This is a genomic window from Bacillus sp. H1a (genome assembly GCF_000633475.1).
In the GTDB taxonomy this organism is placed as follows: Bacteria; Bacillota; Bacilli; order Bacillales; family Bacillaceae_G; genus Bacillus_A; species Bacillus_A paramycoides.
Map to the genome: position 1 here is coordinate 1 of NZ_AYMH01000039.1, position 56,888 is coordinate 56,888.

General features: G+C 36.1%; 64 protein-coding genes and 4 pseudogenes (1 of these 68 running past the window's edge). 29 read left to right on the forward strand and 39 right to left on the reverse strand.

The window, feature by feature from the left end; translation table 11 throughout:
- Positions 1-346 precede the first annotated feature (346 nt).
- Positions 347-1,027, forward strand: coding sequence for an MgtC/SapB family protein (locus tag U860_RS0117265; RefSeq protein WP_002173983.1), 681 nt, complete (start codon positions 347-349; stop codon positions 1,025-1,027).
- Between the two features lie 94 nt (positions 1,028-1,121).
- Positions 1,122-2,117 carry a potassium channel family protein gene (locus U860_RS0117270; RefSeq protein WP_002173984.1) on the forward strand — a complete coding sequence of 332 codons (996 nt, stop codon included), beginning with the start codon at positions 1,122-1,124 and terminating at the stop codon, positions 2,115-2,117.
- Here the strand turns inward: U860_RS0117270 and U860_RS0117275 are convergent.
- Both U860_RS0117275 and U860_RS0117280 read right to left on the reverse strand, forming a co-directional pair.
- Entirely contained in the window at positions 2,104-2,514 is a 411-nt protein-coding gene (locus U860_RS0117275) for a YugN-like family protein (RefSeq protein ID WP_025149546.1), read from the reverse strand. The genes U860_RS0117270 and U860_RS0117275 overlap by 14 nt on opposite strands.
- A gap of 134 nt (positions 2,515-2,648) precedes the next feature.
- Positions 2,649-4,001: a glucose-6-phosphate isomerase gene (locus tag U860_RS0117280; protein WP_002173986.1), complete on the reverse strand. Its 1,353-nt coding sequence runs from the start codon at positions 3,999-4,001 to the stop codon at positions 2,649-2,651.
- Between the two features lie 284 nt (positions 4,002-4,285).
- Between U860_RS0117280 and U860_RS0117285 the strand changes: the two genes are divergently transcribed.
- Positions 4,286-4,519, forward strand: a complete 234-nt coding sequence (locus U860_RS0117285) for a DUF378 domain-containing protein (RefSeq protein WP_002173987.1) — start codon at positions 4,286-4,288, stop codon at positions 4,517-4,519.
- Positions 4,520-4,629: 110 nt separating this feature from the next.
- On the opposite strand, the gene yugI is transcribed toward U860_RS0117285, so the two are convergent.
- The 3 genes from yugI to U860_RS0117300 all read right to left on the reverse strand — a co-directional run bounded on the left by yugI (position 4,630) and on the right by U860_RS0117300 (position 6,913).
- Entirely contained in the window at positions 4,630-4,974 is a 345-nt protein-coding gene (yugI, locus tag U860_RS0117290) for a S1 domain-containing post-transcriptional regulator GSP13 (protein WP_002173990.1), read from the reverse strand.
- Between the two features lie 254 nt (positions 4,975-5,228).
- Positions 5,229-6,419, reverse strand: coding sequence for an aminotransferase (locus tag U860_RS0117295; protein ID WP_025149547.1), 1,191 nt, complete (start codon positions 6,417-6,419; stop codon positions 5,229-5,231).
- Positions 6,416-6,913: an Lrp/AsnC family transcriptional regulator gene (locus U860_RS0117300; RefSeq protein WP_025149548.1), complete on the reverse strand. Its 498-nt coding sequence runs from the start codon at positions 6,911-6,913 to the stop codon at positions 6,416-6,418. The genes U860_RS0117295 and U860_RS0117300 overlap by 4 nt, the downstream gene beginning before the upstream one ends.
- 149 nt (positions 6,914-7,062) lie before the next feature.
- Here U860_RS0117300 and U860_RS0117305 point away from each other — a divergent pair, with 149 nt between their 5' ends.
- A complete protein-coding gene (locus tag U860_RS0117305) occupies positions 7,063-8,055 on the forward strand; it encodes a D-glycerate dehydrogenase (RefSeq protein ID WP_115610328.1) in 993 nt (330 codons plus the stop codon).
- Positions 8,056-8,299: 244 nt separating this feature from the next.
- Here the strand turns inward: U860_RS0117305 and U860_RS32460 are convergent, their stop codons facing one another.
- Positions 8,300-8,746 (reverse strand): DUF4362 domain-containing protein, encoded by a 447-nt coding sequence (locus tag U860_RS32460; RefSeq protein WP_162791007.1) that lies wholly within the window; start codon positions 8,744-8,746, stop codon positions 8,300-8,302.
- A gap of 577 nt (positions 8,747-9,323) precedes the next feature.
- Here U860_RS32460 and U860_RS0117315 point away from each other — a divergent pair.
- Entirely contained in the window at positions 9,324-10,169 is an 846-nt protein-coding gene (locus tag U860_RS0117315) for an alpha/beta hydrolase (protein WP_002173994.1), read from the forward strand.
- Between the two features lie 75 nt (positions 10,170-10,244).
- Here the strand turns inward: U860_RS0117315 and U860_RS0117320 are convergent, their stop codons facing one another.
- Positions 10,245-10,496 (reverse strand): YugE family protein, encoded by a 252-nt coding sequence (locus U860_RS0117320; RefSeq protein WP_025149551.1) that lies wholly within the window; start codon positions 10,494-10,496, stop codon positions 10,245-10,247.
- 117 nt (positions 10,497-10,613) lie between these two features.
- On the opposite strand from U860_RS0117320, the gene U860_RS0117325 reads away from it, so the two are divergent.
- Positions 10,614-11,768 (forward strand): MalY/PatB family protein, encoded by a 1,155-nt coding sequence (locus U860_RS0117325; RefSeq protein ID WP_025149552.1) that lies wholly within the window; start codon positions 10,614-10,616, stop codon positions 11,766-11,768.
- A 30-nt stretch (positions 11,769-11,798) separates the two neighbouring features.
- Here U860_RS0117325 and U860_RS0117330 read toward each other — a convergent pair whose 3' ends face one another.
- Together U860_RS0117330 and U860_RS35955 are read right to left on the reverse strand one after the other, a co-directional pair.
- The gene (locus U860_RS0117330; RefSeq protein ID WP_025149553.1) at positions 11,799-12,338 is read right to left on the reverse strand and encodes a superoxide dismutase family protein; all 540 of its coding nucleotides are present in this window, start codon (positions 12,336-12,338) and stop codon (positions 11,799-11,801) included.
- Positions 12,339-12,406: 68 nt separating this feature from the next.
- A complete protein-coding gene (locus U860_RS35955) occupies positions 12,407-12,583 on the reverse strand; it encodes a hypothetical protein (protein ID WP_002173998.1) in 177 nt (58 codons plus the stop codon).
- Between the two features lie 168 nt (positions 12,584-12,751).
- On the opposite strand from U860_RS35955, the gene U860_RS0117340 reads away from it, so the two are divergent.
- Entirely contained in the window at positions 12,752-13,135 is a 384-nt protein-coding gene (locus U860_RS0117340) for a kinase-associated lipoprotein B (protein ID WP_002173999.1), read from the forward strand.
- Positions 13,136-13,176: 41 nt separating this feature from the next.
- On the opposite strand, the gene kapD is transcribed toward U860_RS0117340, so the two are convergent.
- Positions 13,177-13,800 (reverse strand): 3'-5' exonuclease KapD, encoded by a 624-nt coding sequence (kapD, locus tag U860_RS0117345; protein WP_025149554.1) that lies wholly within the window; start codon positions 13,798-13,800, stop codon positions 13,177-13,179.
- A 289-nt stretch (positions 13,801-14,089) separates the two neighbouring features.
- Here kapD and U860_RS0117350 point away from each other — a divergent pair, with 289 nt between their 5' ends.
- A complete protein-coding gene (locus U860_RS0117350) occupies positions 14,090-15,415 on the forward strand; it encodes an ArsB/NhaD family transporter (protein WP_025149555.1) in 1,326 nt (441 codons plus the stop codon).
- 142 nt (positions 15,416-15,557) lie between these two features.
- On the opposite strand, the gene U860_RS0117355 is transcribed toward U860_RS0117350, so the two are convergent.
- On the reverse strand, positions 15,558-16,025 hold the full coding sequence (locus U860_RS0117355) for a hypothetical protein (RefSeq protein ID WP_025149556.1): 468 nt from the start codon (positions 16,023-16,025) through the stop codon (positions 15,558-15,560).
- 118 nt (positions 16,026-16,143) lie between these two features.
- On the opposite strand from U860_RS0117355, the gene U860_RS0117360 reads away from it, so the two are divergent.
- Together U860_RS0117360 and U860_RS0117365 are read left to right on the forward strand one after the other, a co-directional pair.
- On the forward strand, positions 16,144-16,857 hold the full coding sequence (locus tag U860_RS0117360) for a DNA alkylation repair protein (RefSeq protein WP_002174003.1): 714 nt from the start codon (positions 16,144-16,146) through the stop codon (positions 16,855-16,857).
- 498 nt (positions 16,858-17,355) lie between these two features.
- Positions 17,356-18,732 (forward strand): glycine--tRNA ligase, encoded by a 1,377-nt coding sequence (locus tag U860_RS0117365; RefSeq protein WP_000287156.1) that lies wholly within the window; start codon positions 17,356-17,358, stop codon positions 18,730-18,732.
- A 38-nt stretch (positions 18,733-18,770) separates the two neighbouring features.
- Here U860_RS0117365 and U860_RS0117370 read toward each other — a convergent pair whose 3' ends face one another.
- Positions 18,771-19,154, reverse strand: coding sequence for a hotdog fold thioesterase (locus U860_RS0117370; RefSeq protein ID WP_002174004.1), 384 nt, complete (start codon positions 19,152-19,154; stop codon positions 18,771-18,773).
- A gap of 97 nt (positions 19,155-19,251) precedes the next feature.
- On the opposite strand from U860_RS0117370, the gene U860_RS0117375 reads away from it, so the two are divergent.
- Together U860_RS0117375 and U860_RS0117380 are read left to right on the forward strand one after the other, a co-directional pair.
- A complete protein-coding gene (locus tag U860_RS0117375) occupies positions 19,252-19,995 on the forward strand; it encodes a DUF3298 and DUF4163 domain-containing protein (protein ID WP_025149557.1) in 744 nt (247 codons plus the stop codon).
- A gap of 50 nt (positions 19,996-20,045) precedes the next feature.
- Positions 20,046-20,639, forward strand: coding sequence for a biotin transporter BioY (locus U860_RS0117380; protein ID WP_002174006.1), 594 nt, complete (start codon positions 20,046-20,048; stop codon positions 20,637-20,639).
- Positions 20,640-20,682: 43 nt separating this feature from the next.
- Here the strand turns inward: U860_RS0117380 and galU are convergent, their stop codons facing one another.
- The gene (gene galU / locus U860_RS0117385) at positions 20,683-21,570 is read right to left on the reverse strand and encodes a UTP--glucose-1-phosphate uridylyltransferase GalU (RefSeq protein ID WP_025149558.1); all 888 of its coding nucleotides are present in this window, start codon (positions 21,568-21,570) and stop codon (positions 20,683-20,685) included.
- A 152-nt stretch (positions 21,571-21,722) separates the two neighbouring features.
- Positions 21,723-23,447, reverse strand: coding sequence for a phospho-sugar mutase (locus U860_RS0117390; RefSeq protein ID WP_025149559.1), 1,725 nt, complete (start codon positions 23,445-23,447; stop codon positions 21,723-21,725).
- Positions 23,448-23,590: 143 nt separating this feature from the next.
- Between U860_RS0117390 and cdaS the strand changes: the two genes are divergently transcribed.
- Positions 23,591-24,196, forward strand: coding sequence for a sporulation-specific diadenylate cyclase CdaS (gene cdaS, locus U860_RS0117395; RefSeq protein ID WP_025149560.1), 606 nt, complete (start codon positions 23,591-23,593; stop codon positions 24,194-24,196).
- Between the two features lie 168 nt (positions 24,197-24,364).
- Here cdaS and pepA read toward each other — a convergent pair whose 3' ends face one another.
- The 5 genes from pepA to U860_RS0117420 form a co-directional block, all read right to left on the reverse strand.
- A complete protein-coding gene (gene pepA, locus U860_RS0117400; RefSeq protein WP_025149561.1) occupies positions 24,365-25,849 on the reverse strand; it encodes a cytosol aminopeptidase in 1,485 nt (494 codons plus the stop codon).
- Positions 25,850-26,068: 219 nt separating this feature from the next.
- Entirely contained in the window at positions 26,069-26,695 is a 627-nt protein-coding gene (locus U860_RS0117405) for a 3D domain-containing protein (RefSeq protein ID WP_002174011.1), read from the reverse strand.
- Between the two features lie 85 nt (positions 26,696-26,780).
- Positions 26,781-27,098 carry a YuiB family protein gene (locus U860_RS0117410; protein WP_002174012.1) on the reverse strand — a complete coding sequence of 106 codons (318 nt, stop codon included), beginning with the start codon at positions 27,096-27,098 and terminating at the stop codon, positions 26,781-26,783.
- A complete protein-coding gene (locus tag U860_RS0117415) occupies positions 27,095-27,601 on the reverse strand; it encodes an NUDIX hydrolase (protein WP_025149562.1) in 507 nt (168 codons plus the stop codon). The genes U860_RS0117410 and U860_RS0117415 overlap by 4 nt, the downstream gene beginning before the upstream one ends.
- A gap of 265 nt (positions 27,602-27,866) precedes the next feature.
- Positions 27,867-29,075, reverse strand: a complete 1,209-nt coding sequence (locus U860_RS0117420) for an NAD(P)/FAD-dependent oxidoreductase (RefSeq protein ID WP_002174015.1) — start codon at positions 29,073-29,075, stop codon at positions 27,867-27,869.
- Between the two features lie 462 nt (positions 29,076-29,537).
- Between U860_RS0117420 and U860_RS0117425 the strand changes: the two genes are divergently transcribed.
- The 3 genes from U860_RS0117425 to U860_RS0117435 all read left to right on the forward strand — a co-directional run bounded on the left by U860_RS0117425 (position 29,538) and on the right by U860_RS0117435 (position 32,626).
- Entirely contained in the window at positions 29,538-30,527 is a 990-nt protein-coding gene (locus U860_RS0117425; protein ID WP_025149563.1) for an NAD(P)/FAD-dependent oxidoreductase, read from the forward strand.
- A gap of 212 nt (positions 30,528-30,739) precedes the next feature.
- Positions 30,740-31,216: a GyrI-like domain-containing protein gene (locus tag U860_RS0117430; RefSeq protein ID WP_025149564.1), complete on the forward strand. Its 477-nt coding sequence runs from the start codon at positions 30,740-30,742 to the stop codon at positions 31,214-31,216.
- A gap of 162 nt (positions 31,217-31,378) precedes the next feature.
- Positions 31,379-32,626 (forward strand): MFS transporter, encoded by a 1,248-nt coding sequence (locus U860_RS0117435; RefSeq protein WP_025149565.1) that lies wholly within the window; start codon positions 31,379-31,381, stop codon positions 32,624-32,626.
- Between the two features lie 17 nt (positions 32,627-32,643).
- On the opposite strand, the gene U860_RS0117440 is transcribed toward U860_RS0117435, so the two are convergent.
- A complete protein-coding gene (locus U860_RS0117440) occupies positions 32,644-33,525 on the reverse strand; it encodes a helix-turn-helix domain-containing protein (protein WP_025149566.1) in 882 nt (293 codons plus the stop codon).
- Between the two features lie 80 nt (positions 33,526-33,605).
- Between U860_RS0117440 and U860_RS0117445 the strand changes: the two genes are divergently transcribed.
- The gene (locus tag U860_RS0117445; protein WP_025149567.1) at positions 33,606-34,067 is read left to right on the forward strand and encodes a DUF523 domain-containing protein; all 462 of its coding nucleotides are present in this window, start codon (positions 33,606-33,608) and stop codon (positions 34,065-34,067) included.
- Positions 34,068-34,097: 30 nt separating this feature from the next.
- On the opposite strand, the gene U860_RS0117450 is transcribed toward U860_RS0117445, so the two are convergent.
- The 5 genes and pseudogenes from U860_RS0117450 to U860_RS35225 form a co-directional block, all read right to left on the reverse strand.
- Positions 34,098-34,451, reverse strand: a complete 354-nt coding sequence (locus tag U860_RS0117450; protein ID WP_025149568.1) for a YxeA family protein — start codon at positions 34,449-34,451, stop codon at positions 34,098-34,100.
- 134 nt (positions 34,452-34,585) lie between these two features.
- Positions 34,586-34,819: pseudogene (locus U860_RS0117455) on the reverse strand (O-methyltransferase); the annotation flags it as partial.
- A gap of 132 nt (positions 34,820-34,951) precedes the next feature.
- Positions 34,952-35,710 (reverse strand): hypothetical protein, encoded by a 759-nt coding sequence (locus U860_RS0117460; protein ID WP_025149570.1) that lies wholly within the window; start codon positions 35,708-35,710, stop codon positions 34,952-34,954.
- Between the two features lie 96 nt (positions 35,711-35,806).
- Positions 35,807-35,944, reverse strand: coding sequence for a hypothetical protein (locus tag U860_RS35655; RefSeq protein ID WP_162791008.1), 138 nt, complete (start codon positions 35,942-35,944; stop codon positions 35,807-35,809).
- A 250-nt stretch (positions 35,945-36,194) separates the two neighbouring features.
- Positions 36,195-36,281: pseudogene (locus U860_RS35225) on the reverse strand (iron-sulfur cluster assembly accessory protein); the annotation flags it as partial.
- 624 nt (positions 36,282-36,905) lie between these two features.
- On the opposite strand from U860_RS35225, the gene U860_RS0117470 reads away from it, so the two are divergent.
- Together U860_RS0117470 and U860_RS36495 are read left to right on the forward strand one after the other, a co-directional pair.
- The gene (locus U860_RS0117470; protein WP_025149571.1) at positions 36,906-37,469 is read left to right on the forward strand and encodes a GNAT family N-acetyltransferase; all 564 of its coding nucleotides are present in this window, start codon (positions 36,906-36,908) and stop codon (positions 37,467-37,469) included.
- Between the two features lie 130 nt (positions 37,470-37,599).
- A pseudogene (locus U860_RS36495) lies at positions 37,600-37,698 on the forward strand (recombinase family protein); the annotation flags it as partial.
- A gap of 219 nt (positions 37,699-37,917) precedes the next feature.
- Here the strand turns inward: U860_RS36495 and U860_RS0117475 are convergent.
- The 3 genes from U860_RS0117475 to U860_RS0117485 all read right to left on the reverse strand — a co-directional run bounded on the left by U860_RS0117475 (position 37,918) and on the right by U860_RS0117485 (position 39,654).
- Positions 37,918-38,271 carry an iron-sulfur cluster assembly accessory protein gene (locus U860_RS0117475; RefSeq protein WP_000573821.1) on the reverse strand — a complete coding sequence of 118 codons (354 nt, stop codon included), beginning with the start codon at positions 38,269-38,271 and terminating at the stop codon, positions 37,918-37,920.
- A 41-nt stretch (positions 38,272-38,312) separates the two neighbouring features.
- The gene (gene dapF / locus U860_RS0117480; RefSeq protein WP_025149572.1) at positions 38,313-39,179 is read right to left on the reverse strand and encodes a diaminopimelate epimerase; all 867 of its coding nucleotides are present in this window, start codon (positions 39,177-39,179) and stop codon (positions 38,313-38,315) included.
- 235 nt (positions 39,180-39,414) lie between these two features.
- Positions 39,415-39,654: a YuzB family protein gene (locus tag U860_RS0117485; RefSeq protein WP_025149573.1), complete on the reverse strand. Its 240-nt coding sequence runs from the start codon at positions 39,652-39,654 to the stop codon at positions 39,415-39,417.
- A gap of 443 nt (positions 39,655-40,097) precedes the next feature.
- Here U860_RS0117485 and U860_RS0117490 point away from each other — a divergent pair, with 443 nt between their 5' ends.
- The 5 genes from U860_RS0117490 to U860_RS0117505 all read left to right on the forward strand — a co-directional run bounded on the left by U860_RS0117490 (position 40,098) and on the right by U860_RS0117505 (position 43,370).
- A complete protein-coding gene (locus U860_RS0117490) occupies positions 40,098-41,168 on the forward strand; it encodes an NAD(P)/FAD-dependent oxidoreductase (protein WP_025149574.1) in 1,071 nt (356 codons plus the stop codon).
- 254 nt (positions 41,169-41,422) lie between these two features.
- Positions 41,423-41,626 (forward strand): aspartyl-phosphate phosphatase Spo0E family protein, encoded by a 204-nt coding sequence (locus U860_RS33610; RefSeq protein ID WP_081806780.1) that lies wholly within the window; start codon positions 41,423-41,425, stop codon positions 41,624-41,626.
- Between the two features lie 68 nt (positions 41,627-41,694).
- Positions 41,695-42,354, forward strand: coding sequence for an ATP-binding cassette domain-containing protein (locus U860_RS0117495; protein ID WP_025149575.1), 660 nt, complete (start codon positions 41,695-41,697; stop codon positions 42,352-42,354).
- Positions 42,338-43,132 (forward strand): iron export ABC transporter permease subunit FetB, encoded by a 795-nt coding sequence (fetB, locus tag U860_RS0117500; RefSeq protein WP_025149576.1) that lies wholly within the window; start codon positions 42,338-42,340, stop codon positions 43,130-43,132. The genes U860_RS0117495 and fetB overlap by 17 nt, the downstream gene beginning before the upstream one ends.
- A 43-nt stretch (positions 43,133-43,175) precedes the next feature.
- Positions 43,176-43,370, forward strand: a complete 195-nt coding sequence (locus U860_RS0117505) for a hypothetical protein (RefSeq protein WP_002174030.1) — start codon at positions 43,176-43,178, stop codon at positions 43,368-43,370.
- Positions 43,371-43,549: 179 nt separating this feature from the next.
- Here U860_RS0117505 and phnA read toward each other — a convergent pair whose 3' ends face one another.
- Both phnA and U860_RS0117515 read right to left on the reverse strand, forming a co-directional pair.
- Complete coding sequence (gene phnA / locus U860_RS0117510) at positions 43,550-43,891, reverse strand: alkylphosphonate utilization operon protein PhnA (RefSeq protein ID WP_002174031.1); 342 nt, start codon at positions 43,889-43,891, stop codon at positions 43,550-43,552.
- Positions 43,892-44,135: 244 nt separating this feature from the next.
- Positions 44,136-44,912, reverse strand: a complete 777-nt coding sequence (locus tag U860_RS0117515) for a DUF2628 domain-containing protein (protein WP_025149577.1) — start codon at positions 44,910-44,912, stop codon at positions 44,136-44,138.
- 276 nt (positions 44,913-45,188) lie between these two features.
- Here U860_RS0117515 and U860_RS36500 point away from each other — a divergent pair.
- A pseudogene (locus U860_RS36500) lies at positions 45,189-45,548 on the forward strand (hypothetical protein); the annotation flags it as partial.
- 150 nt (positions 45,549-45,698) lie between these two features.
- On the opposite strand, the gene U860_RS0117525 reads toward U860_RS36500, so the two are convergent.
- Both U860_RS0117525 and U860_RS0117530 read right to left on the reverse strand, forming a co-directional pair.
- The gene (locus U860_RS0117525) at positions 45,699-46,493 is read right to left on the reverse strand and encodes an aminoglycoside adenylyltransferase domain-containing protein (RefSeq protein ID WP_025149578.1); all 795 of its coding nucleotides are present in this window, start codon (positions 46,491-46,493) and stop codon (positions 45,699-45,701) included.
- Positions 46,494-46,545: 52 nt separating this feature from the next.
- Positions 46,546-46,854 (reverse strand): YuzD family protein, encoded by a 309-nt coding sequence (locus tag U860_RS0117530; protein ID WP_025149579.1) that lies wholly within the window; start codon positions 46,852-46,854, stop codon positions 46,546-46,548.
- A gap of 207 nt (positions 46,855-47,061) precedes the next feature.
- Here U860_RS0117530 and U860_RS0117535 point away from each other — a divergent pair, with 207 nt between their 5' ends.
- Both U860_RS0117535 and U860_RS0117540 read left to right on the forward strand, forming a co-directional pair.
- Positions 47,062-47,298, forward strand: coding sequence for a NifU family protein (locus U860_RS0117535; protein ID WP_000431179.1), 237 nt, complete (start codon positions 47,062-47,064; stop codon positions 47,296-47,298).
- A gap of 336 nt (positions 47,299-47,634) precedes the next feature.
- Complete coding sequence (locus U860_RS0117540) at positions 47,635-47,850, forward strand: hypothetical protein (RefSeq protein WP_025149580.1); 216 nt, start codon at positions 47,635-47,637, stop codon at positions 47,848-47,850.
- 59 nt (positions 47,851-47,909) lie between these two features.
- Here U860_RS0117540 and yutH read toward each other — a convergent pair whose 3' ends face one another.
- Positions 47,910-48,911 (reverse strand): spore coat putative kinase YutH, encoded by a 1,002-nt coding sequence (gene yutH / locus U860_RS0117545; RefSeq protein ID WP_025149581.1) that lies wholly within the window; start codon positions 48,909-48,911, stop codon positions 47,910-47,912.
- Positions 48,912-49,031: 120 nt separating this feature from the next.
- Here yutH and U860_RS0117550 point away from each other — a divergent pair, with 120 nt between their 5' ends.
- Entirely contained in the window at positions 49,032-49,523 is a 492-nt protein-coding gene (locus U860_RS0117550; RefSeq protein WP_025149582.1) for a phosphatidylglycerophosphatase A, read from the forward strand.
- 98 nt (positions 49,524-49,621) lie between these two features.
- Here U860_RS0117550 and U860_RS0117555 read toward each other — a convergent pair whose 3' ends face one another.
- The 3 genes from U860_RS0117555 to U860_RS0117570 form a co-directional block, all read right to left on the reverse strand.
- Positions 49,622-50,101: a GNAT family N-acetyltransferase gene (locus tag U860_RS0117555; RefSeq protein WP_025149583.1), complete on the reverse strand. Its 480-nt coding sequence runs from the start codon at positions 50,099-50,101 to the stop codon at positions 49,622-49,624.
- A 536-nt stretch (positions 50,102-50,637) separates the two neighbouring features.
- On the reverse strand, positions 50,638-53,211 hold the full coding sequence (locus U860_RS0117565; RefSeq protein ID WP_025149584.1) for an FtsX-like permease family protein: 2,574 nt from the start codon (positions 53,209-53,211) through the stop codon (positions 50,638-50,640).
- Entirely contained in the window at positions 53,195-53,983 is a 789-nt protein-coding gene (locus tag U860_RS0117570) for an ABC transporter ATP-binding protein (RefSeq protein ID WP_025149585.1), read from the reverse strand. The genes U860_RS0117565 and U860_RS0117570 overlap by 17 nt, the downstream gene beginning before the upstream one ends.
- 204 nt (positions 53,984-54,187) lie before the next feature.
- On the opposite strand from U860_RS0117570, the gene U860_RS0117575 reads away from it, so the two are divergent.
- Entirely contained in the window at positions 54,188-54,769 is a 582-nt protein-coding gene (locus U860_RS0117575; protein ID WP_025149586.1) for an NAD(P)H-dependent oxidoreductase, read from the forward strand.
- A 32-nt stretch (positions 54,770-54,801) separates the two neighbouring features.
- Here the strand turns inward: U860_RS0117575 and U860_RS0117580 are convergent, their stop codons facing one another.
- The 3 genes from U860_RS0117580 to U860_RS0117590 form a co-directional block, all read right to left on the reverse strand.
- Positions 54,802-55,332 carry a hypothetical protein gene (locus tag U860_RS0117580; RefSeq protein WP_025149587.1) on the reverse strand — a complete coding sequence of 177 codons (531 nt, stop codon included), beginning with the start codon at positions 55,330-55,332 and terminating at the stop codon, positions 54,802-54,804.
- A gap of 114 nt (positions 55,333-55,446) precedes the next feature.
- On the reverse strand, positions 55,447-56,211 hold the full coding sequence (locus tag U860_RS0117585) for a TIGR01457 family HAD-type hydrolase (RefSeq protein WP_002174045.1): 765 nt from the start codon (positions 56,209-56,211) through the stop codon (positions 55,447-55,449).
- 109 nt (positions 56,212-56,320) lie between these two features.
- On the reverse strand, positions 56,321-56,888 hold the 3' portion of the coding sequence (locus U860_RS0117590) for an ArsR family transcriptional regulator (protein WP_025149588.1). 65 nt of this gene lie beyond the right edge of the window; the window shows 568 of its 633 coding nt (coding positions 66-633); its start codon lies beyond the right edge, outside the window; it ends in the stop codon at positions 56,321-56,323.

Below are 56,888 nucleotides of genomic sequence, written 5' to 3' on the forward strand. Positions count from 1 at the left end.
TCAGTTTTCAAAGAACTACTTAGTCGCTCGTTTGCGACTTCCTTATGTTAACATCTTCGTTTTTCGATGTCAACTAAGTTTTTTAATTTCTTTTTTGTCGTTTTCTGCGTTTCTGCATCAGCGACGTTTATTAATATAGCATGCAGAAAAACGAAATGCAACACCTTTTGAAAACTTTTTTTAAAACAACTACATTTCTTTTTTAATATCATATACTTAAACGAAATATCTCTTTCATTTCTAAGTAATTCCTACATATATTCTATAGAAAGTCACTCTGTCCAAAAACGTTTCTTTCTATATAAACGTTTTATTCATATACCATATCATACAAGGAGGAATATACATGGACTACACCGATTTATTAATAAAACTAGGTCTCTCAGCTATTTTAGGATTCGCTATCGGTTTAGAACGCGAATTAAAACGTAAACCACTCGGTTTAAAAACTTGTTTAGTTATTTCTATTATTAGCTGCCTCCTAACCATTGTTTCTATTAAAGCAGCTTACAATTTACCACACACTGACCATATGAATATGGATCCACTTCGACTAGCGGCTCAAATTGTGTCAGGAATCGGTTTTTTAGGTGCTGGTGTTATTTTACGAAGAGGAAATGATAGTATTGCAGGACTAACTACCGCAGCTATGATTTGGGGTGCTTCTGGTATCGGTATTGCCGTCGGAGCTGGCTTTTATCTCGAAGCCATTTTCGGGATGTGTTTCCTTATGATTAGTGTAGAACTTATCCCATTAGCCATGAATTTTTTAGGCCCCAGGTCATTACGCCAACGCGATATTGCCGTCAAACTTGTTGTACGAGATATGGACAATATCCCTATTGTCATTGAGGAAATAAAAGCAATGGATATAAAGGTTAAAAATATGAAGCTCAAAACATTAGAAAGTGGTTCTCACTATTTACATCTTAAATTGTCTATCGATCAAAAAAGACATACCGCTGATGTTTACTACGCCCTGCAACACCTCGAAAGTGTTCAACAAACTGAAGTCGAAAGTATGTAACATGAAACAAGCTCTCTTTTTAATTAGGGAGTTTTTCTTTTTTCTATAATGGTAACAATGAATGTAGTCCTGCAAAGTAAGGAGGAATACAAAATTGAAATCGCGCCCGAACTTAGTAGATACATTTCGTGATTCCATTATTTTTCGTTTAATTTGTTTTATTATTGTACTTACTACTTTCTCTGGTTTTCTTATACATACACTAGAACCCACTCACTTTATTACATGGTTCGATGGGATTTGGTGGTCAATCGTTACAATCTTCACCGTTGGCTATGGTGACTTTGCCCCGCATACAACGATAGGGAAACTTATTGGAATAGGCATTATTTTATTAGGAACTGGATTTTGTTCTTATTATATGGTTCTATTTGCTACCGAAATGATTAGTAAGCAATATATGAAGATTAAAGGAGAAGAAGCGGCTACTTCTAGCGGACATATGATTATCGTTGGTTGGAATGAACGTGCCAAACACGTTGTGAAACAAATGCATGTATTACAACCAAATCTTGATATCGTTTTAATTGATGAAACACTCTCTTTACTTCCAAAACCATTTCATCATTTAGAATTTATAAAAGGCTGTCCACACCACGATCAAACTTTACAAAAAGCAAACATTACAACAGCACACACAATATTAATAACGGCTGATAAAGAAAAAAATGAAAGCTTAGCAGATACACAGTCCATTTTAAATATCTTAACTGCAAAAGGACTTAATCCAAACATTCACTGTATTGCCGAACTACTTACTTCAGAGCAAATACAAAATGCAACGAGAGCAGGGGCATCAGAAATTATAGAAGGAAATAAATTGACAAGCTATGTATTTACCGCTTCCCTTTTATTCCCTTCTATTTCCGGTGTATTATTTTCGCTCTACGATGAAATCTCTGATAACAAATTACAACTGATGGAACTAGCTCCATCATGTATAGGACAAACTTTCGCTAATTGCAGCTACACTCTTTTAAAACAAAATATCCTCTTGTTGGGTATAAAGCGTGATGAACAATATATGATTAATCCAGTTCATTCTTTTATTATCATTGAAAGTGACGTACTCATTGTTATTCGCCATTAAAGAAATGCTTTTCTAGTTCTTGCACTAGCACTTTACCAATATCGATATACTTTCTTTTCACATCTCCATCTGGATCTTTCGGTTCAGCAAACTGATCTAAGCTCGTCCCAGTAGCTAACGTATTTACGTCATTATCTAGTTCGTCTTGATATACGTGCGAAATAATATACGGTGTTTCAAGACGAACTACTACACCAGGCATATCTAGCTCTCCATCCACAGCCGTAAATGGCACTCGTAGAAATTGGTAACCATCTTCTTCGTCAATTTTGTAATCAAAGCATCCTTTATCATAATCCCAATTGCCACCAATACTATATCCAAGTGGCTTCATAACCTCTTCTAACTTATATAACGCATATGTACGCCCTACTAAATTTGATTGAATCGGAATCAAATCAATCCCTCCTAGACCTTTCCTTTAGCATACCCATTCCATTCTGAATATATATGAGATTCAATCCGGAATGTCGGCTACTCGTCAAAAAATTCCATAAAAAAACTGTTGGGGCTCGTCCCCAACAGTTTTTTTTATTTTAAACGCTCTTCTAATTCTGCTTTTAGTTCTTCGAATCCTGGTTTTCCAAGTAGAGCGAACATGTTTTTCTTGTATGCTTCTACTCCTGGTTGGTCAAATGGATTTACGCCTAATAGGTAGCCGCTCATCGCACATGCTTTTTCGAAGAAGTATACAAGGTAACCGAATGTATACTCGTTTAGTTCTGGAATGTTTACGATTAAGTTTGGTACTCCGCCGTCGCTATGTGCAAGTAATGTACCTTCGTATGCTTTTGTGTTTACGAAGTCTACAGTTTCACCAGCAAGGTAGTTTAATCCATCTAAATCGTTGTCATCTAATTCGATTTTTAGTTCATGTGTAGATTTACCTACTTTAAGAACTGTTTCGAATAGATCACGGCGACCTTCTTGAATGTATTGACCTAATGAGTGTAAGTCAGTTGAGAAGTTTGCTGAAGATGGGAAAATACCTTTTTGATCTTTTCCTTCACTTTCACCAAATAACTGTTTCCACCACTCAGAGAAGTATTGAAGTGCTGGCTCGTAGTTAACAAGCATTTCAATTGTTTTCCCTTTATTGTATAGAGCATTACGAACTACTGCGTATTGGTAAGCTGGGTTTTCTTCAAGTTCTGATGTCGCGAAGTCATCATGACCAGCAGCTGCACCTTTCATCATTTCTTCAATGTTTAGGCCACTTACTGCGATTGGTAATAAACCTACTGGTGTTAATACAGAGAAACGACCGCCAACATCATCTGGAATAACGAATGTTTCGTAACCCTCGTTATCAGCTAATGTTTTTAAAGCACCACGCGCTTTATCTGTAGTTGCATAAATACGTTTGCGAGCTTCCTCTTTGCCGTATTTCTCTTCTAATAATTTACGGAAAATACGGAATGCGATTGCAGGCTCTGTTGTTGTACCTGATTTGGAAATAACGTTAATAGAGAAGTCTTTACCTTCTAGTACGTCCATTAAATCTTTCATGTAAGTGGAGCTAATGTTTTGTCCAACAAATAGCACTTGTGGAGTTTTACGTTGTTCTTTAGAAAGCGTGTTGTAGAAAGAATGGTTTAACATTTCGATTGCTGCACGTGCTCCCAAGTAAGAACCACCGATACCTACAACAAGTAAAATGTCAGAGTCATTTTTAATTTTTTCTGCGCATTTTTGAATGCGAGCAAATTCTTCTTTGTCATATTGAAGCGGAAGCTCTACCCACCCAAGGAAATCGTTCCCAGCTCCAGTTTTTTCGTGGATTGCATGGTGTGATACTTTTACTGCATCACGTAAATAAGTTAGTTCATGTTCACTGATGAAGGATAACGCTTTAGAATAGTCGAACGTTACATGTGTACTCATCTTTTTCCCTCCAATTATGTATATGTATTTCTGTATTCACTTTAGCGAAACTAAAGTTGTAAATCAAGCGATTCAACAATTGTAAACGTAACCATTATTTATTTTTTAGAAAAAGTTCATTTTTTGCATAAAAATTCGTATTTTTCGGTATAGATGTATATACATCCTTTTTTCGTACATTTTTTATGTATAAAAACACCAAAACTACACCATTCTATAAAGGAGTTACATTTTCTTATTAACTCTTTGCTTGCTCATGCTTCACATTAAGGGGGGGCTTTTTCATGAGTACTCTGCAACGTATCGCATTAGTCTTCACTGTAATCGGTGCTGTTAACTGGGGACTGATCGGGTTCTTCCAGTTTGACTTAGTGGCTGCCATTTTCGGTGGACAAAGTTCAGCTCTCGCACGTATTATTTATGGCATCGTTGGTATTTCTGGGCTTATCAATCTTGGTTTACTATTTAAACCATCCGAAAATCTTGGTACTCACCCAGAAACACATGAAATTCGATAGTCAGTATGTCTTTTTCATCTCCGACATACGAATATGATTGCATGCAATCATATTTGCAAATATATATCATAAGACAAAGTAAAAGAGGAACGCTCATATGCGCTCCTCTTTTACTTTGTTAACTCTGATTCTTCAATCCATTCCGTTAGCTTTTCACGCAGCGTATTAAACCCTTTATCGGTTGGCTTCGGTATAAGAACCCTTCCTTGTTTTCTTTTCGCCGCTTTTAACGATAAACTCATTTTTCTGTGCTCTTCATCAATTGAAAGTACTTTTACTTCTACTGTATCGCCGACCTTTAAAAAGTCATGAATATCCTTTACATATCCATTTGTAATTTCAGATATATGCACAAGTCCTTGTGTTTCTGCATCTAACGCTACAAATGCACCGTAATCTTGAATTCCAGTCACTTTCCCTGTTACAACCACTCCTGTTGTATATTGTTCTGACATATGAAACACTCCCATACGTTTACCATTTTCTCTACAATTGTAGATAGCAAAGCAGATGTATTTATTGTTAAATATCCGATTGGTTAATACTTATCCTCAGTAAAGCAATCTAGAATAAGTACACCTTATATTAGTAAATTATACCACTATGATAGAACTCATTCAAAATTCACGAAGAAATTTCCTATAATACGTATAATTCTCCAATATTGGGATAGAATACTAACACATGGCTTTCTAGTATTCCCCCCCTTTTATGGACAAAACGTATTGTGTTTTGTCCTTTTTTTATTCTCTATGAACCGTTCCATCCTTTTCATTGCTTCCATAAGTTGCTCAAGCGATGTCGCATATGAACAACGAATGAATCCTTCACCACTGTCGCCAAATACACTTCCAGGAACAACAGCCACTTTTTCTTCTAATAATAACTTTTCTGCGAATTCTGCTGAAGATAGTCCAGTTGAAGCAATGGAAGGAAAGACATAAAATGCTCCGCCCGGTACATGACATGTTAAGCCCATTTCATTGAAAGATATCGTCATAAAGTTGCGACGCTTTTTATAACTATCTCTCATTCGAATTACTTCATCATTTCCTGCACGCAATGCTTCCAGTGCTGCGAATTGAGACATCGTCGGTGCACACATCATTGAATATTGGTGAATTTTGAGCATTAATTCTGAAAATTGAACAGGGGCTGCGATCATACCAAGACGCCATCCTGTCATCGCAAATCCTTTTGAAAATCCTGAAATTAAAATCGTATGCTCACGCATATTTTTAATACTCGCGAAACTTGTATACGCTTCGTCATATACGAGCTCTGCATAAATTTCATCAGATAATACGATTAAATTATATTTCTCCACAATGACTGCTAGCTTTTCTAATTCGGATTTATTTAACATTGCACCTGTTGGGTTATTTGGAGAACAAAGTAAAATCGCCTTTGTTTTTGCTGTAATAGCTGCTTCAATTTGATCTGGTTGTACTTTAAATTCATCTTCTAATGAAGTCGCTACTGGAACCGGGACTCCGCCAGCCAACGTAACAAGCGGTGCATACGAAACGAAGCTTGGTTCAATAATAAGTACTTCATCATCAGGATTTACAATAGCGCGCATTGCTACATCTAGCGCTTGGCTCGCTCCAACTGTAACAATGATTTCATCATTTGGATCATAAGATACTGCAAATTGTTTTTTTAGATACTTTGCTATTTCTTGACGGAGCTCTAATAATCCTGCATTTGCTGTATATGCTGTATATCCTTGCTCTAAAGAACGAATACATGCTTGCCTTACATTCCAAGGTGTAACAAAGTCAGGCTCTCCCACTCCGAGTGAAATAACACCTTTCATACTCGCCGCTATATCGAAAAACTTTCGAATGCCGGATGGTTGTAAAGATTCTGCTACTCTAGATAGTTCAAATTGCTTCATGGTGTCACCACAATTCTCTTATCATCATCAGTTTTTTCATAAATAATGCCCTCATGTTTATACTTCTTCAAAATAAAATGAGTTGTCGTAGAAACAACGGATTCAATTGTTGCTAATTTCTCAGAAACAAACATCGCTACTTCGCCCATCGTTTTTCCTTCTAACGTAATAGAAAGATCATATGTACCAGACATTAAATAAACTGATTTCACTTCTGAATAGCGATAAATTTGTTCAGCAACCGCATCAAAACCAACGCCACGCTTCGGTGTAACTTTCACATCAATCATTGCTGTTAAACCAGTATTTTCTTTCACTTTTGTCCAATCGATATGTGTTACATAGTCCACGATAATTTTTTCACTTTCTAATTTCGCAACCATCTTTTTCGCTTCTTCTACATCTATACTTAACAGCTTCGCTAATACTTCTACAGATAAACGACTATTTTTTTCAAGGCAAGCTAACAATTCTAATTCCTTTTCAGTCATCATATAACTCATCCTCTCTTTTGTTTGTGCCTAAATTATACAAATACCCTTTCCTGTTTGAAAAGAAGATTTTTTTAGAGAATTATGTAAAAATAAAGTGAAACTTTAATCAGTGGGGGTTGTCCATCCCCACTGATTATTATCCCGCACCAATCGGGATAAAGATGAAAGGGGATGGAAGCGTGAAACCAAAAGTATATATTGCTGAGCCAGTTCCAACATTTGTAGAAACTTATTTATCGGAACACTGCGATTACGAAAAATGGGATCAAAATGAGAAAGTACCTCGTGATGTTTTATTAGAAAAAATAAAAGATAAAGATGGATTACTTAATTTCGGCTCAGCCATAAATGAAGAGTTGTTACAAGCCGCTCCTAACTTGAAAGTAGTGAGCAACATTTCTGTTGGTTACGATAATTTTGATTTAAAAGCAATGCAAAGTCGAAATGTCATCGGAACGAATACACCATACGTATTAGATGATACGGTAGCTGACCTCGTTTTCGCTCTTATGTTATCTGCTGGTCGCCGCGTGTGTGAACTCGATTCATATGTAAAAAACGGTGAATGGAATGCTGAAATCGGAAAAGAACACTTCGGACTAGATGTGCACCATAGTACAATCGGTATTATTGGAATGGGGCGAATCGGAGAAGCGGTCGCAAAACGTGCGAAATTTGGATTTGATATGAACGTTCTTTACTATAATCGTCGTCGTAAGGAAGACGCTGAGCAAAAATTTGACGCTACATATTGTGATTTACAAACGCTAATCAAACAATCTGATTTTATTATTCTTCTTACTCCATTAACAGATGAAACGTATCATCTTATCGGAGAAAAAGAATTTTCATTAATGAAAGAAACAGCAATCTTCATTAATGCCTCTCGAGGGAAAACAGTAGATGAAACTGCATTAATTCATGCATTAGCAGAAAAGAAAATATTTGCAGCTGGTATCGATACATTTACACAAGAGCCTATCCAAAAAGATAATCCGCTTTTATCATTGCAAAATGTTGTGACTTTACCGCACATAGGATCTGCAACATTAAAAACAAGACAGCAAATGGCAATGACAGCTGCTGAAAATTTAGTGGCAGGATTACAAGGAAAAACACCACCTAATATTGTACGTGGATAATAAAGTGAAACTTTAATCATTGGTGGAGTTGTCCATCCACACTGATTATTAGCACGACTCCCACAAATAGCGGGATAAATAAATGTAAGGCAAGATGGCATAGTCTAAGTAGTTCAGATAATGTGGAGAAAAACTGAAACAACAGTTCAGTTCATTTCATTAACTAAATAACATTAGAATTATTAAACGAATTAGCAATGAAATCGACACAAAAAACGCTTGGTTTTGAACCAAGCGTTTTTAATTAATTATGCTTTAATTTTTCCTTTTCTACACGAATTAGAAATCTGTCATCACCCTTTGAACAGCCACTTACAAAGAAATCATCTTGACCTTGTTCATTTTCCTTCTTAATTATTTCTGTACAAACATCTTTTTCTATACCTTTATCGTTTCCAGCATACGCATCGTTTGAATTATCATAAGTATATTGAATACTCTTTCCATCGAATTGCAAGTCTTCGAAAATAGGGTCTCCTTCTTTTGTGTAGCTTGTAACTCGTATAGTGTCTTCTTTCTTGTTAGATAGATTATCTAAGAACTTTTCAAACCTCTCTAAATTATCAACTTTAACCTGATATACAATATCGCCTCTTTTAATCGCTTCTTCATAGCTATACGCTCCGCTTGAACAACCAATAGTGCTAATTACAATCAAAAGTAAAATCATTATCAATAGAAATCTCTTCACATCTTCCCCTCCAAACGAATTATCTATTTAAGTTCATTACCTTACACCTTATTAATTTAATTTCAGCATAAATTTTCCATTTACTTTTCAATAAATAAGTTCGCTTAATGTAAGGCGAACTATTTTAAAATATATTATATCTTTCAAATCAAATACCTTATCTGTAATGCCTAAACGTTGTGCGGGAGTAAGTTCTTTTCCATCGGATGACTTATAAGTTTCGCAAAAGTTATAGAAGGTTCTTAAAATTGTCAATTAAATGATAGTAGATTTAGCATTGTAATTAGCAACCATTTTAGCAACCCATTTTTCACCTTGACAATAGTTATTGTCACAGTGTTATTTGATGTGCGATTTTAACTGCCAATTTATGTGTATTTTAACATAAAACACCGATATATAAGCAAAAATAAAGGGTTAAATCATAATGCGATTTAGCCCTTTATTTACTACACTATTTAGAATGTTTCTCCACAAAAACCGAACTACTTAGGCATAGTCATCTTGCCTTTTTTTGTTAACATATTTTTTTCTCGCTTGGAGATGATATGAACAAAAATCAATGGAGTGACAAAAAATGAACCATGAATGCAAATGCCCTTACTTCACTTTTTCCACTCGCGGCACTACTATCCATTACGAATTGTATGAACATAATAATAATATTAATAAAGGGCGACCTACTTTCGTACTCGTTCACGGCTTCCTATCTTCCTCATTTAGCTATCGACGCCTCATTCCTTTATTAATGAAAGAAGGTACAGTAATTGCCCTGGATTTACCTCCATTCGGAAAAAGTGATAAATCTCATCTCTTTAAGTATTCTTATCACAATTTAGCGGCTATTATTATCGATTTGATAGAACATCTAGCTCTCTCGGATATTGTATTAGTTGGTCACTCTATGGGTGGACAAATTTCACTCTATGTAAACCGCCTACGCCCTGAATTAATTTCAAAGACGATTTTACTATGCAGTTCTAGTTATTTAGCACGCGCAAATTTGCCTTTACTGTACTCTTCTTATTTACCGTTCTTCCATTTATACGTGAAGAACTGGATTATTCGAAGAGGCATCGTTCATAACTTAATGAATGTCGTCCATGACCATTCATTAATTGATAATGAAATGATGGAAGGCTACGCTGCTCCTTTTTATGATAATCGTATATTCCCTGCCTTAACTCGAATGATAAGAGACCGTGAAGGTGACTTATCTTCAACTGAATTACAAAAAATCGAAACGCCAATATTACTCATTTGGGGTGAAAAAGATCGCGTCGTCCCTTTACAGGTAGGACGTCGCTTACACAAAGATTTACCTAATTCAACATTTATCTCTTACGAAAATACAGGTCACTTACTACCTGAAGAAAAACCCGAACATGTTTATGAAGAAATCATGGCATTTTCCGCACGATAAAGCGGGATAAAGTGAAACTTTAATTAATCCGAACGAACTAAAATAAACAAAAAGGCTGTCGGAAATTCCGACAGCCTATAATGAACAACTTCCGCCTTCTTTTACTACAAGTAATTCCACAGCTAACTTCTCACATTTTTCAAGCGCAGGCACTTCCTCAAAAGACATAAAGTATATATGTTGGATCTTCTTTGCGATATATTTTGGATCGTCAAACACACTTACAACGTTCACAACATCGCTCGCTTCTGTTTCGTAGAACTCCGGTCCCATTTGAAACGGGTCCCAATTTTTCACAACCTCTATCATCTTTTCATATGCACCCATCTGCTTCCCGCCTTTTCACTTTTTAATGCTTTTCTTTATCGTATCACATCAGCTATTCTATAAGAAGAGAGAGAACTTTCATAACTTAACGGTTTTACAGAAGAAAGGAGAAAACATATGCAGCTATTTCATAAAACGGTAAATCGTCGCGGAACACATAGTACAAAATGGGATACATATAAAAACGAAGAACTCATTCACGCTTGGATTGCCGATATGGATTTTGAAGTACCAAAACCAATTCAAACTGCATTACAAAAACGGATAGAACATCCTATTTTCGGCTATACACTTCCTCCCGAAAATATTGGAGATATTATTTGTAATTGGGCGCAAAGCCAATACAATTGGGATATACAAAAAGAGTGGATTGTATTTAGCGCAGGCATCGTTCCAGCCCTTAGTACGAGCATACAAGCTTTAACGAAAGAAGGAGAATCCGTACTCGTACAACCTCCTATTTATCCACCATTTTTTGAAATGGTCACAACGAATAACAGGAAATTATGTGAAAGTCCATTACAGAAACAAAATGGCACATATGCGATAGACTTCGAGCATTTAGAAACGCAATTTCAACAAGGTGTAAAACTGATGCTTCTTTGTAGCCCTCACAATCCTATCGGACGCGTTTGGACGAAAGAGGAACTAACAAAGCTCGGTACGTTATGTACAAAATATAATGTAATCGTTGTCGCGGATGAAATTCACGCTGATATTATTTACGCAGGTCATACCCATACACCGTTTGCCTCTTTATCTGAAGAATTAGCAGCGCGCACAATTACTTGTATGGCTCCAAGCAAAACATTTAATATCGCCGGGTTACAAGCATCTATCATTATTATTCCGGATGAAAAACTCCGTAATGCTTTTACGTCTATTCAATATAGACAAGGATTCCACGGATTAAATATATTTGCTTATACAGCAATGCAAAGTGCATATACAGAATGTAATGATTGGCTAAGTGAAATTCGATTATACGTTGAAGAGAACGCTCGATTTGCTTGTGAGTATATTCAAAACCACATACCAACTCTTTCTGTAATGAAACCAGAAGGTAGTTTTTTACTGTGGATTGATTGTTCACGCTTGAACCTTTCTCAAAATGAGCGAACAACATTACTCGAAGAGAAAGGAAAAATCATCGTTGAACCTGGTGAGAAATATGGATTGGGTGGAACTGAGCATATTCGAATCAACATCGGCTGTCCAAGGTCCGTCTTAGAAGAGATTTTAAACAGACTTCGCAATACATTTTCATCGTAATATAACAGAAGCTACCTTCAATGGTAGCTTCTATTTTTTCTTTATATCTGACGCTTTTTTAACAATAACACCGCAAGCAATTCGATTACCAGATTTTCCTGTTGGTTGTGTCATACCATCATCAGGGTTTTCTGTAATTATAATAGACGCTCCATCTTTTCTATGAATCGTCGTTTTCCCTTCTTCAAGTGTTATATGCGGCGCGTCGATTTCCGCTTTAATCTTTCCAGAACCGTCTGCAACTACGTTCGGTAAATCACCGTTTTCTGCACCTTTCGGATTGAGGAGTCCGTGCTTTTTCTTATCTGGATTAAAATGATTCCCAGATGATTCAAAACGAGGTGCTTTACACTCTCCAATTTCGTGTACATGTATTCCATGCGGGCCTGGTGTAAAACCTTCCGCTTTAATCTTAATCTTCACTCCACTTGTTTGTTGAACGACTTTTGCAGTCCCAACTTCATCACCTGAAGCATTATGTAATTTCACATCAATTTCTTTCGGCTTTCCTTGGTCACAACCCGCCATCAGAAATAACAAACAACAACTAAAAAAAAGCCGTCTTTTCATTCTATTCCCTCCAAAATACATTCTGCCCTTAGATTGTCCGAGCATAGAGGGAAACATACAAAAATGAATTAGTGTTTCTTCTCAGCTAAAAGCTTCTCTTCTACTTTCTGTAATCGCTCTGCTTCTCGTTTTGATACACGAATGAACATACGCCACGTAGCAACCGCACCGATGATAAATAGAACGCAAACAATACCTGGAATAATATATTCTGTTTTATCTTCCGGAAAATATAAAGGCATCATATGGAACACTCCTTATCAGGGGATTCATAAAAATCAACATCAGAATTTTCTGTTATATTATTTTAAATTATAGTTGAACCCATTCATATTCTCAAGGACATTCCGTGAACGAATGATTTCTTTGACTCCTTCACGCACTTTCCTTACTATTAATTTGAGGTGAAAAATATGAGAGAAACATTTGAAATTGGTGAAATCGTTACTGGTATTTATAAAACTGGAAAATATATCGGTGAAATTACAAATAGCCGCCCTGGCAGTTACGTCGTAAAAGTATTAGCTGTTTTAAAACATCCAGTGCAGGGTGATTTACATAATGTAAAACAAGCTGATGTACCATTTTTCCATGAAAGACGCGCTTTAGCTTTCCGTGAACAGACGAACATTCCAGAGCAAATGGTGAAAAAATATGAAGGAGAAATCCCGGATTATAGAGAGTCACTAAAATTAGCATTAGAAACTCAAATGAATTCATTTTCTGAAGATGATTCACCTTTTGCAGGGCGTAGTCTAGAAACACTTCAGCAATTGAAGCAAGATTACAAACTCTAAAAAAACAAAACGACCAAATTACATATTGTGCAATTTGGTCGTTACTGTGTACTCACTTTCTTTAACACTTTCGAAAAATCAACAAGCTCGCCTAATGTTGGAGGTGCTGGTTTGACTAAATACTCTTTATCTTTTTCTACTAACTTAAAAATATTATATGTCGTCATCGCATCATCAAGCGCACAATGATGCTTTCCTGTTCCTACTTTTCCATACGCCTCAATCGCTTTCCACAATCCTGTTTGATTTCGCTCTCCAAAAAACTTCTTATACTCAAGCGATAAATCACGGAACTGTCCGAAGAATGGAAATACTACTCCCGCCATTTCGCAGTTATGCTTCAATACTTTCATATCCATATTTCCCCACGTTACAATTGTCGGTTTGCATCTCTTTTCATATTCGGCAAGTTTCTCAACAAGTTCATGAAAAGAAATTCCTTTGTCCACTACTTCTTGTTTAATTCCTAAAAATTTTTTACATCGATCCGTTAAGGACGGAAATGTTTTTGGCCTGACATGTGACGAATACGTATCTTCCACCTTACAACCAACAACTGAAACGAGTCCTACCTCAATAATTTCCGGAAAAAAACCTTTTGGTTTTTTTCTATGCTGGGGCATCGTAAACTCAAAGTCTAAAAATAAAAATCGTTGTTCATCCATACGATCCCTTCCTTATCATTTTTGTCATTCCTTTCTATTTGGCACTCCTACACGAACAAGCTCGAACGCTGATTCCATTTTAAATATTCGGATTGGATGTATCTTATATATATGTCAAATGCCCGCAAATATTTTAAAAAATAAGAAAAAATGACCTATGCAGAAAATATGACAAAATAGCCCCTTTCATTTACATCCGTCATTTTCCTACTTTATAATGACGTTATGTGTGTTTCTTCTAGAATATTTTTGACACACTAAGAAAAGTGAACGAAAGGAGATGAGAGTTTTGCACGAAACAACGCAAGAGCTCGCAAACTGGCAGTATTATTTTGCTATCGCAGTCTTTTTAATTACATATGCCATTATTATTTCTGAAAAAATTAACCGCGCTGTCATCGCACTTCTTGGTGCAGCACTCATGGTAATTGTGGGTGTCGTTGACTTACACAACGCCTTTACGAAACATATTGAATGGGGAACTATTACGTTACTCATCGGTATGATGATACTAGTAAACATTACAAGTAAGTCAGGGGTCTTCCAATACGTTGCCATTAAAGCTGCAAAAGGAGCTCAAGGAAATCCAATTAAAATTTTAATTTCACTTTCCTTACTTACCGCACTTGGCTCCGCATTTTTAGATAACGTTACAACAGTACTTCTTGTCGTTCCAGTTACTTTATCTATTACGCGCATACTGCAAGTAAATCCTGTTCCATATTTACTTTCTGAAATTATTTTTTCAAACATCGGAGGAACAGCAACATTAATTGGTGATCCACCAAATATTATGATTGGCTCTGCAAATAAGCATTTAGATTTCAATGCTTTCTTATTAAACTTAGCACCTATCGTAATTATTATCATTGCTGTTACAGCGACAATGCTTTACTTCATGTACCGTAAGCAATTAATTGCTGATCCTGTACAAGTTAAAAAATTAATGAGCTTAGATGAAAAACAATACATTAAAGATCCAGTATTAATGAAGAAATCTTTAACAGTACTTGGACTTACTATTGTAGGTTTCATGACTCATTCCATTTTCCATATTGATGCAGCTATCATTGCCTTAACTGGCGCTACTGTACTTATGCTAATCGGTGTGAAAGAACATGAAATCGAAGAGGTATTCGCTAGTGTAGAGTGGGTAACAATCTTCTTCTTCGCGGGACTATTCGTACTCGTTGGAGGACTTATCGACATCGGTCTTATCAAAATGTTAGCTCAAAAAGTAATTGGAATAACAGGCGGAGATATTTCTTACGCATCTATTCTTATTCTATGGGTATCTGGTATCGCCTCTGCAACAATCGATAACATTCCATTTGTTGCAACAATGATCCCACTTATTAACGATATGGCAGTCGGACTAGGTTTATCACCTTCTGACGCACAAATCGACGTACTATGGTGGGCATTAGCATTAGGTGCTTGCCTAGGTGGAAATGGAACATTAATCGGGGCTTCCGCTAACGTAATCGTAGCCGGTATCGCTAGCCGTGAAGGACATAAATTTAGCTACATGGACTTCCTAAAAGTCGGTTTCCCAATTATGATCGTTTCATTAATCATTTCTCACATTTACATTTACTTACGCTACCTTATGTAGTAATTAAGCGCCCTGCTAAGCAGGGCGCCTTTTTTCTGGAACAAAGCTCAATATATCAGCTATTTTCTCATTATATCGACCGCAACTCCAATTATATCGGCGGTTTTCTCATTATATCGACTTATCAACAAAAACGGAAAATCTACTCGTTATACCTCACCGGTTCATTCCGAATAATAAACAAATGAATCGGCAAGAAAACCGAAAATGTGATTGTATGAATGATAGTAAATAGTATGGCATTCATTCCGTATCTATCTAAAATAGCGTAGATGAGATAAATAGACAGCACAATCGACACAGCAATTGCTAATAAATGTATAATTGGCACAAAATTAAAGATGAAACACGCGACATATATACCGAATATTTTCCATCCTGCTTCTTCTTTCAAGAAATCTGGCAATTTATCTTTCGCTAAGTCACCCCATGTCTTACTATTTAAAAAAGGAATAAACGCAAGAACACCATCAGTTGCACCATCATTTTTCGCCATCGTATAAAGTGCAAAAGCCGTTAACAAATACGAAATAATGGCCCAAATTAAAACGACAAGAACGAACGCAAAACTAAGAGCAAAGAAACCTGCTAGTACGCCTTGATCTTCCATCTTATCCTCTCCTCTCTCTTCTCAACATATTTCATTAACCTACAAGTTATGTTTTAAAATTCATCCAAACCCTCTGTATAATAATATGAGAAAGACAATAAGAGAGGAGAACCTACTTATGCATCCATTTGTAAAAGCATTACAAGAGCATTTTACAGCTCATAAAAACCCTGAAAAAGCAGAACCGATGGCACGTTATATGAAAAATCACTTCCCTTTTCTCGGTATTCAAACTCCCGAGCGAAGACAATTATTGAAAGACGTCATTCAAATACATACTCTCCCAGATAAAAAGGACTTTCAAATTATCATACGTGAGCTTTGGGACTTACCAGAACGTGAATTTCAAGCTGCCGCACTCGACATACTACAAAAATATAGAAAACACATAAATGAAACTCATATCCCATTTTTAGAAGAACTTATTGTTACAAAATCTTGGTGGGATACTGTCGACGGCATCATCCCTACATTTTTAGGTGATATCTTTTTAAAACATCCAGAATTAATTTCCGCATATATTCCAAAATGGATTGCATCAGAAAACATATGGCTACAACGTGCTGCTATTTTATTCCAGCTGAAATATAAACAAAAGATGGATGAAGAACTCCTTTTCTGGATTATCGGACAACTGAACTCATCAAAAGAATTTTTCATTCAAAAAGCTATCGGCTGGGTCCTTCGTGAATACGCAAAAACAAGGCCTGATGTAGTTTGGGAATACGTTCAAACTAACAAACTCGCTCCGTTAAGTAAACGTGAAGCAATTAAGCACATTAAACAAACTTACGGAATAAATAACGAAAAAATAGGCGAGACTCTATCATAGATAGGCACGTTCCTCTATTGTGATTTAAAAAAGAACGTGATAGAATATGTTCATTATTATTAATATAAGTAGCGATGACGGACTTATAAGTACTTGCACAAAAGCGATTCAGGGATAGTGAAAGCCTGAAGCCGCAAGGAAACGGCAGTCTCGAGCAATACGTGATGAAAGTGGATGTGCGAAATGCGCATCAACTAGGGTGGAACCGCGGGTATATACAAGCTCGTCCCTAGGCAGAATTGCCTAGAGACGAGCTTTTTTGTATTTAATTTAAAAGCGGAGGTGACTCACTCAGAACAGGAGGGCATTGGAGCTCCTGACGAAGAGGCGCTTTTCGCCTCACAGGAAGGCGCGAAATGACCGACTGTTCTAGTCACCGGAGCTGGATAATTTAAAAGCGGAAGCGGCTCGTTCAAAATGTGAGGCGGAAATAGCTCGTTTCACAAGTATCCATCACGTCATCGCCAATACGTTAACTTTCAAAAGGAGGATTTTATTATGTATTCAATGGAACAAGTTGTAAACTTAGCGAAACATCGCGGTTTTGTTTTCCCTGGTTCTGAAATTTACGGTGGTCTTGCAAACACTTGGGATTACGGTCCACTTGGAATCGAATTAAAAAATAACGTTAAAAAAGCTTGGTGGAAAAAATTCATTCAAGAATCTCCATACAACGTTGGGTTAGATGCTGCTATCTTAATGAACCCAAAAACTTGGATCGCTTCTGGTCACGTTGGTAACTTTAATGACCCAATGATCGACTGTAAAAAATGTAAAGCTCGTCACCGTGCTGACAAATTAATTGAAGATGCATTAGATGCAAAAGGCATCGAAATGGTCGTTGACGGTCTTACTTTCGACCAAATGGCTGACTTAATGAAAGAACATGAAGTAAAATGCCCAGATTGCGGTAGTCAAGAATTCACGGAAATCCGTCAATTCAACTTAATGTTCAAAACATTCCAAGGTGTTACAGAGTCTAGCACAAACGAAATCTTCCTTCGTCCTGAAACAGCACAAGGTATTTTCGTAAACTTTAAAAACGTACAACGCTCTATGCGTAAAAAACTTCCATTTGGTATTGGCCAAATCGGTAAAAGTTTCCGTAACGAAATTACACCTGGTAACTTCACATTCCGTACACGTGAATTCGAACAAATGGAACTTGAATTCTTCTGTAAACCTGGTGAAGATTTAGAGTGGTTCGCATTCTGGCGTGAAACTTGTAAAAACTGGTTACTTTCACTTGGTATGACTGAAGAAAGCATGCGTCTTCGTGACCACGGTGAAGAAGAGTTATCTCACTACAGTAATGCAACAACTGATATTGAATTCAGATTCCCATTCGGTTGGGGCGAACTTTGGGGCGTTGCATCTCGTACAGATTTCGATTTAAAACGTCACATGGAACACTCTAACGAAGACTTTAACTATATTGATCCACAAACGAATGAGCGTTACGTACCATATTGCATCGAGCCATCTCTAGGTGCAGACCGTGTAACATTAGCATTCTTATGTGATGCATATGAAGAAGAGCAATTAGAAAATGATTCTCGTACAGTTCTTCGTTTCCACCCTGCTTTAGCACCATACAAAGCAGCAATCTTACCATTATCTAAAAAGCTATCTGAAGGTGCTACTGAAGTATTCGCAGAACTAGCTAAAGACTTCATGGTAGACTTTGACGAAACTGGTTCTATCGGTAAACGTTACCGTCGTCAAGACGAAATCGGTACACCATTCTGTATCACATATGACTTCGACTCAGTTGAAGACAAAGCTGTTACAGTACGTGACCGTGACACAATGGAACAAGTTCGTATGCCAATTAGCGAACTAAAAGGTTTCTTAGAGAAGAAAATCCAGTTCTAATTATAAAAAAGAGGCAGCTCATAAGAGCCGCCTCTTTTCTATTTTTCACGTTTTTCTTTAATTGCTACCGTACATCTTGAAATACATAATAAATCGTCATTTTCATCAATGATACGAATATCCCAAACCATCGTTGTTTGTCCTCTATGTATCGGTGTTCCGATCGCTGTTACAATTCCATCTTGCTTTGAACGAATATGGTTTGCGTTAATTTCTAATCCGAAACAAATACATTTTTCTTGATCAATTAAATTGTATGAACCAACACTTGCCACAGTTTCTGCTAAAGCAACAGATGCACCGCCATGTAAAAAGCCAAACGGCTGATGCGTGCGTCCATCCACCGGCATCGTAGCAACTACCTTATCTTCTGTCATTTCTAACAACTCAATTCCAAGCGAATCCATTAAAGTTTTTGACATATCGTTTCCCCCCTTCTCTCACTTTTAATTAAATGTATATTTTTACCTATTTACTTTCAAACTACCTATAACACTTATATAAGGAGGTTTCACCTAAATGAAACAAAAATTTTGTATACTACTGCTTATATTCTCCTTGCTGACTATTGTACCAAATTGTACGCATGCAGCCAAAGCATCTAACCTGACAATTGATGTTAAGACTGTAACGCAAAAAGGTAAGAAACCTTATATAGAATATCAAATTAATAGGCCTTCTTTTCACAATTTTTCTGATTCACAATTTCAAAATAAGCTGAATTCCTATTACCAAAATTCTACTGATAAATTTAAAAGTAAGTTAGAGAAAGAAGCGAAGAAATATTATAAAGAAACAGAAGGATCTAGCACACCTTTTCATCCATACATTGCAAATGTTGACTATAAAGTAGCTTTAAACAAACCACCTTTTCTCAGCCTATATGTGAATTACTATCAATATACAGGCGGAGCGCACGGACTTTATACGTGGAAGGCAAATACATTTGATTTAAACGAAAAAAAATTATTACACTTAGACGATCTATTTCAACAAGAGGATAAATATAAAGAAATAATTCGTACAGAGATTGTAAGACAAATTAAACAAAATGAAAGCATTTATTTTCCTGACGCAACCGAAAAGGTAATGAGCGCTAAAAAGTTCCACTACTTTTTAGAACCAGATAATCTCGTGATTTATTTCCCTTTATATGAAATTGCTCCTTATTCAAGCGGAATCCCACAATTTCGTATTCCATATACATTGCTGAGAGACTATTTAAAGTCTTCTTATCAAAATATTTTGATTGACAACAAGTAAATATTTTCGCTACGATATTGTTAACCTAAACACAACAGGGAGTTAACAATATGAGGAGATTTCATGTTTTAGATCTAGCATTGGCTGCCATGTTCGTCGCTCTTATGGCTATTGGTGCAAATATTGTATCTTGGGCACCATTCCTACAAATAGCGGGCGTTCCATTATCTATGCAACCATTTTTCGCAATTTTAGCAGGGCTTCTTCTTGGAAGTAGACTTGGGGCATTATCAATGACTGTTTATATGCTTGTTGGAGTAGCAGGTGCGCCAATCTTCGCTAACTTCAAAGCTGGATTTGGAGCACTTTTAGATCCTACTGGTGGTTTTATTATCGCATTTATTATCGTTGCTTACGTATCAGGAAAACTAGTGGAACGAAAAGAAAGACCAACATTCAGCACCTTTGCAATTGCTTCTTTCGCCGGAATCATTTTAACGTATATTATCGGTACTACTTATATGTACGGGGCAGTCAATATTTTCATGGGCGGTAATATGAGTTATAAAGCCGCTTGGATGATTATGATGTGGTTTGCAGTAAAAGATATTGCATTTACAATTATCGGCGCTATTATCGCACCTCGCATATACTATGCTGTACGCCGTTCAGCCTATCAACACTCTCATTCGACTATTTCATAATAAAAAGGAGTTGTTCCTATGGGAACAACTCCTTTTTATTATATTAAGACTCTTGCTTCGTTTGCTCATCTAAAATTTTCTTCATCATGACAAGCATATCATCACGTAATTCTGCGTGTTGCAATGCCATTTCAATTGTTGTTTGAACAAATCCTAATTTTTCACCAACGTCATAACGCTTTCCTTCGAAATCATACGCAAATACACGTTGAATTTCATTTAAGCTTTGAATTGCATCCGTTAACTGAATTTCGCCACCCGCTCCAACTTGTTGCTGTTCCAAGAACATAAAGATTTCAGGAGTTAAAACGTAACGTCCCATAATCGCTAAGTTTGAAGGTGCAGTACCTTGCGCTGGTTTTTCAACGAAATTACGAACTTGATAACGACGTCCCTCTTGCTCTAACGGATCGATAATTCCGTAGCGATGTGTTTCTGCCTCAGGAACAGTTTGTACACCAATAACAGAAGAAAGTGTTTTGTCATACTCGTCCATTAATTGACGTAAACATGGTGTTTCAGCTTGAACGATATCATCACCTAATAATACTGCAAATGGCTCATCACCGATGAATTTACGTGCACACCAAACAGCATGTCCTAGCCCTTTCGGTTCTTTTTGACGGATATAATGAATATCTACCATTTTTGAAGAAGCCTGTACTTTTTCAAGTAACTCATACTTTTTCTTTTCTAATAAGTTTTGCTCTAGCTCAAATGCATTATCAAAGTGATCTTCGATAGAGCGCTTTGTTTTACCAGTAACGATAATAATATCTTCGATTCCTGATTTCACTGCTTCTTCTACAATGTATTGGATAGTTGGTTTATCTACTATCGGTAACATTTCTTTTGGCATTGCTTTTGTTGCTGGTAAAAAGCGTGTTCCTAATCCCGCTGCCGGGATAATTGCTTTTCTCACTTTTTTCATGACAAATACCCTCGCTTTTCATTCTAATTCTCTCAGTAAGGTGCAAATTTATAACATTATCTCTTAATAATCCTCTACATCATACAAAACTATAAGAAAAGAGGAGGCCGTTCTCCGTTCTCCTCTTTTCCAATCAGTAGTACTCTATTCTATTATAAACGATTCATAATGTCTTCTTTAATAGTCAGTAACTTTTGTTCACTATTTTGTAAGGAATCATCTTGTACACCAAAGTAGAATTTAATTTTTGGCTCTGTGCCAGATGGACGTAAGCAGAACCAAGAACCATCTTCTAATTGATATTTTAACACATTTGATTTCGGTAAGTGAATCTCTTCCTTATTTCCATCTTGTAAAGTTGTAATGATGCTTTCCTTATAATCCTCAACCGCAACGACTGTGAAGCCAGCTACTTCTTTTGGAGGATTTGCACGGAATGTTGCCATCATCTTTTGAATCTGTTCAGCACCGTCTTTTCCTTTTAACGTTAACGATACAAGATCTTCACGGAAGAAACCATACTTCTCGAATACTTCTAATAGACCATCATATAACGTTTTGCCTTGCGCTTTGTAGTATGCGGCTACTTCACATGCAAATAAGACAGATTGTACCGCATCTTTATCACGGCAGAATGGACGGATTAAATAACCATAGCTTTCCTCATAACCGAATTGGAATTCATATTGTCCACTTTCTTCATACTGTTTAATTTTCTCACCGATAAATTTAAACCCAGTTAACGTATCAACTGTATCCAAACCGTATGCTTTTGCGATTGTGCGGCCAATTTCAGACGTTACGATTGTTTTTAGAACAACACCGTTTTCCGGAAGAGTCCCGTTTTCTTTCTTTTGTGACAATAAGTAATCGAGCATTAATGCACCTGTTTGGTTACCAGTTAATACTTGAAACTCACCATCGTGATTACGAACTGCTACGCCTAGACGGTCTGCGTCAGGATCAGTTGCAATTAACACGTCTGCGCCAATTTTTTCACCGTCACGAATTGCATACTCAAACGCTGCATGCTCTTCTGGATTCGGCGATTTTACTGTAGAGAAGTTTGGATCTGGTAACTCTTGCTCTTTCACAACCGTTACATCTGTAAATCCAACTTCTTCTAGGCCACGGCGTACAGAAATATTTGACGTTCCGTGTAATGGAGTAAAGACGATTTTTAAATCTTTACCAACTTTTTGTACCATTTCTTTATTAATAATGACATTGTTCAATTCTGCTGCATATGCATCATCTACTTCTTGTCCAATTATATGTAATAAACCGTCAGCTTTTAATTGCTCCACATCAGCAACTTCAACTGTTAATTCATCTTTCACTGCATTTACGTAGCTAATTAACTCATCAGCTTCTTTTGGAGGCAACTGCCCACCATCTTCACCATATACTTTATAACCGTTATATTCAGGTGGATTATGACTCGCCGTAAGAACGATTCCACTTACTGTATGTAAATGACGAACTGCGAAAGAAAGCACTGGCGTTGGACGTAAGCTTTCAAATACATATGTTGTAATACCGTGTGCACCAAGTGTAGCAGCTACTTCCATTGCAAATTCAGGTGATTTATGACGAGAATCATACGCTACAACAACACCACGTTTTTTCGCTTCTTCACCTAATTTTTCAATAAAACCTGCTAATCCTTTTGTTGCTTTACGAACTGTATATACATTTAAACGATTCGTACCAGCACCAAGTTCACCGCGCATACCACCTGTACCAAACTCTAAGTTTTTATAGAAGCTATCTTCAATCTTCTTCTCATCTTGTCTCATGTTTTCTAGCTGTTCTTTTAATTCTACATCTAATTCTGCATATGAAAGCCATCGACTAAATTCTTGTTTCCAATTCATCCTTCTATCTCCCCTCACGTGTCATAACTTCATTATATGAAAAAAACAACCTGTATCTCAATATTTTTTAAAATCCAGCAGGATTTTACTATAAATATTTGTATACACTATGGTTAAATACTCCACCAAAGGGAATGAGGATTATGCATGAATGGGGCTTGTCAGAAGAGCTCAAAATAAAAACAAAGCAGATGATCGAAATTGCCGAAAAAGAATTATCAAATATGAGACAAGCAATCGATAAAGAAGATGAATGTATTTTATGTAAAATGGAAGATATTCATCATATGTTAACGAACGTACAGACGTTAGCGGCTACATATTATATTCAAGCATACTTATCACCTTATACGGAAAGTTCGCATTTTATCACAACAGCTGTTCAACATTTAAGCACCCGAAAACACGGTGCTCTTATTGTTGTGGAACGAAACGATATTCTTGATTCTTTCATTCAAACTGGAACGACACTAAACGCACACTTAACCGCTCCACTACTCGAATCAATTTTTTATCCAGGTAATCCTCTTCATGACGGAGCCGTTCTTATTAAAAATAATCATATTGTCTCAGCTGCTAATATTCTTCCGTTAACAAAAAGTACAGAGATTGATTCTGAGCTAGGAACACGCCACCGAGCCGCAATTGGTTTATCAGAGAGAAGCGATTCCCTTATATTAGTTGTCTCTGAGGAAACAGGGCGTACTTCATTCGCTTTAAATGGAAATTTATATACGATTTCTTTATAAGGCGAATCTTTCACTATGTAACACTTTTTGGGACAGTACAATAGTAAATGAAATTATATCGACGTTTCGACAAAGAACATTGACTTACTGACAAAAATTCACAATAGTCGTACCGTATCAATAAGAAAAGACTGTCCCAAAAATTTGAGACAGCCTTTTCTTCAAAAATTATTCTTCTCCGAAACGTTCAACAAGTGTTGCAAGTGTACGAACCATCGCACCTGTTGCTCCAGCCGGGCCTAAATCATGTGCACCTGTTGTTTCAGATGTTCCAGCGATGTCTAAGTGCACCCATGGTGTCTCTTCTGCAAATTCACCTAGGAATGTACCTGCCATAACCGCATGTCCTTCACGACCTGGTGAGTTATTTAGATCAGCAAATTTACTGTTTCGAACACGTTCTTTATCACGCTCAAAAATCGGTAATTGCCAAATCGGCTCATCCGTTTCCATTGATGCTTCTAACACTTGTTCAAACAACTCTTCATCGTTCGTCATTGCACCTGTTGTATGATTTCCAAGTGCAACAATCACACCACCTGTTAACGTTGCAACATCAACAAGGTAATTTGCACCAAGTTTCTTCGCATACGTAATGCCATCAGCTAATGCTAGACGACCTTCTGCATCCGTATTTAATACTTCAATTGTTTTTCCGCTCATAGATGTAATAACATCATCTGGCTTAAATGCTGTACCACTTACAACATTATCAGTTGATGGAATCACAGCAATTACATTTTGCTCAGGGCGAAGTTCACCGATGATTTCCATCGCACCAAGAACTGCTGCTGCACCACCCATATCTCCCTTCATACCAACCATGCCTTCACGAGGTTTTAAAGAGTAGCCGCCTGTATCATATGTAATCCCTTTTCCAACAAATCCAATTACATCCGTCCACTCTTCTTTTCCTTTATAAATAAGAGCGATCATTTTTGGTGGCTCTGTAGAACCTTGGTTTACTGCAAGTAATGCACCCATACCAAGCTCTTCCATCTCTTCTTTCTCAAGAACTTTATAGTCCATATCGTATTTTTCAGCTAACTCAACTGCATACTCAGCAAGCTTTGTCGCTGTTAATACGTTTGGCGGCATGTTCACAAGTGTACGAGCTGAATTTGTTGCACGTCCATGCACATATCCAACTGTTAATGCCGCTTCAATTTCTTGCGCATCTTCTGCCGTAATAGCGATAAGCTTTTCTAGCTCCACACTTTCTTTTTTATCCGTTTTATATGTTTGTAATCCGTATGTGCCAAGGCAATATACTTCAGATGCAATATGAGCTACATCAATCGCGTCTAATTTCTCCGTTACGAAAGAATCAAGTAAGATTGCTGCATCTTGTACTTTTGCCACTTGTAACGATTTAAATGCTTTACTAAGAGCTGCACGTAACGTTTCTGTTGTATATGACTCTTTCTTACCTAAACCAACAAAATAATAACGTTTAACATTTGTTTTTCCTAAGCTATGTACTTTTGAAATGGCTTTCTTCTTAGCAGAAAGTTCTTTTTCTTCTAATAAAACTTGTAATTGTCCCTCAAACGCTTTGTCCAGCTCTTGTACAAAACTGCTCGTTTTATCTTCTTCAAATAAGGCAACAATTACTGCTTCATGACTTGCTAATTCTTTTTGTACTTGAAACATGTTCAGACCCCCTAAATTTCTCTACGCCTATTATAACTATATTTTCGATAAAATGCGACAATTCTAACTTTTATCATCTCATATAAAGTGAAACTTTAATCAGTGGGGGCCATCCCCCACTGATTATTAGCCCACACCAATCGGGATAAAGATGCTACCTCCAATATATTCTATGGTGAAATAAGACAAGAAAAAAAGTCTAGTGTTATTGCCACTAGACTATCTTTGTTTTAAATATTGACCACGAAACACCTGCATCGTTTCATCTTGGTTTAACATCGTTAACTGTTCTTCCGTAAACTTGCCATCTCCGACTTTCACTACATATACGTTTACTTTTTTCTTGCCCCATTGACTATACACATCTTGAACCGTATCGTAATACAAATCAAGCCTATTTCCTTTAATAGCGCCGCCTTTATCCGCTACAACTCCATATCCGTAACCTGGTACAAATAAAATTGTTCCAATTGGGAATACACGTAGATCAGCAGCTATCGTAGAATATAAATCTCTTTTCGCTTTGACACCTGAATATGTAATACCATACTCTGGATGCCCCGGCCTCTTACCAGTCGACTCAACACCTGATGTATAGCCGGTTGCAGTCATTTCTATAACACGATATTTAGACCAGTCATTTGCCTGTTCTAAAGCATTTATCACTTCTTTACTCGGAGCAACTTTTTTCTCAATTTCTGCTGCATGTACTTCTTTTGCACTCGTTTCTTCATATGATTTTATAATTTCTAATAAAGAAACTCCTGTGAAAGCCTTCCATGTTACGCATAATGCGAATGCAAGTAAACAAGTCATCATAATGCGAATACAATATCGTTTTAACATTTTTATATTCCACACTCCTTCATCGTTAATCATTCCCTATACGATAAAGAAATATGCAAAAGAAAATCCCCAATGAAATTGGAGATTAAAACATTTGATACCCACTTTTCCGAAGTTTCTTTATTACAACTCCCGCTAAAGCTGCTCCTACTAATCCAGTAGATAAAATAAACATATCTGCTTGTCCTAAATGCGATACACTCGTTCCAAATGAAGAAAATGTTTCTTTTGGTTTTGAAAAATAATCCCATACACTTGCTTTATTAATAATAAGCATACAAATAATTGGATAAACAATAACCATTACCCATGTAGCCCGCAAAATCATGTTGAGTAAAAATCCAATGCCAAAAAACAAAATAAAGAACAACATCATTGAAATAAGTAGTACCGGTATACTCACTTCTTCTCCCTCTCCTTCGCATACGCCGTAAACACATGATAAGCCGTGTAACCAAATTGCTCTCCTGGATTTAATGTTTTATCCATCTCAAGATGCGACTCTGCTCTTCCTTCTAATAAATATTTAATGAGTACAGAAGTATTTTGATCATCTGCAATATTTTCTGGGCGTAAAAAAGCTACTTCCGACAATTCTTTCTCCTGTACAATAACGTCTTCTCCCTCTGGCTCTAAAAGAAAAATAATCATATTATCGCTAATTTCATTACGAATAACACCCGAACGAATACCGATAATCCCCTTTACATGAGCAACAATGCCTGTCTCTTCTAAAATTTCACGTTTCACAGCTTCATCAACAGTCTCACCTTCATTAACAAAACCAGCTGGTAAAGACCATTGCCCTTTCAATCCACCGTATTTCTTCTTAACGAATAGCCATCTCCCATCTTTTGTAGCTACTAAGCCACTGACAGCTAACCACACTTTTCCTCGCTTCCCCATGATGTAACCTCCTCCACCAAAACGGACAGAATATTCTTTCTTTTTTTATATATTATACTATATTTTTAAATACACTGTGACTTTTCCTTTCTTAGAGTAATATCAACTTCCATATTTTTGATATAATGTTAATAAAGAACTATACGGAAGGAGAAGAAAACGAAACAGTGGCTTCGCGAATCTGCATTTTCTTTCACCGGAAACGCGTATTATACAAAAAAAAGCAGAAACGGCTCATAGCCGTTTCTGCTTTTTCTACTATATATTAAAAGAACTTTAATTTACCTTTTTTAAGAACTAATAAAGGTCCACCAAGTAAGAATAGGTAACGGTTATCGATTACTTTCTTCATAAAGGAAGCTTTCCAACCTGTTAACTTTTTACCCATAACAACGCCCATTGCATCGTCATGACCTAATGAACATACAGATCCTTTATTATCAAATGCGAATTTTTTCATTTCACCTTTGCCACGAACTAATACAGTTAAGTTGTGTGCGATGTTATAACCTTGTTGAATTGCAATTTGTGCTGTTGGTGGGTATGGACGGTTAATCTCTTCATTGATAATTAACGCTGCGTCACCAACCATGAATACATCTTCATGACCTGGAGCATGCATAAACTCATCCACTTTAATACGTCCGCGCATTGCTTCAAATCCAGACTCTTCTACAATACCGTTACCACGAACACCTGCAGCCCAAACTACAGTTTCAGATTTAAGAAGTTCAGAATCATCACCGTTTGCAACAATAATACCTTCTTCAGTTGCTTCTTTAATTGCTGTACCGATGCGGAATTCTACACCTTTTTTCTCAAGTTGTTTTACGGCGTATTCTACTAGTTCTGGATCAAAACCAGGAAGTGCCGTTGGAGCAGCCTCTACACAGATGATGCGTGCTTTTTCACGTGGAATATCGTACTTTTTGCAAAGTTCAGGAATACGATTTGCAAGCTCACCTACGTACTCGATACCAGTAAATCCAGCACCACCAACAACGATTGTTATTAACTCATCGCGTTTTTCAGTCGCATATTGAGCGAATTTTTCTTCCATATGCTCACGAATTTGACGAGTTGCATTAATGTTAGTGATTGAGAATGCATGCTCTTTTAATCCTTTAATTCCGAACGTTTCTGATTCGAAACCAAGTCCGATTACTAAGTAATCATACTCTAATTCACCATTTTGTAAGATAATACGTTTTTCAGCAGCTTTAATTTCTACTACTGTATCTTGTACAAAGTTTACTTTATTTGTATCGATAACGTCTTGAATATCTAGACAGATTTTATCATCCTGTAATGTACCAGCTGCACTTTCATGTAACCAAGTTGCTTGGTAGTGATAGCTGTTGTTGTTTACTAACGTAATTTCAGCTTCACTTACAGATAATGTTTTTTGCAGACGAACAGTCGTAATCATCCCACCATAACCTGCACCTAAAACTACGATTTTTGGAGTCTTCACCAAATCACAACCCTTTTCTTTATATAATAGTAATGAAAAATAATACCAAGTACTAAAATCTCTATTTGTCAAGAATGTGGAATTCATCACATTCTATATCGTAACAAAACGCAGTCAAAAAATCGTACGAAATTTGTCATAGAAAATTAACATAATACTTCCCTATATTAGTCGGTTTTATTCTAGAATTCAAGCGTCTGGGGAATTATCAATATTTTAAAATAACATAGCGTTTTCAAGGGTTTTCCATCCTTTTTTTCATGTATTTTCCTTTCGCTATATTTTATACAATTCTAAAACGTCTATGCACAAACTTACTTATAATTCAGTCGTTTTCAGAAGTATTATTAACTGAAGTATGCTATCATTTATTTTGAAAGTGTCATCATTTGCAGGATTTTCGTGTACATATGAACAATATATGAAATCAATATTAATTTTCCATCTATAGGGGGAATGAAAGTGACAGAAAATCAAAAAGTTTACGACATAACAATAATTGGTGGTGGCCCAACAGGACTATTCACTGCATTTTATGGCGGAATGAGACAGGCAAGTGTAAAAATTATTGAAAGCTTACCTCAACTTGGTGGACAATTATCCGCACTATATCCTGAGAAATACATTTATGATGTAGCTGGATTCCCGAAAGTACGCGCACAAGAGTTAGTTGATAACTTAAAAGAACAAATGAAGAAATTCGATCCAACTGTTTGTTTAGAAGAAGCTGTTGATACGCTTGAGAAACAAGCCGATGGCATCTTTAAACTTGTTACTAATAAACAAACTCACTATTCTAAATCTGTCATTATTACTGCTGGTAATGGTGCTTTCCAACCACGCCGCTTAGAATTAGAAGGCGCAACAAAATACGATAAGAAAAACTTACATTATTTCGTTGATGATATGAATAAATTTGCTGGAAAACGTGTCGTTGTATTTGGCGGCGGTGACTCAGCAGTAGACTGGACAATGATGTTAGAACCGATTGCAGACAAAGTTACAATCGTCCATCGCCGTGATAAATTCCGTGCACATGAACATAGTGTAGAAAACTTAATAAATTCCCGCGCAGAAGTAAGCACACCGTATGTTCCAATTGAACTTATTGGTGATGACACTATTGAGCAAGTCGTTCTTCAACACGTAAAAACAGAAGAAAAAGTTATCATCGATGTTGATGACGTAATCGTAAACTACGGCTTCGTTTCTTCTCTTGGTCCAATTAAAAACTGGGGCTTAGACATTCAAAAGAACAGCATTCTCGTGAATTCGAAAATGGAAACAAATATTCCGGGCATTTACGCTGCTGGTGACATTTGTACATATGAAGGAAAAGTAAAACTCATTGCTTGTGGCTTCGGAGAAGCACCGACAGCAGTAAACAACGCAAAAGCTTACTTTGATCCAAACGCTAAACTTCAACCAATGCATAGCTCAAGTATGTTTTAATATAGAAATAAAAAGAACTCCTTTCACGTATGGAAGGAGTTCTTTTCTTTCTTATAAAGATTCTTAATCCAAATTATCTCAATCCTTTAAACTGCTAATAGTAAAGCACTCCCTCATTTCATACTCTCTCCTAAAAAAACACTACTTTTTTCCAAAAATATGTTACAATAAAACAGAACGAATGTTCTTTGTTTAATAAAGGGGGTTTTACAATGAAAGAACCTATTATCGTAAAAAAAGAAGCTTTCCGGGCTATCGGCGTTTCTATTACGACGACAAACGAAGAAGAGGCGTCTACTGAAGGAAAAATTCCAAAGCTTTGGGATCGCTACTTCCAAGAACAAATCATGCATCACATTCCAAATCAACAAACAAAAGAAACATATTCCTTCTATTCAAACTATGAACCAGATGAAACTGGTACATACAAATTTACAATTGGCATGCCCGTTTCTTCATTAGAAGATGTTCCTGAAAATATGACAGCTTTAACAATACCTGCCGCAACGTATGCAGTATTTACAACAAGAAAAGGCCCTGTATCCGAAGTTATTTGTGAAGCTTGGGAATATATTTGGCAATGGTCGAAAGAAAACAAACGTGCTTTCACAACAGACTTTGAGCTTTATGACGAAAGAGCAATGGATCCAAATAACGCACAAGTAGATATTTATATTGCATTAGCTTAAAAAAAGGTGCCCTTCGGCATCTTTTTTTGTCGTTAAATAGCCACTGGGCAAATTCATTATTATTGTCTACAATGAGAAAGTGCAGTATAGAAATATTAGAAACTGTATAAAACGATTGTTAATAGGTTTTAGTCTAAAATTGGTACATAGAAAGGAAGCAATATGGAGGAACTACAACAAAATAAATCTGCTTTAGAAGGAAGCGGAAAGCCGTTATTGAAAAATACGAATTTCCTTTTTCTTTGGGCAGCTACTCTCTTTTCAAGTTTTGCTTTAGCCTTTTTTACTTTTTCACAAACATGGTACATAGCAAAAACATTAAACCTTGAGGCTTCACTCGGTATTGTTTTCGTGGCACTTAGTGTCCCAAGGCTCGTTTTTATGATTGTCGGCGGCGCAGTAGCTGATAAATTCCCGAAAAAAAACATTATGTTTTACTCTAATATTATTCGTGCTATTCTTGTCGCAACCATTCTCACATGGTTCATCGTCGGTGATGTAACACTATATACATTTGCTTTATTCGCTTTATTCTTCGGACTTGCTGATGCTTTCTTCTGGTCCGCAGACGGATCTATTCTGCCTGAACTCGTAGAAAAAAGCCGTTTAACACAAGCGAATTCACTTACACAAATGACAAACCAAGGATCGGTTATCTTGGGTCCTGTACTTGGCGGAATTCTCATTAAATTTACGAACTATGAAACAATTTTTTCTATTACAATCCTGCTACTTATTATCGCTGCAATACTCGTTCAAAAAATACAATTTACAGTGCCCGAAAAAACTGAAACAGATAAAGGCATGTTTACTTCTATTAAAGAGGGAATTTCATATGTAAAAGAATCACCATTTCTTTCAACTTTCCTTATTTGTAGCGCCTTTTTAAACTTATTTTTAATCGGTCCGATGCAAGTAGGCTTCCCACTCTTCGTCAAAAACGTGCTGCACGGTGACTCACTCCAGTTTAGTTACTTAGAAGCAGCTGTTGGTGGCGGGATGGCAATAGGCGCTGTCATTGTCGGATTAAAAAATATTAATCGTAGACGCGGGTTATTTTGTATTATCATGATGCTACTGTCTGGTGTATTCTTCCTATCCATCAACTTTAGCACCGTACTCTGGCAAGCATTATTAGCTGGAATGTTTTACGGCATTACAATTGCAATGGCTATCGTTCCACTTATGGCAATGATTCAATCAACAGTAAAAGAAGAAATGATGGGACGCGTTATGAGTTTACTCATGCTTTCATCAATGGGATTCATCCCGCTCTCTTACGCATTTACATCGCTTGCACTTGGGATAGGCATTCCAATTGTAACAGTTATGAAAAGCGGTGCAATTGCCGTTATCGTCTTCGTACTATTTGTAGCAATTCGTGTTCCAGTTGTAAGGAAATTCGATTAGTCACCGAGAGTCATGTATTATACGCATGACTCTTTTTTAAATGGATCGAATAACGGTATCCCCTTACTCCGCCTCAAAGCCGCTCCCCATTCTAATCCAATTTCTAAAAATAAATCTCGCATCGTACTATACAAAAGCGCTCCAACATCTTTACGAATTTCTCCGTACTTATACGCCCTCACAACACTTTTCACCCGCCAAATTAAATTTCCATGCACTTCTTCATCAGCTAAAATCTGCTCTAATAAAACACATTGCTCTAGTAATCCGCTTTTTTTATAAGCAAGCTCTACTTTACTCCAAAGTGTATTAATCTTCTTCGGATGACTCGTCATCGGTATAAGTGCGTATATAAAAGGCTTTGGTATATCATGGCGACAATACGTCTCATCAAGCTCGTACGTTATTACTCTTTTCTCTTTTATTTGTGGAATGTTTTTAGAAAGAATTGTTTCCCTCTCATTTTTTTGCTCATTTCCACTACAGCCATCTGTACGATCACCACTTTCACATTCGGACATTTCCATGCGGTCATCCATACGGTCAATCGCAGATTTAAGAAATACATATAAGTTAGCACTATATCCGCCGCGCTTATGCCTCTCTTTTGTCGCAATACGCTTTACAATTCCCATTTCTTCTAACTTTGCAATCGAACGGCGTACAGTACGAATACTCTTTCCGATTTTCTTCGCAATCGTCTCCATTAATGGACAAGCAACACCAACGGTTTCGTTCTTTTCATTAACCGCATACTTTCCTAAAAAATGAATAACGAAAGTATCTGTCTTATTTAGTTGAAACTGATAGCATTTAAAAAGTTGTTTTTGATATGCATTAAACTCCTCTTTACTTCGAAATTCACTATATGGTTTCATTAAGTTATATAAGTTTCCCATTTTTATCACCTCATCTATATGTAGGAAACAAAAATGGAATTTGGCGTGATATTTAATATTTTTTTATTGGAGATGAAAATATGATCGTAATTAGCGCTTGTTTAGGTGGTATCGCTTGTCGGTATGACGGCAACGATAATCTTGTTTCCAAAATAGAGGAGTTATTACAAAGAGAAGATACTATCCTCGTTTGTCCTGAAGTATTAGGAGGATTGCCAACACCTCGTCCTTCAGCTGAAATTATTGGTGGGAATGGCGATGACGTTTTAGATGGAAAAGCAAAAGTGATGACGAAGGAGGGACAAGATGTCACGGAGGCTTTCGTGCATGGTGCTTATAAAGCATTAGAACAAATAAAAGATTTAAATCCAGAATATATTATTTTAAAAGAGCGTAGTCCATCTTGTGGTAGTTCTACTATTTACACAGGAGAATTTAACGGCAATAAACAAACTGGTTACGGGGTAACAACAGCTTTATTTAAAAGAAATGGATTTAAAGTCATTTCAGAAGAAGATTTTGAGAATGAAAAAAGGAATTGACTACGCTCGTCAATTCCTTTTCCTCATTCTTTATTTCACACCTAATTTTTCTTTCACTTTCGCAGGAAGCTCGTCTTTCTTCACTTCTTCCCAAGCCGTTACACCTTTTTTATCTGAGTAGTATACGCGTAGAAATGCTTCTTTACGAAGGTTTTTTTGTGCATTAAATTCTAATTCTTTTTCTTTACCATCTTTATCAAAACCAGTTAGCTTATATTGGTAATCTTTATATCGCTCACCATTATCAGATTTACCATTATACTCTTTTCCATCTACTGTAATTTGAACGTAGTACTCATCTTTCCCCATGCGGTTTAAATCACAGCCAACTAAAAGGCTTGCAAATACGACTAAAATACTAAAAAGTGCGATATATCTCTTCAATTCCTTCACCTCATATGTTTTCTTATATTGTCATATTAAAGCCTTCGCTCTAAAGAAAAAATTCAAAAACATGACATGAACATTACACTTTTGTAAGATAGTAAAAAATCGTATGTACAACCACTCAAATATAGTTATTTCTTCACTCTAGAAATCGTTATTCCATCACCAATCGGAATCAGTACAGATTCTAAATTTGGATGGTTTGCTACCATTTCGTTAAATTTCTTCATAACTTCTGTATAGCGTTTTTGTTCCGCACTTTCATCTACTACACTACCACCAGCTAAAACATTATCCATAACAATTAATGCACCAGGCTTAGCAAGTTCAATGCAGTACGTTAAGTAATTTTCATTTGACTCCCTTTTGACATATTTTAATTTAACCGACTACAGGTCACTTACCTTCTAAACAAACTTTTGTTCATAGTTGCCCCTATATAACCTTGTTTTATCCAGTCTTCTTCTCTTCGTCCGTCTTAAATTCTCCCGATGGCTCTAGCGTTGCAATCCATCTTCCACTACCTGCGTAACAGTTCCATTCGGTTCGAAGATTACACGTAATGTTCCTTCGCCACCATAACCAGTATAACTGTATACTGAATACGATTTATATTTCTCAATGATATGTGGCTGTCCAATCGCAGCTTTTACCTGATTTGCAGGCATACCTTTTTTGATTTTCAAATAGTCATTATAGCCTACTACCGCCGAATCGTTATTTACATCTTTATACCACGGTACACGGTCGTTTTTTTCTTCATATTCCTTCGCAGGCTCTTCACTACGTTTCGTAGATAACTGATTCTCTTTGTCCGCATCCCTTGTCGCAGTACGTTCAATATTCACAACGTAGCCATACGTATTTAATTCAACCATAATTTCATATGTACCATCCGTATCCTTTTCAGTATAAAATACGCGTTTTTCATTGTTATTATAATGTTTTAGGTTCTCACCACCGTAGTCAATCTCGTTAAGAATGTCCGTATATGTCATGCCTTCCTCAATCTTTTTGGCTTCGTCACTAGAAATATAACGCTTCTGTGACGATGGAGCGTCCTCATATTTAATGCTGTCACGTTTGCTCGTAGTCATAGGCGTTTCCTTCTGTTCTTTTAGTACTTCCGCTTCCGTCTTCACCTGTTGCTTTGCTCCCGCTTTTGTTAATGCATCTGTATCGTTAGAACATGCTCCAAAGATTGACGCTGTAGCCAACGCCATCCCTAATAAAAGTACCTTCTTAAATGACTTCATTGTAATTCCCCCTGTATTTTTTAATGTCTAGTAACCTGTGCATTTTAATTAATATGGTACTAGTCCCTGCTATACAATTTGATATGCTTTCCCCCTTCATGCCTTCTCTTTACTCTTCTTTTGACGTATAAAACTACCTATCATATCTCTAATAAGCGATGCGGCTACAGCTAGTCCGAATATAACTGCCAATTCTCCCGCATATACATTGCCGATTGCCTTCGTTACAAACATTAATATTAATGCGATTAATATTAGGATAGTTCCGCCATTATTCTATATTACTATTACATAATCTCTTTTTAAACGAATAATATGGTTATATAGTCGTCAACCCTCCGCATGTGTTCTCGAAATAATAATATTCAAAGCCCGTTACAAGGTTAACTTTGCATACATTTTCTTTTTTAACGCCAAAATAAAAGACCTTCCTAACGATTTCATTTCATCGCTAAAAAGGTCTTTTTCTATTTCGGCTAAAAACTTAGCACTCTTTTGGCTCACCAGCATTCAATGCTGTACGGAAAGATGACCCACATGATGCGATTTCATTTGGATTATCAATTGTAAATTATGCGTTTAGTTTAAGGGAGATTAAAAAATGATAAAATAAAGCATAAAAAATTAGGAGTATATGATAAATAATCAAACCTGTCCTTGTTGCGGTTATAAAACATTAGAAGAACGTAATAATTAGGAAACATGTCCAATTTGTAAGTGGAATGATGATGAAGTTCAGGTGGTTTCCCATGATATTCGTGGTGTAAATAAAGAAATTGGAAGCCAATAGATGAAAAATAATAATTCCTTATTCAACTAACGCATGCATGAGTTGAACAACCTTAGTTAGGCTACTTCGTTAGCCATTTTTTAGTATCAACTGGCAGTTTAGTTTTCAATATGTGAAAAGGGATTTCTAAGTAAGTGATTGAATATATATTTATTGTTTACTCATTTTTGGTAGGTTCCTTTATGGGAAATAAGCTTTACTGTATTCCTGTACTTTGCACGGTTCTATAATAACTTATAGTGGTGCTGTAACGGGATTTCCTATAGTGCGATAATGTATTTTTTAATTCATTTATTATAGAAATTGCAACTCTCTTCCTCAAGAATTATTTCTTTTGGGTGAAAGTTTTTTTATTATATAAGTTTCATTCTGTCATCATTTAAAGTTTTCGAGAGGGGAAATTATATGCATCCTATTTTATTAGATGTTCCGTTACAAATAGAAACAGACAGACTAATTCTTCGAGCACCACTTCAAGCTGGTGACGGGAATGTAGTATACCAGGCTATTAAGGATTCAATTAATGAGTTAAAGCAATGGTTGCTTTTATTCCAGTCAATTCCTACTGTTGAAGAAACAGAAATTATCCTAAGAAATGCGCATATAGATTTTTTGAAAAGAGAAAGCTTTCGCTATCTTATCTATCATAAGGGGACTAATGATTTTATTGGAACTGCTAGCCTTCACGGAATTAATTGGAAGATTTCTAAATGTGAAATTGGCTACTGGATTAACACGCAATTTAGTGGCAATGGATATATGACAGAAGCAGTAAGTACGTTAACAAACCTTGGATTTCAGTTATTCAAATTTAGAAGGATTGAAATACGATGTGAATCTAATAACACTAAAAGTCGTACGATCCCTGAAAAACTAGGTTTTGAGCTTGAAGGGATATTACGTAATGAAGATCTTTCAGCTGACGGTAAAAAACTAACTGATACCTGCATCTATGCAAAGATAAATTAGATTAAAATTTGAAAATTCCTTGTACAACTAAAACATGCGATAGTTGTACAACATATCTAAAGGTCGGTTTCCAAATTTGGAAGGCGGCTTTTTTGATTTTTTATAACGAACGGTGTCATAATGAACTACGCAAAAAGGGATTAAAATTCATGCATTAAACGTAGGACTACTGGAAAATACGATGATGGGGCGCTTCTTTATTCAAACACTGTTAGCAGTTGCGGATATTTTGGGCTAGCATTCACCATCTTTGTAATACTCTTTTTCTTTTTTTACGGCAAAAGAAAAGACCTCCCTAACGATTAAAATCCATCGCTAAGAAGGTCATCACCTTCCACAACCGTATATTGAACGTTTTAGGGTCGTTTATCTCCCAAAAGATATTTGTTTTCTTGCGATCCGTAACCCTCCGATTCAGTTTCCGCCTAGACTAACGAAATGAAAAGACTTAGCACTCTTCCGGCTTACCAGCATTCGACGCTGTACGGAAAGATGATCCACATCCGCATGATGCAATTGCGTTTGGATTGTCGATTGTGAATCCACCGCCAAGCATAGATTGTTTATAATCAATTTTTACTCCTTTAACAATTGGAGCACTTTCTTTATCGATAACAAATTCAACACCGAAAAACTCAAGAACTGTGTCGTCTTCTTTTGGTTCTACTTCAAATCCTAAGCCGTAAGAAAGACCACTACATCCGCCGCCGTGTACAGCAAGGCGCACGTACTTCTCTCCATCTTCAGCATCTTTTAACATATCTTTAATTTGAAAAGCTGCTTGTTCCGTTACTTCAATCATGAAATACACCATCCTTTCTGTTCTTATTCTATTATACATCTTTACGCTTCTATCTTGTACTCATACACTCCGCGGCAAATTACTTCCGCAGGTCCCTTCATTAACACATTCCCTTCTTCTGTCCATGCGATCATTAAATCGCCGCCAGCTAAATGAACCGTAATTTCCTTACTACGTTCCATTTTCCCATTTAAAATAGCTGCAACGACAGCGGCGCATGCTCCTGTCCCGCAAGCTTGTGTTACACCAGATCCACGTTCCCAAACGCGGAAGTTCATCTCTTCATCGTTTAAAATCTCGATGAACTCAACATTTACTCGCTCTGGGAACATTTCATGCGTCTCAAGAACTGGACCTAACGTTGTAAGAGGCGCCTTTTCTACATCATCAACAAAAATAACCGCATGCGGGTTCCCCATTGAAACAGCTGTAAATGCATAACGGTGATTATTGTATAAGAAGTTTTCACGAATAAATGGTGTTTCTCCTTCACCAAGCATCGGGATCTCTTCACGTGTTAAACGAGGTGCTCCCATGTCAATTTTAGCTAATGTAACTTTTCCATCCTCTACCGTTACTTCTGCCGTAACAATACCCGCTAACGTTTCAATTGTGAAAACTGTATCTTCTACTAGTTTATGCTCATACGCATATTTCGCTACGCAGCGTAAACCATTTCCACAGCTCTTTCCTTCTGAACCATCGTTATTAAACATACGCATTTTTACTGGTGCCACGTCAGAAGGGCAAATTAAAATCATTCCATCTGCGCCAATACCAGTATTAATATTTGAAACCTTTTCCGCTACAAGAGCTAAATCTTCTTCAAGAATTTGTTCCTCAAACATATTTACATATATATAACTATTGCCAAGACCATGCATTTTTGTAAAAGAAAATTGGCTCATTTTTATTCACTCCAAAAATAATTTATTATTTCAAGTATAAAATGCATGCTTTTAGAACACAATATGTATGTCCCCCGTTTCTCATATTTGACAACGTTTTGGCGATAAGCCATTCTTACACAAATCGTGTAAGAAAAAAGCCCTTCTACAAAGGGCCTTTTTTTGTTTAAACAAACATTACCGCAAATAGCGGAATAAATGGCAAAAGAAAAAGACGTTGCCTATTTGCAACGCCTTAAAACATTGGATTTTCATCCAAATAATCATATACATTATTTACAAGTTCTTCTACTGTTGTACCTTGTACAACTTCACCATTTACAAGTGCAAATGGACCTTCAAAACAAATACCACAATATCCTAAACAACCATATTCCATTACGTCTAAATTAGGATCCTTTTCTAATTTTTCTAAAGCTGCTTGTGAGCCACTTGCAAGGTTACCTACACAAAATTCGATTAATGGTTTAATCAAAACTCTCCCCCCTATATCTCTAAACAAATTACCCTTTACTTTCGCGGGCAATAGCATATATGCCTCAAAACGAAGTACATGCCAAATTGGTGAAAATGGATAAGTAACCTTATCTACTTAATCCCATTTCATTTTATTTATAAGAAGAAAACTAAGCTGTTTCTTGTTGTGTTCGTTATACATTCTAAACTATTTAGTTACTTCACTGTTTCATTTCAAAATAGATGTCCTTTTTTATGTAACATGCTGCTCATAATGAAATAGTAACTAGAAAATGAAAACAGTTTACTTTACTTTTCTTCTTATTGTACAACAGAGTATTCATTCATGCATTGTTATTTGTTCACAAATTCGATATAATTTGATTGAGTAAAGTCAAAATATTTTTTCAATATAAAATTGTATGATTAGGGGATATTTCAACAGAAAAGGGGTAATCCATCATGAAACACCTCGTACTACTAGGTGGCGGCTACGGTGGAATGAGAATTCTTCAGCGGCTACTTCCAAGCAATCAACTTCCAGATGATGTACAAGTGACATTAATCGACAAAGTACCATATCATTGCTTCAAGACTGAATATTATGCATTAGTTGCGGGTACAATTTCAGAAACGCATATTCGCATACCGTTTCCTGAACATCCACGTCTCAATATTCAATATGGTACAGTAACAAATATTGATCTTGAAACAAAAGCTGTTCATCTCGATGGCGGCGAAACAATCCAATATGATGATTTAATTATCGGGCTTGGCTGTGAAGATAAATATCATAACGTTCCTGGGGCGAAGGAATATACACATAGCCTACAATCGATTGAACAAACACGCAAAACATATGAACGATTAAATAGCTTAGAACCAAATGCAACAGTAGCTGTCGTTGGGGCTGGTTTAAGCGGCGTTGAAGTAGCAAGTGAACTTCGCGAGAGCCGTTCTGATTTAAAAATCTATTTATTTGACCGAAAAGATAGGATTTTATTCCCATACCCAGAGAAGTTAAGTAGATACGTAGAAGAATGGTTTGTAAAACATAACGTTACCATTATACGAAACTCTAACATTACAAAAGTGGAACCAAACATTGTATACAACCACGATGAACCACTTGAATGTGATGCAATCGTATGGACGGCTGGTATTCAAGCAAATGAAGTTGTTCGAAATCTTCCAGTTGAACAAGATGGTAGCGGACGGGTTGTTTTAACAAAATATCACAATATTCCAAACAACGAGCACGTTTATGTTGTAGGGGATTGTGCAGCACTTCCACACGCACCATCTGCTCAACTTGCTGAGGGTCAAGGAGAACAAATTGTCCAAATATTATTAAAACGTTGGAATAACGAACCACTTCCTGATGAACTGCCTGTTATTAAATTAAAAGGAGTTCTCGGCTCTCTCGGTAAAAAGCACGGATTTGGTTTACTAGCAAACCAACCATTAATGGGACGTGTTCCTAGATTATTGAAGTCCGGTATTCTTTGGATGTACAAACATCATAACGGTTAATACTTTAAAGGCTGCCTACTATGTAGGCAGCCTCTTTGCATCAGTTGAAAAATAATTTTTTTATAAAAAAACAATTATCAGAAATATTTTTCTCAATATTGATTCGTAAAATTTTCTATTTTCATATTAAAAACTATTGATGAAAAGTGTATGCTATTTGTAAGTTGTTTTTATTATTTCCTTTAAGACCGAATTCATTCGGTCTTATTTTTTATGTGATAAATACTTTTATTAGGGGGCATTCCGTTTCACTTATGAACTTAACAAAACTAAATAATCGAATAGAAGTGAAAAAGAAAGAATTAATCCACCTCGTTGAAAAATATGGATTTACTCACGATAAAGTCATTTCTCTCAGTCAAGACTTAGATCGTTTGCTAAACTTATTAACGAAGCTAAATACTTCCGTCTCAAGACTCCCTAACACCACAAGCAAAGAAAAAAGATGCTCCTTCTAAATACACTTTATTTTTCTATTTTTCTCTCTTTTTGATACGATATAACTAGAATCAGAAAGGAGTAAATTATGTTTATATTAAAAGACGTCAAATATAAAGATATTCTAAACATTCCTTACTTACAAATTCATAAAGAAAATATCACTTGTATTATCGGAGAGAGCGGTAGCGGAAAAAGCACGTTACTTCGCATGCTAAATGATTTACAATCCCCAACATCCGGCACAATTGAATATAACGGAAAATCTATTTTAAATTATCCTCCCATTCAATTACGCCGTGAGGTTGTCATGCTCGGACAAACTCCGCCTATTTTTGATGGGACGATTAAAGATAATTTATTAATGGGACTTCGCCTTTCTGAAAAACCATTTCCAAATGACGATTCTTTACTGGGCGCATTAACGACTGTAAGCCTAGATAAACAATTAGAAGATAGCGCCGCCTCTTTATCAGGCGGTGAAAAGCAAAGACTTGCTTTCGCTCGCATTATACTAATGGATCCACCCGTCTATTTATTAGATGAACCAACTTCGGCATTAGATAGTGACACTGAACGCCGCGTAATGAAACGATTTACTGAACTAGCAAGAGAAAAGAAAAAAACAGTTATCTTCATCACGCATTCGCAACAACTTCCAGAAGAAATTGCGGACGATATTATTGAAATTAGTAAAACAAATGGTGCTACTCGAAAGGAAGTGCTCTCAGTTGAAGGGCGTTATTGAACTCCAAATTTGGCAGCTTGCCGCTGCATATATTTTCATTCTTATTTTAATCGGACTTGTGAAATTAAAAGGAATACCGCGTGAGAAACAAATTACAATTGCAACATTCCGTATGACCATTCAGCTCGTACTTGTTGCATATGTCCTTACATACGTATTTGAAAATAGTAATCCATTTTATACAATTGCTCTCATTACTTCTATTACTACATTTGCAATTTTTAACATTTATAAACGAGTTAATATTCCGATGTCAAAAGAATTAAAACGAGTAGCCGCTATTTCCATGATTGCTGGATCAATCGGGCCGCTTCTACTATTTATCTTTGTTATTATCGGACACGATCCTTGGTATGCTCCGCAATATATCGTTCCAATTACCGGAATGTTAGTCGGGAATGCAATGACGGGAGTTTCCCTCGGAGCAAATACGTTCTTAAACAATATGAAATCGCAAAGAAATCATATTGAAGGTGCACTTATGCTCGGGGCAACTCCAAAACAAGCAGCTGCTCCGCTCATAAGAGACGCTTTTGATTCTGCTATTTTACCAACAATTAATTCCATGGTCGGAATGGGAATTATAAGCCTTCCAGGTATGATGACAGGACAAATTTTATCCGGTGTATCACCATTTACAGCTATTCAATATCAAATCGCAATTATACTTGGCATTTCTGGAAGTACAGCCTTCTCTGTCATTATCTTCTTACAACTTGGATATAAAACGTTCTTTAATAAGCGGTGTCAGTTGAAAGAAGTTGAAAGGCACTCATAAAAAACTAGTATTAAATAAGATGGCTGTAAGTAGGAGGAGCAAAATGAAAAGTAGCGAAAATTTATACCATGAAGGGAACTATCGCTTTTGGCTTAACACAAAAACAGGTAGTTTACGAATGAAATTAAACGGTGATAAAGAATTATATACTATACCAAAAAACTCAAAATTGTACGATCGACTTATGAATGACTTTTTTAGCAATTCCGTAAAAATAGAAGAAAGTAAAGCTGACTAATCATAGCTAGCTTTGCTTTCTTCTATTTTCCCATGTCTCCATCCATTCTCCCAAAGACCAATCACACAGTTTATTATCATCCGTAAATTGCTTCAAGTTAACCTTTACCTAAATTAAAAATAAAAAAACATTCCATAAGTAACAGATGTACTTAAAGGAATGTCTTTTCTTTTCTAACCTTACGCCTTCTTAACGAACTGTGATTTTAACTTCATAGCTCCGAAACCGTCGATTTTACAATCAATATCGTGATCTCCCTCAACTAGACGAATACTCTTTACTTTCGTACCAATCTTTACAACTGAAGAAGTTCCTTTTACTTTTAAATCTTTAATTACAGTAACAGCATCGCCATCTTGAAGAACGTTTCCGTTCGCATCTTTTACAACTTTTGCACCATCATTATTTTCAGCCTCTGCTTCTTGGCCCCACTCATGAGCACATTCTGGACATACGAAAAGAACGCCATCCTCATACGTATATTCTGAATTACATTTTGGACAATTTGGTAAAGTAGCCATAAATTCATTTCCTCCGTTCATTATTTATACGTAAAAATCAAATCTGATTTTTACATGTCGATAAATAAAATTTGTATAGCATTTCTTTATACTGCCATAGTCTCACGTTATTGACAAGCCTACCTCAAATTCTCATTTTTTATTGTATTTTACAAAATTTCAATTAGTATTCCGGTTTTCTACAAATAAAAAGAAGAACCTTCACAAGATTCTTCTTTTCTATTCTAAATAAACGAGTTTTTCTCTAGAAAAACCACATATTTTCTTCAACGTAAATTTGATACTCTTCTTGTTCTTCTTCACTTAATTTCTTATTATTTAAATACACTTCTTGCCATTCGAAGTAATCATCATTTAAATATACAGCGAATTTAATTTTCACATTCTTTTTTTCTTCAAAATCATAGCCAGTAAATTCTACTACATCATAATCTTTTTCTTTCTTAACATACTTCCAATTTGGATTATCCGTTATAGTTTCTAAAGCATCTCCTTCAAGACTTAAACGAACAACGTTTTTAATATTCGGTTCAGTTGGTAAATAAGATAAGCCGAAACTAATTGCACCAAATACCGCAATTACTATCGCTTGTAAACCAAGCATAACTCCGATATGAGCGCCGCCCTTTGATTGTAAATAATACTCTTTCTTATAATCAGGCACATCTTCTGCCTTATGTAAAATACGAACGATATGCTTATAATATAAACGATTTCCTTGCCATCCAGTAAATAGCATGGTTCCAACATATATTATAAAATCTATCCACATTGGCATATCAATAAAAACAGGTGTAATTAAAGTAGGTACTCCTATTAATGTAAGTATAATAAATAACTTATACATTTTACGATAGGCTAACCAAAAATGCGGAAAGATAAATGCTACCCAATTCCACGTATTTTCTTTCTCAGGATTCTTCACTTGTCCCCACTTAAAGTCGTAATACGCCGTATTCTTGCGCACAACTTTATGTAATTCTTGCTGAGAGATTGTTTCCTGTAAAATAGTTTCCTTCACGTACATCATCCTTCTCTTATTTCTATATAATTTTATTGTAAAGAAATAAAAAGAAGGAATCTAACAAAAAGTAGCCAAATTTCATGAAAATGAACAGAAATCGAATATATTCCGACAATTACTCATTTTATATTCCGTTTTACCATTAAACATATTAGAATGCTTATATATAAAGCATTTAATACACTATGTAAATATTTTATATATTTAACAAAAAAGAACCCCTTTTAGAGTTCTTTTCCCTATGTTAACTACAGATACTTATGTCAAATTACTATTCCACCATTGTACCCCAACCGTCTATTGCATAATGTTTCACATGAAACTATCCATATTCCGGATTCTCTCTCGACCACTTTCGACTGGTTTCAAACATGGGCTTCATATAAAAATTTAATAAAGACAACTATACATTCCATGACTCCTGTACTAGCTGTCGTTCTGATATTACAAGAAAAAGCATTTTTGCTTCTTACTTGTTTTTCTTTCTACAAATTAAAACAGTACGAACAAGCTAATCGCTACTTACAGCAATATTTACATTGCTCTGTGCATCTTAATAACGAGGAAAAAGAGCTGATATTCTTTCATAAAGTTGATATATATATGAAAAAACTACTAGAAAACGCAATGTAATTTCACATTGCGTTTTCTACTAATCCTTTATAACAGTTCTATATTTTTCGTGTTCCCATCAATCGCTAGTTCTTCTAAATCACCTGCTATACTCGCTAAGTCTTTCATAATCTTCGGCTGATCACCCAATTGGAAACATTTTATCCTCCCCTACCATTTCCCCCTACACTCCTCTATCACACTAAGCAAATACCTCTTCGTCATATCAGCCCTTCTCCAACTTGAGAGCTTTCGCTTTTCTTTTGGATTATGTCGTATTCGCTCTACTTCTTTTAATAAAGGTTCCCACTTATGGGGGTAAAGCTCTAACATATACTGTAATCCTCTATCTTTTGAAACGATCGTTTTATGCTCTAACGTATATAAAATACGCCCCATTGTAACGACAGCTGATTCTACCCATTCTTCTATAAAAAATAAATAGGGACGCTTCGCTTTTTCACTCCAGTAATGTTCTACATTATATTTCATCGTATTTACTACATCATCCCATTTTATTTGAAACGGGAGTTCATCTGCTTCTTTCCCGATAACAGTAATACCTTGGTTTTTCAACGTCCACCATGTGACCGCATTAATATCCCAATAACCAATATCCGCCTTACCATCTGCACAATATACGTACTCGTCCATTTCATGATTATATTTCCCTAAGTCAGTGAGCGGAATGTACATACCATCCATTCTTTTACCTAACGTATTTTTACTAAGTTTTTTATGCAGCTCTATAATTTGTTGTTTTTCAGCTTCATTCACGGAATCACTTATTACCGTAACAAAATCAACATCGCTCGTTTCTATATGAAATGCCCCTAAAGCAATGGATCCATAAACGTATACGCCGACTAACTTTTCACCCGAAAAAATTTCTTTTAATTCTACTATGTACTGCTTCATTAACTGCTTTACTTCTTCTGGCAAAGCATGTTTTATTCCATTCTCCACATCTATCCCTCCATATAAAAAAGCCTTTGCAAATTCGCAAAGACTTCCTGCTTTATAAATATTTCTCGATTTCTTCATAAACATCCTTCAAACGTGGATTTCCTTCTCCAACGATTTCACCATTTACAAGAACGACTGGATAAAACAAATCTTCTTCCACTACTCGCTCTGCGAATGCTTGTTTATCCTCATCTTCTTGATTTTCTTGAATATCAATATACTCGAACTTAAATTTATTTTCTTGTCCTTCATATTTACGACCAATCGCCGCTTGTAACCACTCAAACGTTTCTGTTGAAGATGGCATTCCAACGCAGCTTGCACAAATTACTTTCGCCCCATACACTTGAACATTAACCATTTCTTCTCCCCCAATTCTTTGTTCTAACAGTATATTCAGATGACTTACTACATAAGCACATCGTTTTACAAATTCATTCTATACCCCTATACTGAAAAAACACGTTGTAAACATGATAAAATATTTCGACAATAAAACAAGAACAGAAAAAATAGATTTTCCTCTGTATCTTGATTATAATAAAACTGATGAAAGGAGTCGATAAAAATGGAAAACCCAAATATGCAAGAACAAGTACTAGAAGTATTAGATAAATTACGTCCGTTCTTACTTCGTGATGGCGGTGACGTTGAATTAGTAGATATTGAAGAAGGTATCGTAAAACTACGCCTTATGGGTGCATGCGGAAGCTGCCCAAGTTCTACAATCACACTAAAAGCTGGTATCGAGCGCGCACTACTTGAAGAAGTACCAGGCGTTATTGAAGTAGAACAAGTATTTTAATTAAAAGCAGAAGCGGCTCGTTCAAAATGTGAGGGGGATGGAGCTTCTGACATAGAGGCGCTTTTTGCCTCGGCGGAAGAAGTGAAGCCACCGAACATTTTAGCCGCTGGAGCTAGATATCATTTAAAAGCAGGAGCGGATCTTTAGAACCCCTTCTCAAAAAGAGACCAATTTGGGTCTCTTTTTTCGCATGCACTTCTCCTCCAAATAGTAAATCCGCACCTCACCACTTTTAACATCATAAAACATAATTGGAAATCCTTCTCAAAAAATGCGATAATTATTTATATAGTAAATCGTTCACAGAAAGAAAAGTAAAACATAGGGGGACGACGCATGCCAAAAATTATAAACATCTCTTCTACACTTCAAGAATTAGAACAGAAAAAAGAATATTTATTAAGCCTTTCACCCGTTATACCGACATGGAATACGAGCTATCAATTTTTATTTAAAGAAATTCAGCAAGAATTATTAAATAAGGTAAATGAGAAAATTGAAAGACATCAATTCATTTTAAATATATGTACAGATCAAAAAGTAGGAGCATAATTTATTACATAAAATTGCGGTATAAAAAAGAGACCTCAATCGGTCTCTTTTTTATATTTTTAAGATAGCCAATCTAATTTCCTAATCCCTAACTTATCAACTGGTAAGCGAAAGGATTCATAAAAATGCTTCATAAATTGCTCAGAACGGTTCACATCGTGTAAAATGGCTTCTAAGCGATCTCTATATATGCTTTTTTGCTCTTCGTTTCCTGTTTGATAATATCGTTCGACTGTTTCAAAATAGTGAAGCGGGAACAGGAGCCTTGCGAATAATAAGCGCCAACCAAATGAGGATAGCGAATAATTACGTTCATAATCTGTAATGAGTTGAACTACCGTTTGCTCCCAGTCTTGCTTTTTTTCTATCATCATGTAGCGAATCCATTCTGCTATATCTCTACTTGGGTGATCATATACCCAATCAAAAGGAAGTTTTAAGCGCTTCGTTTGATGCCATAATAAAGGTGTAAATCGTTCTTGGCAAATGGTTGCTGCGTCGGTTATTTGTGGTGTATCATCCATTTCTGTATCGACAACATATTGAATCGCATTTTCTGCAACTCCTAAGTAATACGGGAAGGATTCAATAAACAATTGATCGAATACATCTGAAGGATGGTTCATCACTTGCGATTGCCAAAACTTTTCTAATTGATCGAGCCTTTTTTCCCATAACGCTTTCCATTCACCAATGCGGCTTAATTGCTCAACTTCTTCTGGAAAGAATGCACCACGTTTATGGAATATAGAAAGCTCGCTTCCTAATGATGTAGCATGTCGCTCTAACATACGCATACCTTTTAATAAGCAATAATTTTTTTCTTCTATCTCACTCACATAGTAGCCGTGTATAGTCGGAACGAAAGTCGCAACAGTTATATCCCCTTGCTGGTTCATATAATCACTGAGCTTTTTCATCTCTACAAGTACTTCTTCCTCCATTTCTCCAATTGGAACAAGTACATAAATTTTGTTGCGAATCCAAAAGCTTTTATAGGGGCCAAGGGGGATTAATTCTTTAACATGCATGTGATAATGCTCATAAATATGCTGAATCATCGCAGTCGCCACCTATGGTTTTTCTTTATATATATGAGCTTGTGCTCGCCTTTCATTCCTATGCACATGATAAAGCAACGAAACGTATACAAATACTAAAAAGAAAAAAAGGTGATAAACATGAAAGAATCAAATCAACTACAAGAAAGAGCGTTAAAACTATTACAAGAACGCGGTGTAACAATTGACGATATTGCTGAACTTGTTCATTTTCTTCAAAAAACATACCATCCAAAATTAGAGATGTCAGAATGTCGTTATAATGTTGAGCGTGTACTATCCAAACGCGAAGTACAAAACGCACTTATTACAGGCATTGAACTTGATGTCCTTGCTGAAAAAGGAATGTTAAGCGCGCCGTTACAAGATATCGTAAAACGCGATGAAGGCTTATACGGAATTGATGAAGTTATCGCACTTTCAATCGTTAACGTGTACGGTTCTATCGGTTTCACGAACTTTGGATATATCGATAAATTAAAACCGGGTATTTTAGAGTACTTAAATGATAAATCAACTGGAAAGGTGCACACATTCCTTGATGATATCGTTGGCGGAATCGCTGCCGCTGCTTCAAGTCGTTTAGCGCACCGAGCTGAGCATTCGGAATAAAGTGAAACTGTAATCAGTAGGGTTTTGTTCCTCCACTGATTATTAGCCCGCATCACTCCGGCATTAGCCGGATAATTACATTTTCTAGGCCGCCAGTTTCATACTGACGGTCTTTCATATTCCATAAGTATAAACTCTCTTCCTCGACTCAAAAAAATAGGCCCTGTTTGAAATCCAATTGTTTTATATAGCTTAATCGCTCTTTTATTAAATGTCGCCACACTCAGTCGAAACATTTTCGAATTGAATTCCTTAGTAGCAAAATCTATCCCTATTTGAAAAAACGTTTTCCCCATTCCTTTTCCTGTTAACTCCGGCTTCATTCCAATTCCGATATCTACTACACCTTCTCCTACGTATAAATTTACATCTCTTCCGCCTGGCACTTGCGCATTTTCTCCAAAGCAAAAATAGCCGATTAAGTCTCCCTTCTCATCACAACAACCGTAATATGTCCCATCTAATAATTCTTCTATTACTTCAGCATCTCCTGAAAAGCTATATAACGTATACGGTTCCTCGTATACCCAAGCATTTATTTCGTTTGCTTCTTCTCCTGTTAACTTATGTATATCCATTCATCTCACTCCTTATCAACTACTCTACTGATTTACATATATTTACTCATTCATTTTTCACAATTGATTCTCCTCTAATCGTAATATGCATAATTACATACGCACTTCCATTTGATAAGTGCTACAATTTATGTAAATCGCTGTTGCTACACTTCTTGATTAAAGAAAAGGCGTTAAACGGAAATTAGCGTCTTATCAAACTCAAGCAATTGACACATTATGTCATCGAAAAAGACACTCGAAAGAGTGTCTTTTTTTCTATATTTCACTATTTCTTTCTTAACAGGACTTGCTCATTCATTAAAATAAATGCATACAGTAATATGACTCTTTAAACAAATTAATCCCTCTATATAGGTTTTGAAGTCAGTTGTTACGATTCGGATAATAAAAAGCACTCCAGCCAGAGTGCTTTTTACTTTCAAACAAGGAGGTTACATATATGGACACTACACTTGTATTCAACTTTGGTATCGGTATTATCATCATTTTATTCGTCTTCTTTGTTCTTTGTATGAGTGGGATATAAAAGTTTTTTATGCTGATAATTCCTTTAAAGTATCACTCAATTTAAACCTTCTTAATTGTAATGAAGCAATAATTGCTGCTCCTGCTCCGAGTATAATACTAGCTAGAGCCAATATTAAAACTTGATTATACGGAATGATAATAACCGTTAGCTCTAGACTTGATAGCACAATATAACTAAACAAAATTCCACCTAAAACCCCGATACAACCAGCTATCGCTCCAAGCAGTGTACCTTCTAATAAAACAATCCGTCTCATTTGCTTTGGAATAGCCCCTACTGCACGAATCATACTAATTTCAGCACGTCTTTCATGTAAACTAGCAACAATCGCATTCATTAGCCCTATACCTGAAATAATAAAAATGATCGCAACTAATAAACGAATTAACATTACCATTTGCGATAATAACTGCTCCTGCTCTTTCAATAAATCATAACTATTAATAACCTCTACGTTATCTTTGTTATTTGTAATTTGTTTTAATTGCTTCTTAATCTTTTCAAATGATTGATTAGAATTTGTCATAATTTGAATCGCTTCATACCCTTGTACGTGAAACTTATCACGGGCCCATTGTTCATTTACAAAAATATCTGATCCTCTTAACCTTAACCCTTGCTCAATAATCGAAACGACTTTAATCGTTTGTTTGTCTTTTCCCTTCCCTTGTACTTCAATCGTATCATGCAACTGAAGACCTAAATTTTTAGCCGTTTCTTTCGTCACGACTCCTTCACCATCTTGTAATGGCGTATTTAAATTTTGTCCTGAAATCACTTTTGCCTTTGTTACTTTCTGATACTCTACAATATCATTACCTACAACTTCCATTGAATCATAATTAAGATTATTTTTTTTCACATGTTCATACCATTCTTGATTAGCTTTTTTAAAATCATAATTTACAAGTTTTGCTGTGAAGTCAGTAGCATTTCCTACACTCGCTTCTACACCGTCAACTTTTTTAACCTTCTCCATCCAACTAAACGGTAAAGTTTCAATTCCTTGCGATTCCATCGGTACACGTATTACTAAATCAGCTGGTAAATGCTTTTGTAACCCTTTCTTCGTGCCTTCATACATAGAGTTTACATACATCGTTCCAACAAGTGCTAACATAAAACCAAATGCTAGTATAGCAACTGAAACAGCTGCCTTATTACGATAACGAATTACATTTCGACTACTAATCGTCGTTTCAATTCGAAATATCATTTGCAAAGGCTTCGCAATAACTGGCGCTATCATACGAATAAATAATGGAATTGCAAATAACAAACCAATTGCAAATAAAAGTGCTCCTATCGCACTTGGATTAAAACCGATATACCGCTCTAATACGTTACCGGCTAACCCTATGACAGTACCAATTATCAAAATGCTACAACTAAAAGCACTCCATCTTTTCTCTTTCTGTCCATTACTAGGAAGGCCTGGTCGAAGTGCTTGAACTGGAGGAATCTTTCTGACCATAAAAGCTGGTATAATTGCTCCTATGACAGACATAATAACTCCCAATAAAAACGTAATGAGTAAAATCTCACCCGAAATAGAGAAAGATTCTTGCCCTGTGCTCTCGACATTCACCCACTTATTAATGAAAGATGCCGCAATTGTGTGCGTACTCACCCCAAGAATAATACCTACCAGAGATCCAATTGCTCCAATGCATAAAGCCTCTAATAAAACGACCAATATGATTTGATTTGGATTACTACCAAGCGCACGCAATAACGCCCACTGCTTAAATCGACTTCTTACAGATAAGAAAAAGCTTCCCATTATTAAAAGTGCTACAACAAATAAGGCAATACCACCTAAACTAAAAATCAATGGCTCCATCACATTTAGTCGTTCAAACGCCTTATCTACATATGTACGTTGATCTACCTTTATATTTTCAATCTTCTTATTTACCTCAAGAGCAATTGCTCTTTTTACATCTATATCCGCTGTTTTAACTTGAACGAGATTGAATTGATTTTGTAGATTTAATTCCTTTTGAAGCCAATGAATTGGAAAATAAGCACTATGTCCCATTGCCGACATTAACGGTGGATTCAAAATCCCAACAACTTTAACAGTCTTTTCTCCATTTGGCGGAAATGGAAGTTTAATCATATCTCCTACACGTATATTTTCACGGTCTGTATATCCTCTTGTCAGCGCTACTTCAGCACCTTCTTTCGGATATCGTCCTTCTGCTATTTTATAAGAATGCATATCTGGAGAATCTTGCTCAACACCCCAATAAGATGGTTTTCCCGATAACTCTTTATAATTGGCCAAAGGATACGGTATAAGTACTTTTGATATTTTTTCAGCATTCTCTAGGCCATCTATCCCTTTTAAACTTTCATTATTTAAATACATATCATTTTTTATATATCCAAATTGCAAATTATAATCTCCATAACGACTTACTACTTGTTCCTTCACACTTTGCTCGACCGATTGATTACCTAGTAATAACATAGTCGCTAACATAACCCCTAAAGCTGCACCAAGGGCAATCAACATATTTCGTAACCAATTTTGTTTCATCGATTTTACCGCATACTTAATTACCCATCGCATCACCTTTACCTCCTACTTTAAAGTGACGATTCATAATTTCTTGAATTTGAGTAACTTGCTGCTGAATATTACGGAATTTCCATCCTTTACTCTCTGCATGTTCATGAATTACCTCACCATCTAGTAAGAAAATAACTTTATCTGCATGGGCTGCTACGAATGGATCATGCGTTACAATGACAGCTGTTTGTCCTAACTCATCGCATGCGTTACGAAGGGCCGAAATTATATTTTTGCTATTTTCTGAATCTAATGCTCCTGTTGGTTCATCCGCTAATATAATAGCTGGCTCATTCGCAAAAGCCCTCGCGATTGCAACCCTTTGCTGTTGCCCACCTGATAACTGTGCTGGTAAATGCTTTTCTTTTCCCTTCAATCCAACAAGATCTAATAAGCGATTTGCTGTCACCGTCGCCTTCTTTTGTGAAACATTATCCAACAGTAACGGTAATCCTACATTTTCCTCCGCACTAAACACTGGGATTAAATTAAACTGTTGAAAAATAAAACCGATTTTATGCCTTCTAAATAAAGCGAGCGCTTTTTCTTTTAATGCTGAAATCTCCGTACCATCTACTCGTATACTACCTACTGTTGGAATATCTAATCCACCCAACAACTGAAGTAAGGTCGTTTTCCCCGACCCACTTGCCCCCATAATACAAACAAAATCTCCTTTTTGAATTTGAAGATTGATACCTTTTAATATCTTTACTCTACTATCGCCAATATCAAACGATTTTTCTAACCTTTCAATTTCAATAATATTCATCCAGTTATCCCCTTCTCTTTCTATTTACCAATCTATATATTCTATTAAGAATGCAAAATCCCTACTATTTTGTATTTTTTTGTCATATATCAACATTTATTTATCACGTCAGAAAAATTGACTCTTGCAAATGAAGTAATCATAATAGTTACACGAGTATGTTAAATATAACTATTCACATATCCACAAATAGGAGGAAGAAAAATGAAACATGTAATCGTTTATGCACATCCGAATCCAGAAAGCTTCAACCATGCTATTTTAGAAACTGTAAAGAGCGAATTAGAAAGTAAAGGCCATGAAGTATGTGTTCGTGATTTATACGAATTAAACTTCAATCCTGTATTAGGAGCTTCCGATTTCATCTCATTTTCTCAAGGAAACACACCAGAAGATATTAAAGAAGAGCAAGAGCATATCTCTTGGGCTGATAGCATTACATTTATTTATCCAGTTTGGTGGGCAGGACTTCCTGCTATTTTAAAAGGATACGTTGATCGTGTATTTAGCCACGGTTTCGCTTATGCTTACGGCGAAAGTGGCATTGAAAAATTATTAAGCGGTAAAAAAGGATTATTATTATCTACAATGGGAAATACGAAAGAAGCATACACAGCAGGCGGTATGTTTGACGCAATGAAGAAAACAACTGATGTTGGTATTTTTGAATTTACAGGAATTGAAACACTTGAGCATACATTCTATACAAGCGTTCCTTCTGTGGATGACAGTGTGCGTAAACAATATCTTGAAGAAGTTAAAGACGTAGTGAATCGTGCGTTTTAATAAAAAAACTCCGGTTATAACAACCGGAGTTTTTATTTCATCATCAATTTCGGAATATATCTTTGAAGAATACTTTCTAATTCATTCATATCTTCCTGTCTAATAAGTAAATTCACATTATCATTCATTTTTTCTTGCCCGCGATATAAAAATATATTTTCTTTTGGATTTTCCCATGTAGATGTTTTATACCCTTTTAATTCTTCATATGAATAAAAGTTTAATCCGTCTATTACACCTTTTTCATATATTTGTACATTTTTAATAAGATGGATGGCTAATAAAGTCATAAAACAACTCGCTACAGCATAACTACCTGACTGAACGAGAAACTGATCAGCTGTACCAATATCACCACTTACGTATTGAGCATACGTATACATACATTGTCCGATGAAATACGCTGGTCCAAGTGACGCAATCCAACGTCGTTTCACCCGAGGATATGTTGCAATAAGTTTTCCAGCACTTTTTTTCATACCATTTATTTTATATATCTTCCATAGAACAAAGAATAAAACACATAATGTAAAAATAAACATAATACATGACATCCAGTACACTCTTATTTCCCCCCTTTACATCATTACATATAAATCTTACATTTTATATCCCTATAGTACATATGCAATTGTGCATAAAAAAACAGGTAACCTCTTCCGGTTACCTGCATGTCATTACATCTTCTCAATCCACTCCGTCAAGTTATGCACAACTTGCGTCGGTTGTACTTCATATTCTGTTAACTTCTCCACAGTTGTTACTCCAGTGTGGACAATAAGGGTATGCATACCAGCATTTATCCCCGCTAAAATATCTGTATCGTAGTTATCCCCAACCATTAATGCTTCTTCTTTTCCTACACCAAGCACTTTTAACGCTTGTTCCATAATGATTGATTCTGGTTTTCCAATAAAGATTGGATCCACACCTGTTGATACTGCTACAACAGATGTTAATGAACCGTTACCTGGTAATAATCCGCGCTCAGTCGGAATAGCAATGTCCCCATTTGTTGAAATAAACGTTGCACCGTTACGCACTGCAAGGCATGCTTTCGCTAATTTTTCATATGTGATATCGCGATCTAATCCAACAACGACGAAATCAGGATTTTCATCCACAAGTTTAAATCCTTTTTCCACAAGTGCATCATGTAAGCCCTCTTCACCAATCATATATACAGTTGCATCTTGTTTGCGCTCATAAATAAAGTTCGCTGTAGCCATACTCGTTGTGAATACTTGCTCCGCTTTCGCTGGAATATCGAAACGAACAAGCTTTTCTGCAACTTGTTCTGGTTTGCGAGTTGAATTATTTGTAACAAATAAATACGGAATGCCGCGTTCTCCTAACGCTTTTACGAAGTCGCTCGCTTCTTCAATTTGTTCTTCCCCGCGATACATCGTACCGTCTAAGTCAATTAAATAGCCTTTATACATCTATTAAGTCTCTCCTTCTATGCTAGAGTTCTACATCTCTCATACCACTCTTATATTAACCCCTTTTTCAAAAGAAAAAAACGCTTTACCTTAAAGCGTCCCATAACGTTCATTTTTTCTCTTTTATTTGGTACGAGCAATTACAATCGCCTTCACACATATTTGCTAACGTTTTCACATTTGCACCTGCAAATAACCGCTTATACATATCTTTTTCATCTTCACACACTTGCGGGAATCTCTCTGCTATTTCCTTTAACGGACAGTTTTGCTTTTCAAGTATGAAAGAATGCTCCCCATCTCTCTTTATTTGAACCATATAACCGTTTCGCTCTTGTATAGCAGCTATTTCTTGTACTTTATACGCTAAATGACTTTGATTACTTATCTTCTTTTGCAACTGTTCTTCCATTCGTTTCCCTCTCGCTTGTAAAACGTATCGAAGTATTTTTTCATCGCCCATTCGAGCTAAATCTTCTAGCATATCAATAGCAAATTGCTTATACTCTTTCGGGAATGTATCTTCTCCCTTTTGACTTAATCCATACAAATATGTTGGTCGTCCAACATGCTGTCTTACCATCTTTGAATAGATTAGCTCATCTTTCTCCAGTTTACTTAAATGTCGACGGATCGCCATCTCAGTAATCTCTAAAGCTTCAGCTAAGTCTGCTACA

Bases quoted from the DNA above. Each gene is read 5' to 3' on its own strand.
- U860_RS0117445 (WP_025149567.1), top strand. From the start codon at position 33,606: ATGATCGTAATTAGCGCTTGTTTAGGTGGTATCGCTTGTCGGTATGAC.
- galU (WP_025149558.1), bottom strand. From the start codon at position 21,570: ATGAAAAAAGTGAGAAAAGCAATTATCCCGGCAGCGGGATTAGGAACA.
- U860_RS0117490 (WP_025149574.1), top strand. From the start codon at position 40,098: ATGAAACACCTCGTACTACTAGGTGGCGGCTACGGTGGAATGAGAATT.
- U860_RS0117325 (WP_025149552.1), top strand. From the start codon at position 10,614: ATGCAGCTATTTCATAAAACGGTAAATCGTCGCGGAACACATAGTACA.
- yugI (WP_002173990.1), bottom strand. From the start codon at position 4,974: ATGTCAGAACAATATACAACAGGAGTGGTTGTAACAGGGAAAGTGACT.
- yutH (WP_025149581.1), bottom strand. From the start codon at position 48,911: ATGATTCAGCATATTTATGAGCATTATCACATGCATGTTAAAGAATTA.
- U860_RS0117300 (WP_025149548.1), bottom strand. From the start codon at position 6,913: ATGATGACTGAAAAGGAATTAGAATTGTTAGCTTGCCTTGAAAAAAAT.
- U860_RS0117440 (WP_025149566.1), bottom strand. From the start codon at position 33,525: ATGGGAAACTTATATAACTTAATGAAACCATATAGTGAATTTCGAAGT.
- U860_RS0117285 (WP_002173987.1), top strand. From the start codon at position 4,286: ATGAGTACTCTGCAACGTATCGCATTAGTCTTCACTGTAATCGGTGCT.
- U860_RS0117265 (WP_002173983.1), top strand. From the start codon at position 347: ATGGACTACACCGATTTATTAATAAAACTAGGTCTCTCAGCTATTTTA.
- phnA (WP_002174031.1), bottom strand. From the start codon at position 43,891: ATGGCTACTTTACCAAATTGTCCAAAATGTAATTCAGAATATACGTAT.
- U860_RS0117315 (WP_002173994.1), top strand. From the start codon at position 9,324: ATGAACCATGAATGCAAATGCCCTTACTTCACTTTTTCCACTCGCGGC.
- U860_RS0117435 (WP_025149565.1), top strand. From the start codon at position 31,379: ATGGAGGAACTACAACAAAATAAATCTGCTTTAGAAGGAAGCGGAAAG.
- U860_RS0117375 (WP_025149557.1), top strand. From the start codon at position 19,252: ATGAAACAAAAATTTTGTATACTACTGCTTATATTCTCCTTGCTGACT.
- U860_RS0117430 (WP_025149564.1), top strand. From the start codon at position 30,740: ATGAAAGAACCTATTATCGTAAAAAAAGAAGCTTTCCGGGCTATCGGC.
- U860_RS0117575 (WP_025149586.1), top strand. From the start codon at position 54,188: ATGAAACATGTAATCGTTTATGCACATCCGAATCCAGAAAGCTTCAAC.
- U860_RS0117585 (WP_002174045.1), bottom strand. From the start codon at position 56,211: ATGTATAAAGGCTATTTAATTGACTTAGACGGTACGATGTATCGCGGG.
- U860_RS0117390 (WP_025149559.1), bottom strand. From the start codon at position 23,447: ATGAATTGGAAACAAGAATTTAGTCGATGGCTTTCATATGCAGAATTA.
- U860_RS0117360 (WP_002174003.1), top strand. From the start codon at position 16,144: ATGCATCCATTTGTAAAAGCATTACAAGAGCATTTTACAGCTCATAAA.
- pepA (WP_025149561.1), bottom strand. From the start codon at position 25,849: ATGTTTCAAGTACAAAAAGAATTAGCAAGTCATGAAGCAGTAATTGTT.
- U860_RS0117540 (WP_025149580.1), top strand. From the start codon at position 47,635: ATGCCAAAAATTATAAACATCTCTTCTACACTTCAAGAATTAGAACAG.
- U860_RS0117415 (WP_025149562.1), bottom strand. From the start codon at position 27,601: ATGGGGAAGCGAGGAAAAGTGTGGTTAGCTGTCAGTGGCTTAGTAGCT.
- U860_RS35655 (WP_162791008.1), bottom strand. From the start codon at position 35,944: ATGTTTGTAACGAAGGCAATCGGCAATGTATATGCGGGAGAATTGGCA.
- U860_RS0117475 (WP_000573821.1), bottom strand. From the start codon at position 38,271: ATGATTGAAGTAACGGAACAAGCAGCTTTTCAAATTAAAGATATGTTA.
- U860_RS0117295 (WP_025149547.1), bottom strand. From the start codon at position 6,419: ATGAAGCAATTTGAACTATCTAGAGTAGCAGAATCTTTACAACCATCC.
- U860_RS0117370 (WP_002174004.1), bottom strand. From the start codon at position 19,154: ATGTCAAAAACTTTAATGGATTCGCTTGGAATTGAGTTGTTAGAAATG.
- U860_RS0117565 (WP_025149584.1), bottom strand. From the start codon at position 53,211: ATGCGATGGGTAATTAAGTATGCGGTAAAATCGATGAAACAAAATTGG.
- U860_RS0117570 (WP_025149585.1), bottom strand. From the start codon at position 53,983: ATGAATATTATTGAAATTGAAAGGTTAGAAAAATCGTTTGATATTGGC.
- U860_RS0117470 (WP_025149571.1), top strand. From the start codon at position 36,906: ATGCATCCTATTTTATTAGATGTTCCGTTACAAATAGAAACAGACAGA.
- U860_RS0117505 (WP_002174030.1), top strand. From the start codon at position 43,176: ATGAAAAGTAGCGAAAATTTATACCATGAAGGGAACTATCGCTTTTGG.
- U860_RS0117355 (WP_025149556.1), bottom strand. From the start codon at position 16,025: ATGGAAGATCAAGGCGTACTAGCAGGTTTCTTTGCTCTTAGTTTTGCG.
- U860_RS0117380 (WP_002174006.1), top strand. From the start codon at position 20,046: ATGAGGAGATTTCATGTTTTAGATCTAGCATTGGCTGCCATGTTCGTC.
- U860_RS0117495 (WP_025149575.1), top strand. From the start codon at position 41,695: ATGTTTATATTAAAAGACGTCAAATATAAAGATATTCTAAACATTCCT.
- U860_RS0117405 (WP_002174011.1), bottom strand. From the start codon at position 26,695: ATGTTAAAACGATATTGTATTCGCATTATGATGACTTGTTTACTTGCA.
- U860_RS0117320 (WP_025149551.1), bottom strand. From the start codon at position 10,496: ATGGGTGCATATGAAAAGATGATAGAGGTTGTGAAAAATTGGGACCCG.
- kapD (WP_025149554.1), bottom strand. From the start codon at position 13,800: ATGGATGAACAACGATTTTTATTTTTAGACTTTGAGTTTACGATGCCC.
- U860_RS0117530 (WP_025149579.1), bottom strand. From the start codon at position 46,854: ATGGTTAATGTTCAAGTGTATGGGGCGAAAGTAATTTGTGCAAGCTGC.
- U860_RS0117550 (WP_025149582.1), top strand. From the start codon at position 49,032: ATGAAAGAATCAAATCAACTACAAGAAAGAGCGTTAAAACTATTACAA.
- U860_RS0117555 (WP_025149583.1), bottom strand. From the start codon at position 50,101: ATGGATATACATAAGTTAACAGGAGAAGAAGCAAACGAAATAAATGCT.
- U860_RS0117365 (WP_000287156.1), top strand. From the start codon at position 17,356: ATGTATTCAATGGAACAAGTTGTAAACTTAGCGAAACATCGCGGTTTT.
- U860_RS0117340 (WP_002173999.1), top strand. From the start codon at position 12,752: ATGAGAGAAACATTTGAAATTGGTGAAATCGTTACTGGTATTTATAAA.
- U860_RS0117535 (WP_000431179.1), top strand. From the start codon at position 47,062: ATGGAAAACCCAAATATGCAAGAACAAGTACTAGAAGTATTAGATAAA.
- U860_RS0117330 (WP_025149553.1), bottom strand. From the start codon at position 12,338: ATGAAAAGACGGCTTTTTTTTAGTTGTTGTTTGTTATTTCTGATGGCG.
- U860_RS33610 (WP_081806780.1), top strand. From the start codon at position 41,423: ATGAACTTAACAAAACTAAATAATCGAATAGAAGTGAAAAAGAAAGAA.
- U860_RS0117280 (WP_002173986.1), bottom strand. From the start codon at position 4,001: ATGAGTACACATGTAACGTTCGACTATTCTAAAGCGTTATCCTTCATC.
- cdaS (WP_025149560.1), top strand. From the start codon at position 23,591: ATGCATGAATGGGGCTTGTCAGAAGAGCTCAAAATAAAAACAAAGCAG.
- U860_RS35955 (WP_002173998.1), bottom strand. From the start codon at position 12,583: ATGATGCCTTTATATTTTCCGGAAGATAAAACAGAATATATTATTCCA.
- dapF (WP_025149572.1), bottom strand. From the start codon at position 39,179: ATGAGCCAATTTTCTTTTACAAAAATGCATGGTCTTGGCAATAGTTAT.
- U860_RS0117460 (WP_025149570.1), bottom strand. From the start codon at position 35,710: ATGAAGTCATTTAAGAAGGTACTTTTATTAGGGATGGCGTTGGCTACA.